56 protein-coding genes and 1 pseudogene (2 of these 57 cut by a window edge) are annotated in these 55,573 nt (G+C 71.2%); 40 read left to right on the top strand and 17 right to left on the bottom strand.

Annotated features, from left to right (window positions below; genetic code table 11):
- Positions 1-573, top strand: partial view of an ABC transporter permease gene (locus tag AB0I22_RS10630; RefSeq protein ID WP_363130325.1) — the 3' portion only. Its footprint begins 213 nt before the window's first position; the window shows 573 of its 786 coding nt (coding positions 214-786); its start codon lies beyond the left edge, outside the window; it ends in the stop codon at positions 571-573.
- 130 nt (positions 574-703) lie between these two features.
- Here the strand turns inward: AB0I22_RS10630 and AB0I22_RS10635 are convergent, their stop codons facing one another.
- From AB0I22_RS10635 to AB0I22_RS10650, 4 genes are all read right to left on the bottom strand, one after another.
- Positions 704-1,657 carry a protein kinase gene (locus AB0I22_RS10635; protein ID WP_363130326.1) on the bottom strand — a complete coding sequence of 318 codons (954 nt, stop codon included), beginning with the start codon at positions 1,655-1,657 and terminating at the stop codon, positions 704-706.
- Positions 1,658-1,902: 245 nt separating this feature from the next.
- Entirely contained in the window at positions 1,903-2,202 is a 300-nt protein-coding gene (locus tag AB0I22_RS10640) for a hypothetical protein (RefSeq protein ID WP_363130327.1), read from the bottom strand.
- Positions 2,203-2,491: 289 nt separating this feature from the next.
- Entirely contained in the window at positions 2,492-2,740 is a 249-nt protein-coding gene (locus tag AB0I22_RS10645) for a hypothetical protein (RefSeq protein ID WP_363130328.1), read from the bottom strand.
- Positions 2,737-2,937 (bottom strand): hypothetical protein, encoded by a 201-nt coding sequence (locus tag AB0I22_RS10650; protein WP_363130329.1) that lies wholly within the window; start codon positions 2,935-2,937, stop codon positions 2,737-2,739. The genes AB0I22_RS10645 and AB0I22_RS10650 overlap by 4 nt, the downstream gene beginning before the upstream one ends.
- 243 nt (positions 2,938-3,180) lie before the next feature.
- On the opposite strand from AB0I22_RS10650, the gene AB0I22_RS10655 reads away from it, so the two are divergent.
- Complete coding sequence (locus tag AB0I22_RS10655) at positions 3,181-4,026, top strand: helix-turn-helix transcriptional regulator (RefSeq protein WP_363130390.1); 846 nt, start codon at positions 3,181-3,183, stop codon at positions 4,024-4,026.
- A complete protein-coding gene (locus tag AB0I22_RS10660; RefSeq protein ID WP_363130330.1) occupies positions 4,013-4,222 on the top strand; it encodes a DUF397 domain-containing protein in 210 nt (69 codons plus the stop codon). The genes AB0I22_RS10655 and AB0I22_RS10660 overlap by 14 nt, the downstream gene beginning before the upstream one ends.
- 188 nt (positions 4,223-4,410) lie before the next feature.
- On the opposite strand, the gene AB0I22_RS10665 is transcribed toward AB0I22_RS10660, so the two are convergent.
- On the bottom strand, positions 4,411-4,587 hold the full coding sequence (locus tag AB0I22_RS10665; protein ID WP_363130331.1) for a hypothetical protein: 177 nt from the start codon (positions 4,585-4,587) through the stop codon (positions 4,411-4,413).
- Between the two features lie 34 nt (positions 4,588-4,621).
- Here AB0I22_RS10665 and AB0I22_RS10670 point away from each other — a divergent pair.
- From AB0I22_RS10670 to AB0I22_RS10680, 3 genes and pseudogenes are all read left to right on the top strand, one after another.
- Positions 4,622-4,974, top strand: a pseudogene (locus tag AB0I22_RS10670) (DUF5753 domain-containing protein).
- Entirely contained in the window at positions 4,964-5,167 is a 204-nt protein-coding gene (locus AB0I22_RS10675) for a DUF397 domain-containing protein (RefSeq protein WP_363130332.1), read from the top strand. The pseudogene AB0I22_RS10670 and the gene AB0I22_RS10675 overlap by 11 nt, the downstream one beginning before the upstream one ends.
- Positions 5,168-5,709: 542 nt before the next feature.
- Positions 5,710-5,871 (top strand): hypothetical protein, encoded by a 162-nt coding sequence (locus AB0I22_RS10680; RefSeq protein ID WP_363130333.1) that lies wholly within the window; start codon positions 5,710-5,712, stop codon positions 5,869-5,871.
- Between the two features lie 28 nt (positions 5,872-5,899).
- Here the strand turns inward: AB0I22_RS10680 and AB0I22_RS10685 are convergent, their stop codons facing one another.
- From AB0I22_RS10685 to AB0I22_RS10700, 4 genes are all read right to left on the bottom strand, one after another.
- Positions 5,900-7,321: a glutamate decarboxylase gene (locus AB0I22_RS10685; RefSeq protein WP_363130334.1), complete on the bottom strand. Its 1,422-nt coding sequence runs from the start codon at positions 7,319-7,321 to the stop codon at positions 5,900-5,902.
- Between the two features lie 16 nt (positions 7,322-7,337).
- Positions 7,338-7,976: an NAD(P)H:quinone oxidoreductase gene (gene wrbA, locus AB0I22_RS10690; protein ID WP_363130335.1), complete on the bottom strand. Its 639-nt coding sequence runs from the start codon at positions 7,974-7,976 to the stop codon at positions 7,338-7,340.
- Positions 7,977-8,215: 239 nt separating this feature from the next.
- Positions 8,216-9,271 carry an NAD(P)/FAD-dependent oxidoreductase gene (locus AB0I22_RS10695; RefSeq protein ID WP_363130337.1) on the bottom strand — a complete coding sequence of 352 codons (1,056 nt, stop codon included), beginning with the start codon at positions 9,269-9,271 and terminating at the stop codon, positions 8,216-8,218.
- A 225-nt stretch (positions 9,272-9,496) separates the two neighbouring features.
- Positions 9,497-9,865 carry a YbjQ family protein gene (locus AB0I22_RS10700; protein ID WP_363130338.1) on the bottom strand — a complete coding sequence of 123 codons (369 nt, stop codon included), beginning with the start codon at positions 9,863-9,865 and terminating at the stop codon, positions 9,497-9,499.
- A 290-nt stretch (positions 9,866-10,155) separates the two neighbouring features.
- Between AB0I22_RS10700 and AB0I22_RS10705 the strand changes: the two genes are divergently transcribed.
- Both AB0I22_RS10705 and AB0I22_RS10710 read left to right on the top strand, forming a co-directional pair.
- Complete coding sequence (locus AB0I22_RS10705) at positions 10,156-10,902, top strand: VTT domain-containing protein (RefSeq protein ID WP_363130339.1); 747 nt, start codon at positions 10,156-10,158, stop codon at positions 10,900-10,902.
- Positions 10,903-11,067: 165 nt separating this feature from the next.
- Complete coding sequence (locus AB0I22_RS10710) at positions 11,068-12,768, top strand: threonine/serine exporter family protein (RefSeq protein WP_363130340.1); 1,701 nt, start codon at positions 11,068-11,070, stop codon at positions 12,766-12,768.
- Between the two features lie 222 nt (positions 12,769-12,990).
- Here the strand turns inward: AB0I22_RS10710 and AB0I22_RS10715 are convergent, their stop codons facing one another.
- Positions 12,991-13,488, bottom strand: coding sequence for an inorganic diphosphatase (locus AB0I22_RS10715; RefSeq protein ID WP_363130391.1), 498 nt, complete (start codon positions 13,486-13,488; stop codon positions 12,991-12,993).
- 86 nt (positions 13,489-13,574) lie between these two features.
- On the opposite strand from AB0I22_RS10715, the gene dacB reads away from it, so the two are divergent.
- From dacB to folE, 6 genes are all read left to right on the top strand, one after another.
- A complete protein-coding gene (dacB, locus tag AB0I22_RS10720; protein ID WP_363130341.1) occupies positions 13,575-15,044 on the top strand; it encodes a D-alanyl-D-alanine carboxypeptidase/D-alanyl-D-alanine-endopeptidase in 1,470 nt (489 codons plus the stop codon).
- 316 nt (positions 15,045-15,360) lie between these two features.
- Positions 15,361-16,491 carry a zinc-dependent metalloprotease gene (locus tag AB0I22_RS10725; protein ID WP_363130342.1) on the top strand — a complete coding sequence of 377 codons (1,131 nt, stop codon included), beginning with the start codon at positions 15,361-15,363 and terminating at the stop codon, positions 16,489-16,491.
- 184 nt (positions 16,492-16,675) lie between these two features.
- Entirely contained in the window at positions 16,676-17,767 is a 1,092-nt protein-coding gene (gene tilS / locus AB0I22_RS10730) for a tRNA lysidine(34) synthetase TilS (RefSeq protein ID WP_363130343.1), read from the top strand.
- 79 nt (positions 17,768-17,846) lie between these two features.
- The gene (gene hpt, locus AB0I22_RS10735) at positions 17,847-18,386 is read left to right on the top strand and encodes a hypoxanthine phosphoribosyltransferase (protein ID WP_363130392.1); all 540 of its coding nucleotides are present in this window, start codon (positions 17,847-17,849) and stop codon (positions 18,384-18,386) included.
- A 256-nt stretch (positions 18,387-18,642) separates the two neighbouring features.
- Positions 18,643-20,640 (top strand): ATP-dependent zinc metalloprotease FtsH, encoded by a 1,998-nt coding sequence (gene ftsH, locus AB0I22_RS10740; RefSeq protein ID WP_363130344.1) that lies wholly within the window; start codon positions 18,643-18,645, stop codon positions 20,638-20,640.
- Positions 20,641-20,752: 112 nt separating this feature from the next.
- Complete coding sequence (gene folE, locus AB0I22_RS10745) at positions 20,753-21,358, top strand: GTP cyclohydrolase I FolE (protein WP_363130393.1); 606 nt, start codon at positions 20,753-20,755, stop codon at positions 21,356-21,358.
- An 81-nt stretch (positions 21,359-21,439) separates the two neighbouring features.
- Here folE and AB0I22_RS10750 read toward each other — a convergent pair whose 3' ends face one another.
- The gene (locus AB0I22_RS10750) at positions 21,440-22,555 is read right to left on the bottom strand and encodes an alpha/beta hydrolase-fold protein (protein WP_363130345.1); all 1,116 of its coding nucleotides are present in this window, start codon (positions 22,553-22,555) and stop codon (positions 21,440-21,442) included.
- 175 nt (positions 22,556-22,730) lie between these two features.
- On the opposite strand from AB0I22_RS10750, the gene AB0I22_RS10755 reads away from it, so the two are divergent.
- The 6 genes from AB0I22_RS10755 to AB0I22_RS10780 all read left to right on the top strand — a co-directional run bounded on the left by AB0I22_RS10755 (position 22,731) and on the right by AB0I22_RS10780 (position 27,900).
- Complete coding sequence (locus tag AB0I22_RS10755) at positions 22,731-24,605, top strand: phosphatidylglycerol lysyltransferase domain-containing protein (protein ID WP_363130346.1); 1,875 nt, start codon at positions 22,731-22,733, stop codon at positions 24,603-24,605.
- Positions 24,606-24,634: 29 nt separating this feature from the next.
- Complete coding sequence (folP, locus tag AB0I22_RS10760) at positions 24,635-25,522, top strand: dihydropteroate synthase (RefSeq protein WP_363130347.1); 888 nt, start codon at positions 24,635-24,637, stop codon at positions 25,520-25,522.
- Entirely contained in the window at positions 25,519-26,016 is a 498-nt protein-coding gene (locus AB0I22_RS10765; RefSeq protein WP_363130348.1) for a nuclear transport factor 2 family protein, read from the top strand. Before folP ends, AB0I22_RS10765 begins: the two co-directional genes overlap by 4 nt.
- Before the next feature lie 332 nt (positions 26,017-26,348).
- Positions 26,349-26,708 carry a dihydroneopterin aldolase gene (gene folB / locus AB0I22_RS10770; RefSeq protein WP_363130349.1) on the top strand — a complete coding sequence of 120 codons (360 nt, stop codon included), beginning with the start codon at positions 26,349-26,351 and terminating at the stop codon, positions 26,706-26,708.
- Complete coding sequence (gene folK, locus AB0I22_RS10775) at positions 26,705-27,298, top strand: 2-amino-4-hydroxy-6-hydroxymethyldihydropteridine diphosphokinase (protein ID WP_030880509.1); 594 nt, start codon at positions 26,705-26,707, stop codon at positions 27,296-27,298. Before folB ends, folK begins: the two co-directional genes overlap by 4 nt.
- A 110-nt stretch (positions 27,299-27,408) precedes the next feature.
- Complete coding sequence (locus AB0I22_RS10780) at positions 27,409-27,900, top strand: DUF3180 domain-containing protein (RefSeq protein ID WP_363130351.1); 492 nt, start codon at positions 27,409-27,411, stop codon at positions 27,898-27,900.
- Between the two features lie 255 nt (positions 27,901-28,155).
- Here the strand turns inward: AB0I22_RS10780 and AB0I22_RS10785 are convergent, their stop codons facing one another.
- On the bottom strand, positions 28,156-29,325 hold the full coding sequence (locus tag AB0I22_RS10785; RefSeq protein ID WP_363130352.1) for a betaine/proline/choline family ABC transporter ATP-binding protein: 1,170 nt from the start codon (positions 29,323-29,325) through the stop codon (positions 28,156-28,158).
- Between the two features lie 128 nt (positions 29,326-29,453).
- On the opposite strand from AB0I22_RS10785, the gene AB0I22_RS10790 reads away from it, so the two are divergent.
- From AB0I22_RS10790 to AB0I22_RS10805, 4 genes are all read left to right on the top strand, one after another.
- The gene (locus AB0I22_RS10790; protein WP_363130353.1) at positions 29,454-30,137 is read left to right on the top strand and encodes an ABC transporter permease; all 684 of its coding nucleotides are present in this window, start codon (positions 29,454-29,456) and stop codon (positions 30,135-30,137) included.
- The gene (locus AB0I22_RS10795) at positions 30,137-30,880 is read left to right on the top strand and encodes an ABC transporter permease (protein WP_363130354.1); all 744 of its coding nucleotides are present in this window, start codon (positions 30,137-30,139) and stop codon (positions 30,878-30,880) included. The genes AB0I22_RS10790 and AB0I22_RS10795 overlap by 1 nt, the downstream gene beginning before the upstream one ends.
- A gap of 154 nt (positions 30,881-31,034) precedes the next feature.
- On the top strand, positions 31,035-31,997 hold the full coding sequence (locus AB0I22_RS10800) for an ABC transporter substrate-binding protein (RefSeq protein WP_363130394.1): 963 nt from the start codon (positions 31,035-31,037) through the stop codon (positions 31,995-31,997).
- A gap of 74 nt (positions 31,998-32,071) precedes the next feature.
- The gene (locus tag AB0I22_RS10805; protein ID WP_363130355.1) at positions 32,072-33,202 is read left to right on the top strand and encodes a hypothetical protein; all 1,131 of its coding nucleotides are present in this window, start codon (positions 32,072-32,074) and stop codon (positions 33,200-33,202) included.
- A 55-nt stretch (positions 33,203-33,257) separates the two neighbouring features.
- Here the strand turns inward: AB0I22_RS10805 and AB0I22_RS10810 are convergent, their stop codons facing one another.
- Both AB0I22_RS10810 and AB0I22_RS10815 read right to left on the bottom strand, forming a co-directional pair.
- Positions 33,258-34,400, bottom strand: a complete 1,143-nt coding sequence (locus AB0I22_RS10810; protein ID WP_363130356.1) for an NADH-quinone oxidoreductase subunit D — start codon at positions 34,398-34,400, stop codon at positions 33,258-33,260.
- A 133-nt stretch (positions 34,401-34,533) separates the two neighbouring features.
- Positions 34,534-35,583 carry an SAM-dependent methyltransferase gene (locus AB0I22_RS10815; RefSeq protein ID WP_363130357.1) on the bottom strand — a complete coding sequence of 350 codons (1,050 nt, stop codon included), beginning with the start codon at positions 35,581-35,583 and terminating at the stop codon, positions 34,534-34,536.
- Between the two features lie 245 nt (positions 35,584-35,828).
- Here AB0I22_RS10815 and AB0I22_RS10820 point away from each other — a divergent pair, with 245 nt between their 5' ends.
- A complete protein-coding gene (locus tag AB0I22_RS10820; RefSeq protein ID WP_363130358.1) occupies positions 35,829-37,025 on the top strand; it encodes a sensor histidine kinase in 1,197 nt (398 codons plus the stop codon).
- 77 nt (positions 37,026-37,102) lie between these two features.
- Positions 37,103-37,777, top strand: coding sequence for a response regulator transcription factor (locus AB0I22_RS10825; RefSeq protein WP_363130359.1), 675 nt, complete (start codon positions 37,103-37,105; stop codon positions 37,775-37,777).
- A gap of 80 nt (positions 37,778-37,857) precedes the next feature.
- Here AB0I22_RS10825 and AB0I22_RS10830 read toward each other — a convergent pair whose 3' ends face one another.
- Positions 37,858-38,940 carry a DUF5937 family protein gene (locus AB0I22_RS10830; RefSeq protein ID WP_363130360.1) on the bottom strand — a complete coding sequence of 361 codons (1,083 nt, stop codon included), beginning with the start codon at positions 38,938-38,940 and terminating at the stop codon, positions 37,858-37,860.
- Positions 38,941-39,093: 153 nt separating this feature from the next.
- Here AB0I22_RS10830 and AB0I22_RS10835 point away from each other — a divergent pair, with 153 nt between their 5' ends.
- The 12 genes from AB0I22_RS10835 (at position 39,094) to AB0I22_RS10890 (ending at position 49,757) form a co-directional block, all read left to right on the top strand.
- Positions 39,094-39,429, top strand: a complete 336-nt coding sequence (locus AB0I22_RS10835; RefSeq protein ID WP_363130361.1) for a hypothetical protein — start codon at positions 39,094-39,096, stop codon at positions 39,427-39,429.
- A 288-nt stretch (positions 39,430-39,717) separates the two neighbouring features.
- A complete protein-coding gene (locus AB0I22_RS10840; protein ID WP_363130362.1) occupies positions 39,718-40,677 on the top strand; it encodes a DUF2520 domain-containing protein in 960 nt (319 codons plus the stop codon).
- A 167-nt stretch (positions 40,678-40,844) separates the two neighbouring features.
- The gene (gene panC, locus AB0I22_RS10845; RefSeq protein WP_363130363.1) at positions 40,845-42,083 is read left to right on the top strand and encodes a pantoate--beta-alanine ligase; all 1,239 of its coding nucleotides are present in this window, start codon (positions 40,845-40,847) and stop codon (positions 42,081-42,083) included.
- Complete coding sequence (locus AB0I22_RS10850; RefSeq protein WP_363130364.1) at positions 42,080-43,903, top strand: L-aspartate oxidase; 1,824 nt, start codon at positions 42,080-42,082, stop codon at positions 43,901-43,903. The genes panC and AB0I22_RS10850 overlap by 4 nt, the downstream gene beginning before the upstream one ends.
- Positions 43,900-44,985 (top strand): carboxylating nicotinate-nucleotide diphosphorylase, encoded by a 1,086-nt coding sequence (nadC, locus tag AB0I22_RS10855; protein ID WP_363130365.1) that lies wholly within the window; start codon positions 43,900-43,902, stop codon positions 44,983-44,985. The genes AB0I22_RS10850 and nadC overlap by 4 nt, the downstream gene beginning before the upstream one ends.
- Complete coding sequence (locus AB0I22_RS10860) at positions 44,985-45,782, top strand: type III pantothenate kinase (protein WP_363130366.1); 798 nt, start codon at positions 44,985-44,987, stop codon at positions 45,780-45,782. Before nadC ends, AB0I22_RS10860 begins: the two co-directional genes overlap by 1 nt.
- A 123-nt stretch (positions 45,783-45,905) precedes the next feature.
- A complete protein-coding gene (locus AB0I22_RS10865; RefSeq protein ID WP_363130367.1) occupies positions 45,906-46,604 on the top strand; it encodes a hypothetical protein in 699 nt (232 codons plus the stop codon).
- Between the two features lie 353 nt (positions 46,605-46,957).
- Positions 46,958-47,665, top strand: a complete 708-nt coding sequence (locus tag AB0I22_RS10870; protein WP_363130395.1) for a hypothetical protein — start codon at positions 46,958-46,960, stop codon at positions 47,663-47,665.
- Between the two features lie 154 nt (positions 47,666-47,819).
- Positions 47,820-47,999, top strand: a complete 180-nt coding sequence (locus AB0I22_RS10875) for a hypothetical protein (protein ID WP_363130368.1) — start codon at positions 47,820-47,822, stop codon at positions 47,997-47,999.
- Between the two features lie 193 nt (positions 48,000-48,192).
- A complete protein-coding gene (locus tag AB0I22_RS10880) occupies positions 48,193-48,585 on the top strand; it encodes a BlaI/MecI/CopY family transcriptional regulator (protein WP_363130369.1) in 393 nt (130 codons plus the stop codon).
- A 9-nt stretch (positions 48,586-48,594) separates the two neighbouring features.
- Positions 48,595-49,212: an amino-acid N-acetyltransferase gene (locus AB0I22_RS10885; protein ID WP_363130371.1), complete on the top strand. Its 618-nt coding sequence runs from the start codon at positions 48,595-48,597 to the stop codon at positions 49,210-49,212.
- A gap of 209 nt (positions 49,213-49,421) precedes the next feature.
- Entirely contained in the window at positions 49,422-49,757 is a 336-nt protein-coding gene (locus tag AB0I22_RS10890; protein WP_363130372.1) for an Lsr2 family protein, read from the top strand.
- Here AB0I22_RS10890 and AB0I22_RS10895 read toward each other — a convergent pair.
- Entirely contained in the window at positions 49,736-50,323 is a 588-nt protein-coding gene (locus AB0I22_RS10895; RefSeq protein WP_363130373.1) for an SCO3374 family protein, read from the bottom strand. The genes AB0I22_RS10890 and AB0I22_RS10895 overlap by 22 nt on opposite strands.
- A gap of 452 nt (positions 50,324-50,775) precedes the next feature.
- On the opposite strand from AB0I22_RS10895, the gene AB0I22_RS10900 reads away from it, so the two are divergent.
- Positions 50,776-53,301 (top strand): ATP-dependent Clp protease ATP-binding subunit, encoded by a 2,526-nt coding sequence (locus tag AB0I22_RS10900; protein ID WP_363130374.1) that lies wholly within the window; start codon positions 50,776-50,778, stop codon positions 53,299-53,301.
- Positions 53,302-53,528: 227 nt separating this feature from the next.
- A complete protein-coding gene (locus tag AB0I22_RS10905) occupies positions 53,529-54,194 on the top strand; it encodes a LysE family translocator (RefSeq protein ID WP_363130375.1) in 666 nt (221 codons plus the stop codon).
- 41 nt (positions 54,195-54,235) lie between these two features.
- Here AB0I22_RS10905 and abc-f read toward each other — a convergent pair whose 3' ends face one another.
- Positions 54,236-55,573 carry the 3' portion of a ribosomal protection-like ABC-F family protein gene (gene abc-f, locus AB0I22_RS10910; protein WP_363130376.1) on the bottom strand. The gene runs 381 nt beyond the window's last position, so only the last 1,338 of its 1,719 coding nucleotides appear in the window; its start codon lies beyond the right edge, outside the window — the gene reads right to left on this strand; it ends in the stop codon at positions 54,236-54,238.

Consider the following 55,573-nt stretch of genomic DNA (forward strand, 5'->3'; position numbering starts at 1 on the left):
TTCGGCCTCGAAGCCACCATGGTCGCCCTCACCCAGGACCTGAACCGGGGCGTCATCGACCGCTTCCGCGCCATGCCGATGGCCCCCTCGGCGGTGCTGGTCGGCCGCAGCGCGGACGACATGCTGGAGTCGGCGGCGAGCCTGCTCGCGATGGTCGGCGTCGGCCTGCTGATGGGCTGGCGCTGGCACAACGGCCTCGGCGAAGGGCTGTACGCCCTGGGGCTGCTGCTTCTCCTGAGGTTCGCGATGCTGTGGATCGGCATCTACCTCGGCATGGTGGCCGGCAACCCGGAGCTCGTACAGGCCGTCCAGATCCTGATCTGGCCCGTCGGCTTCCTCTCCAACGTCTTCACCTCGGCCGAGTCCATGCCGGGCTGGCTCGGCGCCATAGCCGAATGGAACCCGATGTCCGCCACCGCCACCGCCGTCCGCGAACTCTTCGGCAACCCCGGCTGGGGCGGCGACTCCTGGCCCGCCACCCACGCCCAACTCCTCGCCGTAGCCTGGCCGGTGGCACTCCTCGCCATCTTCGGCCCGCTGGCGGTGCGGAGGTACCGGGGGCTGTCGAACTGACAGCCGCCGGGCTCGTCACGGCTCGATGATGTCCCCGCCGTCGTGTGTACGGGACCGTGCCGCCCCCGCACGCGATCGGGGGCGATGCGGTCGTCAGTGGGGGAACCCGTCAAACGCGGAGCCGGGGTTGCTAGGGGCGGGGGTACGCCGCTTCGTTCAGGGAGTCCGCCAGGGAGTCCGTCAGGGAGCCCGCGACTTGGGCAGCCGTGGGCCGTGCAGCCGGGTCTCGGCGCATCATGGCTGTGATCAGACTCCCCAAAGGACCGGGGATGCCCACGGGCCGGTGCGGCTTGCCCACGATGGCGCGTCGCTGCACTTCGCGGGGCGCGTTGTCTGGATAGTCCACGTGCCGCCACCCGGTGGCACTGATGAAAAGAGAAGCGCCGAGCGCGTACACGTCCGACTCACGCGTCGGGGCCGCCGTGCCCGATTCCAGCACGCCGCACGAAATCTCCGGTGCCTCGTAGTGGACAAGGCACCCGCGGTACGGGAAATCGTAGGCGCCCGAGACGTGCCCGCCGCCGCTCGCCAGCCCAAGATCAATGAGCCACGTGCAGGCTGTATCCATCAGAAGATGGTTCGGCTGTACGTCGCCGTGCGCCCAGCCTTTCGCGTGCAGGGCGGACAGCGCGGCAGCACACGAGCGCGCTTCGGCGAGGCTGGGGACCGATCTACGGGCCCGATGGCGCTCCCATCGGCTGAACAGGTCCACCCCTTCCCGCCACGGCTGCGCACTCCATGTCCCCTCCGCCCATTCACCGCACTGAACATCCTCCGGAATGACCTGGCGAAGGATGACCGATTCACGCGCGGGTGCCAGTGCGGTCCAGTCGTGTGGGGGGCAGCGGTAGCCGAGCTTGACGGCAAGGCGGCCGGCGGGTGTTTCCACATCCCAGACAGTAGAACCCCGCCGGTTGGCGACGAGCCGTGTGGTCAGGGATTTTACCGCATCCGCAACGTGCTCGGGGATGTCGAAGGGTTCAGGCGCCACAGTGATCCTCTCGGCGACAGGGCCGCCCCCAAGGCTTTGAGGGACGGCCCCATGGGTGCCGGTAGCCAGAACGACGAGGTCGTGCACTTCCATGCGTCCTCGGGGCGGGGTTGTTCGGTGACCCGCCGTGTGCGTCACCAGAGGGCGGGTCGTGGTGGCGCTACGGGCGTGTCATAGGCAGTTCCCTTCGTCCGGGTGTCGGGTGGTTCCGCCTCGCCGTCGGGTCCTCGTGGGGTCACCGGCGGGGAGGGGTGTTCAGGGGTGGTTGGGCGTGGCGAGGGTGTAGAGGCGGGCGATGGCTGCGGAGCCGGCGAGTACGAGGAAGGTTGCGAGCCCTCTCATGTGGCGTCGTCTCCAGCGGGCAGTGCGCGGGGCTGGGCGACTTCGCCGGGGATGATCAGGCCGGTGTCGCCTGGGGGTGCCAGCGTTACGTAGTCGGCGCTGGTTCGGCGGTAGCGGGTGTGGCCGGTGTCCTGTGTGTGGCGGCGCATCCATTCCTCGGCCCAGTCGGGGCCGCAGGCGTGGATGGTCTCTCCGCAGTTGCTGTCTTCTCTTGTGACGCAGGTGGCGCTGTACTCCGGGTACGTGCTTGGGTCCTGTTCGATCGTCCAGGTCATGTACCGGAATGTGCGGTTCATCGGTGGCGTCTCCTCGTGATCTGTTCGGCTTCGGGGCCGAGGAGTCGCCGGAGGAGCCGGCTTTCGTCCGGTTTTCCCGAGGCGGTTTCGATGTCTTTGATCCGCAGTGCGATCCGCATCAACGCCGCGTCGTAGTAAGGGGGTTCGGTGCACCGCAGTGTTACGGCGTGGTGCACGCGTCGCCGACTGGGCCATACGGCGCGTACCGGGCGGGAGAACTGGCCGTACAGCGACCACCACCGCTCGACGTCGCGGCAGGCCCGGTGGAGACGAGCCAGTGGGGGCGGCCTCATTGCTCGTTCCCGTTCGGGAGGTCGTTGGCGTTGTCGGCGCGCAGCTGTACGGAGGTGTCCGGCGTGCCGTGCCCTGCGCGGCACTTGGCGCACTGGCACGGCGGGAAGGTGAAGGGGTCGGGCGGGGGGCCGTCCGGGCCGAGCCGAATGTTCGTGCCGTTCGTGCCGTTCGGCACCAGGAGCGCACCGTTGATGCCTTGCTCGGCCATCAGTCGGGACAGGGCTTCCCGCGCTCGGCTCCTCACGAGAACAGCCACTTCATGCGGCCCAACTCGGTCCGCACGCGCGCCAGGACGTGGCGGTCGCGTCGGCATTCGCTCTCGGTGGGGAAGCCAGCTGGGGCCATGCCCCACGCGCCACCCGCGCGGAGCACCGTTTCGACCACGTCGGTGTGGTCGCTCAGGGAAAGTGCGAACGTCCGATTAAACGGGCGCGAGTTCATGTGCGGCACTCCTCATGTCCCGTGCCATGTAGGTCACATGGCGGGCTAAGAGTGCTCACAATGCTCCCGAGTGGAGGCGTCGTGCAAGCTTTCACGCGATGGTTTTTCAGTGAGTTGACGTGCATTGCAGACGGCACCTGATGGTGCTTTCATTCAGGACGTGGAAGCCTTTCACTGTGGTTGGAGGGGGTACGTGTGGTCGAGCCGGACGGTCCATCTGGATCAACGGTCCCGAGGCGGCAACTGGGCAGAATCCTTGGTGACTTGCGCGAACGCGCAGGACTCAGGGTGAACGCGGCGGCCAAGCTGTTGGAACGCTCGCCTACGACGATGTGGCGCGTGGAACAGGGCAAGGTGTCTTCCCGCGCCGTCGAGGTCAAGGCAATGTGCGATCTGTATGGGGCGTCAGCGACACTGACAGAGGCCCTGGTTGGACTCGCGCACGAAACGAAAGCGAAAGGATGGTGGCACGCGTATGGGGATGTTCTCCCCGAAGGCTTTGACCTCTACATCGGACTAGAAGAGGCAGCCACACGCCTTGACTGGTACGAACCGGAGCTGATCCCGGGGTTGCTTCAAACCGACGAGTACGCACGCACAATCATCACGGAAGACAACCCCGACGAAGATGCTGGCGAGATCGAGCAGCGGGTTCAGCTTCGCATCAAGCGGCAGACACTCCTGACCCGAGTGACGCAACCACCAACGCTGAACGTAGTGCTCAACGAGGCTGTGGTGAGGCGCTCCATCGGCGGGAACAACGTCATGGCGGGGCAGCTTCGCCACCTGGCGAAGGTGGGGGATCTGCCTACCGTGACGATCAAGGTCGTACCCTTCGCGGCGGGATTGCACCGAGGGGTCATGGCGGGGCAGTTCCAGATTCTCCGCTTCCCGCTAACCGGCAACGGCAGCGAAACCGAGCCTCCGACCGTCTATTCGGATGGCTACACGGGGGACCTCTACTTGGACAAGCCCAAAGAAGTAGAGCGTTACGACCACGCGTTCCACGACATCTGGGCCAAGGCAATGTCCGAAGAGGCGTCACAGCGCCTGATTCTCGAAATGGCAGGACACTATGAAAAAGGCTGACCTAAAGTACGCAACGTGGCAGAAGTCCAGCTACAGCAATGGGCAATCAAGCTGCGTCGAGTGGTCACCTACTACGGCGGCTAACGCTGGAGCCGTCCCGATCCGTGACAGCAAGGACCCGAACAGCCCCGTCCTCGCTGTCTCCCCCACCGCGTGGTCCGCGTTCGTCGCGTTCGCGGCCCGTAGCGAAGTCTGATTCGTCGCCAACGCAAGAAGGCCCCGCACTGGCACGTAGCCGGTGCGGGGTGTGGTGGTTGGCGCCGTCGCGGTACGCGACATTGTCGCGATGGGATCACCCCCACGTGCGCGGGGACCATGCACTCGGGCGTGCCGCTGGCGGTGCGGAGGTTTCGGGGGCTGTCGCGGTGACGGACGTTGGGCTCGTCACGATTCGATGATGTCGCGCAGATCGATCTCGATGGGGAAGGGGACGCTCGTCTTGAGTACGCCATGGTGAATGTGGTGTTCGGGGCTGGGGACGTACGTGTCTGTCTCGTGGTGCAACTGGAACTCGTGCACCACGGGCAGGTCGTCCTCACCGCGTTCGACGCGGGTAATCAACCCACCGCAAGTTTCAGTGGTCCTCTATGAGGCCGTGCTCAAGTGTCCAGTCGGCGGAAACCACGTGATGGCGCGGCAACTGCGACACCTGGCAACCCTCAGCGAGCTGCCCACTGTCAAGGTCAAGGTCGTTCCCTTCGCCGCAGGACTGCACGAGGGCGTCATGTCCGGCCAGTTCACTGTCCTGCGGTTCCCGACAGCGGGAACGGTAAGCCGACCGAACCACCGACCGTTTTCGCGGACGGCTACACGGGCGACCTCTACCTGGACAGACCGACCGAGGTTGATCAATACGACACGGGGTTCCGAGAAATTTCGAGTAAGGCGCTATCCGAAGAGACGTCACGGCGTCTGATTATCGAAACGGCGGAAAACTATGAGGGCTGACCTGGCTGGCACAAAGTGGCGAAAGTCCAGCTACAGCAATTCGAACTCCAACTGCGTTGAATGGGCACCCGCCGTCGCCGCTACCGGCGTCGTGCCCGTCCGTGACTGCAAGGACCCGAACGGCCCGGTCCTTGCAGTCGCCCCCGCCGCGTGGTCCGTGTTCGTCGCGTTCGCGGCCCGTAGCGAAGCCTGATTCGGCGCCAACGTAAGTACGCCCCGCACCGGCATGTAGTCGGTGCGGGGCGTGGTTGTCAGTGGGCGGCGGCGGTCTGCCAGAGGGTGAGCAGCAGGCCGGCGACCAGGGCGCCGAGGCTAGGAAGTCACCGCGCGCGGGGACCATGGCGTCGGTGGGCTGGCCAGCGCGGTGGTGGCGGGACCACCCCCGCCTACGCGGGGACCACAGGCAGTGACCTGCGACGTTACGCAGGCCGACAGCGGTTTTCGTCCAACTTCGCAGAATCCGACATAGGGGGTGAATGCATAGATTGACGCGGCCTCCCCGTGAGCGAAAGCAGGGGCCAGTATGCACCGGGCCCACGTCTACCGCTGGAGAAGCGCGACCACGGCAATCGCCGCCCCGGCAACCCCTGTCAGGACTGCGACCGCAGACAGCGGCCACCGGCCGCGTTAGAGGTTGTCGAGGCGCTGCTCGTGGCCGGCGAGCCGCTCGTCGGTGCGGTCGGACCGCTGTCCGACCAGCTCGTACGACGTGCCGTCGAAATTCACCGTGTGGGCATGACCACCTCCGACCCGCAGGCGCACATGGCGGGGAGCGAAGTGCTCGTCGGCCTCGCGAAAGAGGTACGGGCCATGTGGGACGGCGGCGAACCCGCACGTGGGTACGAGCGGAGCGGGGTGCCGGTGCGCGCCCTGTGGCCCGTGGGCGCAATGCGCTGACCACGCGCGAAGGCCCCCGCGACGCCGCTCAGTGATGGAAAGCCGTAGCCACCCCCTCCGGCCGGTCCAACGGGCCGGGCTGGCGACGGAGTTCGGGGAGGAGTTGGGTGAGGTCTTGGATGAAGAGGTCGGCGAGGTCGTGGGTGAAGCCGTTGCGGCACACGATGCGTAGTACCGAGAGGTCCTCGCGGTTCGCCGGGAAGGTGTAGGCGGGGACCAGCCAGCCGCGTTCGCGCAGGCGGCGGGAGACGTCGAAGACGTCGTAGTTCTCCACGCCGTCGGCCGTCGTGAAGGCGAAGACCGGCAGTTCGTCGCCGCGTGTCAGGAGGCGGAAGTCGCCCAGTGCCTCGATCCGTTCGGCCAGTGTCGTGGCGACGTCGCGGGCCACCTGCTGGACCGCGCGGAAGCCGTCGCGGCCCAGCCGCAGGAAGGTGTAGTACTGGGCCGCCACCTGCGCGCCGGGGCGGGAGAAGTTCAGGGCGAAGGTCGGCATGTCGCCGCCGAGGTAGTTGACGCGGAAGACCAGTTCCTCCGGGAGCGCCTCTTTGTCCCGCCACAGCGCCCAGCCCACGCCGGGGTAGACCAGCCCGTACTTGTGGCCGGAGGCGTTGATGGAGGCGACGCGCGGCAGGCGGAAGTCCCAGGTCAGCTCCTCGTCGAGGAAGGGCGCGATCATCGCCCCGGACGCGCCGTCCACGTGGATGGGCACATCGAGGCCCGTACGCTCCTGCAACGCGTCCAGCGCGGCGCAGACGTCGGCCACCGGCTCGTACGAACCGTCGAAGGTCGAGCCGAGGACGGTGACGACGCCGATGGTGTTCTCGTCGCACAGTTCGGCCGCGGCGGCCGGGTCGAGGTGGTAGCGGTCGCCCTCCATTGGCACCTGGCGCGCCTCGACCTCCCAGAAGTTGCAGAACTTCTCCCAGCAGACCTGGACGTTCGCGCCCATCACGAGGTTCGGCCGGGCCGTCGACGGGTAACGGTCGGCGTTCCGCTGCGCCCAGCGGCGCTTGAACGCCATGCCGGCCAGCATGCACGCCTCACTGGAACCGGTGGTCGAACAGCCCACGGCCGACTGCGGATCGGGCGCGTGCCAGAGGTCGGCGAGTATCGTCACGCACCGCTGCTCCAGCTCGGCGGTGCGCGGGTACTCGTCTTTGTCGATCATGTTCTTGTCGCGGCACTCGGCCATCAGCACGCCCGCCTGCGGCTCCATCCACGTGGTGACGAAAGTCGCCAGGTTCAGCCGGGAGTTGCCGTCGAGCATCAGCTCGTCGCGGACGAACTGGTACGCCGTGGACGGCGCGACCGGGCCGTCCGGCAGCCGGTGCCTCGGCGGCGTCGCCGCCATGCCGCCCACCGGATCGGCCTCGCCGTAGAAGGGGTTGACCGAGTGACCGCGCTTCTCGGCAGAGCTGTTCGACGCGTCCGAACCCTTGTGAAGTGCCATTCGCTGCGGCTACCCGTCAATCCCGCGCGGCAAGCCCGGCGGCCCCGGCCAGCCCGTCCTTGATGGCACGGGTGAACTTCACCACCCGCTCCGCCTGGATACGGGCCGCGGTACGGGCCTCCTCGTCCACGGGCGTGTCCGGGCCGCCGACATGCGAGGTGCCGTACGGATTGCCGTCGGCGAACTTCGTCGGGTCCGTGTAGCCGGGGGCCACGAGGATGCCGCCGAAGTGGTGGACCGTGTTGTAGAGGGCGAGCAGCGTCGATTCCTGGCCGCCGTGCTTCGTGGCGCTGGCGGTGAAGCCGCTGTAGACCTTGTCGGCCAGCTTGCCCTCCTGCCAGAGCCCGCCGAGCGTGTCGATGAACTGCTTGAGCTGCGAGGCGATATTGCCGTAGCGGGTGGGCGAGCCGAAGATCACGGCATCCGCCCAGAGCATGTCGTCGGGGGCGACCTCGGGGATGCCGGCGGTGGCCGCGGCGTTCTCGGCCCACGCCGGATTCGAGTCGATGGCCGCCTGCGGGGCCAGCTCCGCCGCCCGGCGCAGCCGGACCTGGGCGCCCGCCCGCTCGGCGTCGTCCGCGATCTGCCGGGCGAGGGCGGCGACGGTGCCGGTGGCGGAGTAGTAGATGACGGCTACGTTCACGGGAGTGGCCATGCGGTTGCCTCCTGGGGGCCGGCGGCCCTGCGGTGCCTCGGTAGCGCGCGCGTACGCCCGTACCCGATCGGCGACGCGCGCGCTCGTACACGATCGCGACAATACGGGCATGGGCGGGGTTCGGCGCGTCCGCCGCGGGGCCCGAACGCGGCGTGCGCGGGCCCCTCAGCGGTGCCTCCGGCGGGGTGCCCCAGGGGTTCCTCCAGCGGTCCCTCCAGCAGCCCCTCCGGCGACAAGGACTAGCGAGCCGGCTCCGGCGCGAGCGCCGCCCGGTGGGCGGCCACGGCCAGCCGGGTGTCCTCGGCGACCAGCTCGGCGTTGATCTGCACGGCCGCGCCCGCGCCCGCCGCCGCGGCCATGCCGACCTGGGTGGACGGATCGATGACGTTGCCCGCGGCCCACACCCCGGGCACGTCCGTACGGCCGCCCGTTTCCGTCGGCAGATACGTGCCGATCCCGGCGGGGTGCTCCGCGGTCCGCAGCCCCAGCGAGGCGAGGAAACCGGCTCGCGCCGCCATCCGCGGCCCGACCACCAGCGCCTCGCGGGCGACGACCGTCCCGTCGGCCAGCCGCACCCCCGTGAGCCGGTCCTCCGCGACCTCCAGGGCGGCCACCTCGCCGTTCACGACCCTGATGCCGCGGGCGGCCAACTGCTCCGCCTCCTCGTCGGACGGCTCCGGCATGGTGTGGGTGAAGAACGTGATGTCGTCGCTCCACTGCCGGACGAGCAGCACTTGGTGCATCGCCATCGGCCCGCTCGCCAGCACGCCGATCGCCTGGTCGCGGACCTCCCAGCCGTGGCAGTACGGGCAGTGCAGCACGTCCCGGCCCCAGCGTTCGCGCAGCCCCGCCACGTCCGGCAGCTCGTCGACCAGGCCGGTGGCGACCAGCAGCCGGCGCGCTCGGACCGTACGCCCGTCGGCCGTCGTCACCTCGAACCCGTAGGCCGCGTCAGGCCCGCAGGGCCCGTCAGTCCCATCAGTCCCGCCCTCGACGCGCCGCGCGTCCGCGACCTCGCCGGTTATCACCTGCGCGCCGTAGCGGCGGGCGTCTGCCCGGCCGCGCTCCAGCAGCTCGGCCGGCGGGATGCCGTCCAGGGCCAGCAGTCCGTGCACGCCGGCAGCCGGCGCGTTGCGCGGCGCGCCCCCGTCTATCACCAGCACCGAACGCCGGGCCCGGGCCAGCGTCAGCGCCCCGCTCAGGCCGGCGGCGCCGCCGCCGATCACCACTACGTCATAGCCGTCCATCAATTGATCGGTCACCGTGACCACCTCCTTCTCCTTTACGGGGACCATGCGCCCGCGGCCGTTGCGACGGCAAACCCTGTTGCCGTTACCGCAAAGCGGAGGGTGCGCCTCCCTGACCGAGGACGCCTCCCCGGGGAGCGATTTACGGCCGCGTACGGCGCGATCGAGCCTTGTTGGCCGGCGTTTTCGTGCGCGCGGGCATCCGCAAAGCGGTGGGGGCGGGTCCGCGGACCCGCCCCCTTCAGCAACGGCGTGCTCAGCCCCCGGCCCCGCTCACCCCTTGGGCGTGATCACCACAGCCGTGCCGTACGCGCACACCTCCGTGCCCACATCAGCCGCTTCCGTCACATCGAAACGGAACATCAGCACCGCGTTCGCGCCCCGTGCCTTCGCCTGCTCCACCAGCCGGTCCATGGCCTGGTTGCGGGTCTCGACCAGCGTCTTCGTCAGGCCCCGCAGCTCGCCGCCGACCAGCGACTTGAGCCCGGCGCCGATCTGGCTGCCCAGGTGGCGCGAGCGCACCGTCAGCCCGAAGACCTCTCCGATGACCCGCTCCACGTGGTAGCCGGGGACGTCATTCGTGGTCACCACCAGTACGTCGGACTTCTGCTGCTGACCGCCGCCGAATTCCTCGATGCCCATCGCATCCACCTCCTGCCGGACATGCTCGCCGCACGCCGCCGTTCCCGCATCCCCTCCAACGGCCCTTCGCACCGGCCGGATGTCGGCCGGATGCCGGGCGGAGACCGTACGGACCCCAGCCGGAAGCCGTACGGACCCCAGCCGGGTTCCAGCCGGAACCCGGCTGGAACCAAGGCGGCCCGGTGGGCGTTGATAGCTTTGGGCCGCACACTGCACACACCAGTCATGCCCCTTCGCCTGCGGCCGGGCCTCGCACGAGCCTGAGCCCTCGACCCAGGAGCCCTTCACCCGTGATGACTCTCGCGCTCGGCCCTCAGTGGCTGGACCCGGACTTTCTGATCGACAAGGTCGGTCTGATCGGCCTCCTGGTCATCGTCTTCGCCGAGTCCGGCCTGCTCATCGGCTTCTTCCTGCCGGGGGACTCGCTGCTGTTCACCGCCGGGCTGCTGGTGACCACGGGCAAGCTGTCCACCCCGCTGTGGGTGGTCTGCCTGCTCGTCGCCCTCGCGGCGGTCCTCGGCGACCAGGCCGGGTATCTCTTCGGCCGGAAGGTCGGACCGGCGCTGTTCAAGCGACCCGACTCCAAGCTCTTCAAACAGGAGAACGTGGAGAAGGCCCACGAATTCTTCGAGAAGTACGGGCCCAAGTCGCTGGTGCTCGCCCGTTTCGTGCCGATCGTCCGTACCTTCACGCCGATCATCGCGGGCGTGAGCCGGATGAACTACCGCTCGTTCATCACCTTCAACATCATCGGCGGCACGCTGTGGGGCGTGGGCGTGACCCTGCTCGGCGCGGGTCTCGGCGGCATCGAGCTGGTCCACAAGAACATCGAGGCGATGCTCGTCCTCATCGTGCTGATCTCCGTGGTGCCGATCGCGATCGAGTTCCTGCGGGCCCGTTCCAAGTCCAAGAAGGCCGCCGCCGCGGGCGTCGCCAACGCGTCGGCCTCATCGGCGGGGGCGTCGGCCGGCTTCCCGGACGCCCAGCCGCCGGCCGCTCCGCCGTCCACCGGGCGCGGGCGACACGCCAAGCGCTGACGCCCGGCCGGAAGCCGCCGCCCCGCTCCGCCCCCGCTTCACCAGCCGACATCCCCCGCCCCGTACGCCCCTGTCTTACCGTTCCATTGCCCCCCGAGTGAGGAAAACAGGCCGGGGATCAGGCATCGTGTCCCTGACAGCAGTCAGGAGGCGGGCAAGGAGCGAGTGGTGGCGGAACGGCAGCGTGGCGACAGCGGCTCGGAGGCCGAGGCACCCGAGGACCGCAAGCCGCAGTCGGACGAGGCGGGCAGCGCGTTCACGTCGCCGCTCGGCATCCCGATACCGCCGCCGCCCGAGGACGAGCACCCCACCTCCGAGTTCGCCCTCCCCAAGGGCCTCGCCGTCGAGCCGGAACCCGAGCCCGAGGGCTCCGCCTTCACCGCCCCGGCCGGCACCACGCCCAGCGCCAGTACGACCCAGGGCACGCTCTTCCCCGCCTTCACCCCGCCGCACGGCATCCCCATGGTCCAGCTGACCAAGGAGGTCCCCTGGCAGGACCGGATGCGCACCATGCTGCGGATGCCGGTCAGCGAGCGGCCCGTGCCCGAGCGCGTCGACAAGCAGGACGAGTCCGGGCCCGCGATCCCGCGCGTCCTCGACCTCACGCTGCGCATCGGCGAGATCCTGCTCGCGGGCGGCGAGGGCGCCGAGGACGTGGAAGCGGCCATGTTCGGCGTCGCGCACGCCTACGGGCTCGAACGCATCGAGCCCACCGTCACCTTCACGCTGCTGTCGATCTCGTACCAGCCCTCGCTGGTCGACGACCCGCTGACCGCCAGCCGGACCGTGCGCCGGCGCGGCGTGGACTACACCCGGCTCTCCGCCGTCTACCGCCTCGTCGCCGCCATCACCTCGCGCGGGCTCACCCTGGAGGAGGCGTACCGGGGCCTCGCCGAGATACGGCGCAACCGACACCCGTACCCCGGCTGGGCGCTCACCGTCGCCTCCGGGACGCTGGCGGGCGCGGCGAGCATGCTCGTCGGCGGCGACGCCCTCGTCTTCGTCGCGGCGGCCGTCGGCGCGATGCTCGGCGACCGGCTGGCGTGGCTGGCGTCGGGGCGCGGGCTGCCCGAGTTCTACCAGTTCGTGGTCGCGGCCATGCCGCCCGCCGCGATGGGCATGACGCTCAGCATCGCCCACGCCGACGTGCAGGTGTCCGCCGTCATCACCGGTGGGCTCTTCGCGCTGATCCCCGGAAGAGCGCTGGTCGCGGGCGTACAGGACGGGCTGACGGGCTATTACATCACCGCCTCCGCCCGCCTCCTGGAGGTCATGTACCTGATCGTCGGCATCGTCATAGGAGTGCTCACCGTGCTCTACTGCGGGCTTCAGTTCAGCCCGCGGCTCAACCCCGAACAGGCGCTGCGCCAGTACGACGTGCCTGTCGTGCAGATCATCGCGTCGATGCTGCTGGCCCTGTCCTTCTGCGTCCTGCTCCAGCAGGAACGTCACACCGTGCTGTTCGCGACCTTCAACGGCGGCATCGCCTGGATCGTCTTCGGTTCGCTCGCCAACGTCGCCGACCCGAAGCTCAACCCGGTGGCCGCCACCACCATCGCGGCCGGCGTCGTCGGCCTCTTCGGCCAGCTGCTCTCCCGCTACCGCTACGCGTCCGCGCTGCCGTACGTCACCGCGGCCATCGGCCCCCTGCTGCCCGGCAGCGCGACCTACTACGGGCTGCTCAACTTCGCCCGCGGCGACCTGGGCCCCGGCGTCGCCTCACTGATCAAGGCCGCCTCGCTGGCCCTGGCCATCGCCGTCGGCGTGAACCTCGGCGGCGAGGTGGCCCGGCTGTTCCTGCGCGCCCCCGGCGTGGAGGCGGTCGGCGCGGGCCGCCGCGCCGCCAAGCGCACCCGCGGCTTCTGAGCCACTCGCGTTTCAAACCCCGTTCGGGCGCGTACGGGCGTACGGGCTCCCGTATCCGTGCGCTCCGGCGCGTACGGGCCCGGGTGCTCCCGTTCCCGTGCCCCTGCGCGTACGGGCGTACGTACTCCCCGGCGTTTACGGGCGTACGTACCGCCATACGCGCGCGGGGCGCGGCGCTCGTGAAAGCGCCGCGCCCCGCGCGCGTACCGTTGAAAAACCCGCTCAGTGGTGCGAGCCGCCCGCGGCCTCAAGGCGCTTGTAGGACGCCTCGATCTCCGCCTCGGCCTCCGTGCGGCCCACCCAGTCGGCGCCCTCGACGGACTTGCCGGGCTCCAGGTCCTTGTAGACCTCGAAGAAGTGCTGGATCTCCAGGCGGTCGAACTCCGAGACGTGGTGGATGTCACGCAGGTGCTCCACGCGCGGGTCCGACGCCGGGACGCACAGCAGCTTGTCGTCGCCGCCGGCCTCGTCCGTCATCCGGAACATGCCGATGGCGCGGCACTTGATGAGGCAGCCGGGGAACGTCGGCTCGTCGAGGATGACCAGCGCGTCCAGCGGGTCGCCGTCCTCACCGAGCGTGTTCTCCACGAAGCCGTAGTCGGCCGGGTAGCTGGTCGAGGTGAAGAGTCGACGGTCGAGGCGGATGCGACCGGTCTCATGGTCCACCTCGTACTTGTTCCGCGAACCCTTCGGGATCTCGATGGTGACGTCGAACTCCACGGGTGGCTCCTCCATGATCAACACATACGTCTGGTGATTAAGTGTCCCCCACGCAGGTGTGTGGTGGCGAAAGGGGCTGGTCCGAGGTGACCGAGGCCAGATCGTGGCAGATCAGGTGGTGGCAGGACGCCACCAAGGCCCAACGGGCGACATGGCGGTACACGGCCGCGGCCGCTGTGATCGGCCTGTTCGCCGCGGGCGGAGCGGTCGCGCTCGCCGGCCCCTGGGACTCCGGGCAGCGCACGGCCGAACGCGCGCACGCCGCCGCCGGGCCGGCCGCGGGTGGCGAGAATCACTCCAAGCACCCCGCCGGCGCGCCCCCCGTGCTCGCCGGGCTGGGGACGGCCGACGGCACGGAGGCCGTGCCGCCGCCCACCGGCACCGGCCTCGCCGACACCCTCGAACCGCTGCTGAAGGACGACGCGCTGGGCTCGAAGCCGTCGGCCTCCGTCGTGGACGTCGCGACGGGTAAGCAGCTGTTCGGTTCCGGCCAGGGCGACGTGTCCACCCCCGCCTCCACCATCAAGCCCGCCGTCGCCGTCGCCGCCCTCTCCGCGCTCGGCCCCGATCACCGCATCCCGACCACCGTCGTACGCGGCAAGGACGGCATCGTCCTGGTCGGCGGCGGCGACCCGACCCTGACCGCGCACGCCGTGAAGGCCGGACTGGGCAGCCAGACCCCCGCCAGCCTGCGGACGCTGGCCGACGACACGGCCCGTACGCTCAAGGCCCGCGGCACCCGCAAGATCCGGCTCGGCTACGACACCTCGCGCTACTCCGGCCCCGCCCGGCACCCCATAGGACTCAACGAGAACGTCGCCCTCGTCACCTCCCTCATGGCCGACGAAGGCCGGCGGAACGACTCCGACCACGGCCCCGCCGACCGCTTCGCCGACCCCGCCCGCGCCGCCGCCGACACCTTCGCCTCGATGCTCCGCGACCGCGGCATCGCGGTGGACGGCGACCCGTCCGCCGCCAAGGCCGACGCGAAGGCCGAACGGGTCGCCGCCGTCGAGTCCATGCCGCTGTCCGCCCTCGTCGAGCGGGCCCTCACCAACAGCGACAACGACATCGCCGAGGCGCTCGCCCGGCAGACCGCCCTCGCCAAGGGCCGCCCCGCGAGTTTCGCGGGCGCCTCCGAGGCCGTCACCGCGCAGCTGCGCACCCTCGGACTGCCGCTGGACGGCATCCACATCGCCGACGGCAGCGGCCTCGACCGCGACGACCGGGCCTCCCCGGCGCTCCTCGCCCAGGTGCTCGTACGGGCCGCCGACCCGCGCCGCCCGGAGCTGCGCTCCGTCCTGTCCGGCCTGCCCATCGCCGGATTCAGCGGCACCCTGCGCGACCGCTACGACCAGGACTCGCCCGGCCGGGGCGTCGTACGGGCCAAGACCGGCACCCTGACCGGCGTGAACACGCTGGCGGGCATGGCCGTGGACGCCGACGGACGGCTCATGGCCTTCGCCTTCATGACCCGCGGCGCGTCCTCCGGGAACGCCGCCCAGCACTCCCTGGACCGGCTCGCGTCGGCGGTGGCCAACTGCGGCTGCCGGTGACCTCGGCGGGTGGCCGGGCGGGCGCGTACTGACGGTCCGGCGCGGGCCGTACCGACGACCCGTACCGAAGCGACCGCCCGGCGCGGACCAGCCGCTACGAGGCCCGATGCGGCCCGCCCCGATGGGTCCGTGCCACCCCGTGCCACCCTCCTGATGAGGCCCACGCCGCCCTCCCCGCGAGGCCCATGCGACCCGTCCCGACGAGGCCCACGCAGCCCGTCCCGGTGGGGTCCGTGCGGCCCGCCCCGATGTGGCCCGGTGGGGCGAACGCACCCATTCGCTGTCCCACCGCCGGACGGCCACGTACGGTGAAGTCATGACGAGCATCGGTGGTGCGGAGATGGTCGACTGGAATCTCGCGGTGGCGACCGCGACCCGGCTGGTGAGGCCGGGGCCCGAGGTGAGCCGCGACGAGGCGCGGGCCATCGTCGCCGAGCTGCGCAGGCACGCCAAGTCCTCCGAGGAGCACGTCCGGGCGTTCACCCGGATGGTTCCGGCGGGCGACGACGGGGCCGACACCCCGGTCCTCGTCGTGGACCGGGCGGGCTGGATCAGGGCCAACGTCGCCGGGTTCCGCGCGGTGCTGAAGCCGCTGCTGGAGAAGATGCAGGAGCGCCGCGGCAACGTGCCCGGCGGGGCCGTGCTCGGCGCCGTCGGCGGCAAGGTGACCGGCGTGGAGCTGGGCATGCTGCTGTCCTTCCTCGCCTCCCGGGTGCTCGGCCAGTACGAGACCTTCGCGCCGGCCACCCGCGACCTGCCCGGGTCGGTCACGGGCGGCGGGCGGCTGCTGCTCGTCGCGCCGAACATCGTCCACGTCGAGCGGGAGCTGGAGGTGGACCCGCACGACTTCCGGCTCTGGGTCTGCCTGCACGAGGAGACGCACCGCACGCAGTTCACGGCCGTGCCCTGGCTGCGCGACCACATCGAGGGCGAGATCCAGTCGTTCCTCGGCGAGACCGAGGTCGATCCGGCGACGCTCCTGGAGCGCTTCCGCGAGGCCGCCCAGTCGCTGACCGGCAACCGGCCCGACGACGGCGAGGAGAGCGGCGGACGCTCCATCGTGGAGCTGGTCCAGACCCCGGCCCAGCGCGAGATCCTGGCCCGGCTCACCGCGGTGATGTCCCTGCTGGAGGGGCACGCGGACTACGTGATGGACGGCGTCGGGCCGGATGTGGTGCCCTCGGTCGCCGAGATCCGCGAGAAGTTCCAGCGGCGGCGCGCCAGCGGGGCCGGCCGGCTCGACGCGGCGCTGCGCAAACTGCTGGGCCTCGACGCCAAGCTCCGGCAGTACCGGGACGGGGAGCGGTTCGTACGGGCCGTCGTGGACGAGGTCGGAATGGATGGATTCAACCGGGTCTGGACGTCCCCGAACACACTCCCGACCAAGGCGGAGATCGCCAAACCGGCGGACTGGGTCGCGAGGGTGCACCGTAAAGCAGAGTCGTGAATCGGGGACGCCTCCGGCAGGAGAACGCCCCCTGTAATCACCCGTCCGAGGGACCGTGAGCGGTGGGCGGGCGTGCGATGCTCGGGGAGCAGCTCGCTTCTGTCACCATCTACACACTCAGCGTGACTGAGGCTCGAAGCTCATCCGCTCCGAGGCATCTCCAATTGAACGATTGGAAACGGACATGGGTCCCCATCCAGCGGTCGCCGCGATACGCCTGGCGGTCCGCCGCGTACTCCACGACGTCCTCAACGACCTCACCGGTCACCCCGCCCCGCAAGCGTCCCGGACGCCCCGAGCGCCCCTGACGCCACAGGCCCCCGGCTCCGCACCGGCCGGCCCGGCACCGGCCGCCCCCGGCCGCCGACCCCTCGTCCTCGTCGCCTGCTCCGGCGGCGCCGACTCCATGGCACTCGCCTCCGCCCTGGCCTTCGAGGCCCCCAAACTCGGCATCCGGGCCGGCGGCGTCACCGTCGACCACGGCCTCCAGTACGGCTCCGACATCCGCGCCGCCGAGGTCGTCTCCCGCCTCACCGCCATCGGACTGGACCCCGTCGAGTCCGTCACCGTCACCGTCGGCCGGGACGGCGGCCCCGAGGCCGCAGCCCGCGACGCCCGCTACGCCGCGCTGAACGCCGTCGCGGAGCGCCATGGCGCCGCGGCGGTCCTGCTCGGCCACACCCGCGACGACCAGGCCGAGACGGTCCTCCTCGGCCTCGCCCGCGGCTCCGGGACCCGCTCGCTGTCCGGCATGGCCGTGGCCTCCGGCGACGGCCGCCGCTACCGCCGCCCCTTCCTGAGCCTGGACCGCCAGACGGCCCGCCGCGCCTGCCTGGTCCAGGCGCTGCCCGTATGGGACGACCCGCAGAACGCGGACCCGGCCTTCACCCGCTCCCGGGTCCGGCACGAAGCGCTGCCGGTCCTGGAGAAAGCGCTCGGCAAGGGCGTCGTCGAGGCGCTGGCCCGCACCGCCCAGCTCTCCCGCGACGACGCGGACGCGCTGGACGGCTGGGCCGCCGACGCCGAGGAGTCCGTACGGACCGAGGGCGGCGACCTCGACACCTCCCGGCTCTACTGCCTGCCGGCCGCCGTGCGCCGCCGGGTGCTGCGCCGCGCGGCCATCTCGGCGGGCTCCCCGGCGGGCTCGCTCTTCGCCCGGCACATCGAGGAAGTCGACCGGCTGATCACCGGATGGCGGGGTCAGGGGGCCATCAACCTCCCCGGCCGCGTCGTGGTCCGCAGGCAGGGTGGCAGACTGGTTATCCGGCAGGGCTGATTCGCGGGTGCGCGAACGGGCCTCGGCAAGCCGGACGAGCCTGAATCGAACGAGAGTGGCGCGGGTGGACGACAAGGACATGGGCACCGACCTCAAGTCGGTGCTCATCACCAAAGAAGAGATCGACGCGAAGCTGGCTGAGCTGGCCGCGAAGATCGACGCGGAGTACGCGGGCAGGGACGTGCTGATCGTCGGCGTGCTCAAGGGCGCCGTCATGGTCATGGCGGACCTCGCGCGTACGCTGTCCACCCCCATCACGATGGACTGGATGGCGGTGTCCTCGTACGGCGCGGGCACCCAGTCCTCGGGTGTCGTGCGAATCCTCAAGGACCTCGACACCGACATCAAGGGCAAGCACGTTCTGATCGTCGAGGACATCATCGACTCCGGCCTGACGCTGTCCTGGCTGCTGTCGAACCTCGGCTCGCGCGAGCCGGCGTCGCTGAACGTCGTCACTCTGCTGCGCAAGCCGGAGGCGGCCAAGGTCGCCATCGACGTGAAGTGGGTGGGCTTCGACATCCCCAACGAGTTCGTGGTCGGATACGGCCTCGACTTCGACGAGAAGTACCGCAACCTGCCGTTCGTCGGCACGCTCGCGCCGCACGTCTACGGCGGCTGAGCACCCCCTGCCGGACCGCTCCGGCGCGCGCGGGAACGCATCGCGGCATCCCGCCGTTGGAGCATGGGAAGGCGGGTTTGTTGACTGGCTGAGGCGGCGTCGGGTGACAATGCTGGGGTACCGTCCGAAGGTCAGTCATTTCCAAAGGTCGAGCTTTTTCTAAGGTCGAGCTATCACCGCACGCACTGGCGCCCCCGCGTAGGGGCTGCCGTGCCTCACTGTGGCAGGAGGGACGGGGCGCTCGCGCCCCGTATGGATGGACGTGAAGCGCTACTTCCGTGGGCCGGTCATGTGGATCGTGCTGGCCGTCCTCGCCGTGGTCGTGTTGATGCAGGTCGTCGGTTCGTCCGGCGGCTACAAGTCGGTGGACACCAGTCAGGTCGTGCAGGCGATCGACAAGGACCTGGTGAAATCGGCCGAGCTGACGACCGGTGACGAGAACAAGATCAAGGTCCAGCTCAAGGACGGCCAGAAGGTCAAGGGCAGCGACAAGATCCAGGCGAACTACATCGGCGACCAGGGCGTCGACCTCGCCAAAACGCTGCAGTCCAAGTCCGAGGCGAACAGCATCTCGGACGGCTACAACATCTCGACATCGAAGCAGAACCCGTTCATCGGCGTGCTGCTCTCGCTGCTTCCCTTCGTCCTCATCGTCGTCGTGTTCCTGTTCCTGATGAATCAGATGCAGGGCGGCGGCTCCCGGGTCATGAACTTCGGGAAGTCGAAGGCGAAGCTCATCACCAAGGACACCCCCAAGACGACCTTCTCGGATGTCGCGGGGTCGGACGAGGCGGTCGAGGAGCTCCACGAGATCAAGGAGTTCCTCCAGGAGCCGGCGAAGTTCCAGGCCGTCGGCGCCAAGATCCCCAAGGGTGTTCTGCTGTACGGCCCGCCCGGTACGGGCAAGACCCTGCTCGCGCGCGCCGTCGCGGGCGAGGCGGGCGTCCCGTTCTACTCGATCTCGGGCTCCGACTTCGTCGAGATGTTCGTCGGCGTCGGCGCCTCGCGCGTCCGCGACCTGTTCGAGCAGGCCAAGGCGAACGCCCCGGCGATCGTCTTCGTCGACGAGATCGACGCCGTCGGCCGGCACCGCGGCGCGGGCCTCGGCGGCGGTCACGACGAGCGCGAGCAGACGCTGAACCAGCTGCTCGTGGAGATGGACGGCTTCGACGTGAAGGGCGGCGTCATCCTGATCGCCGCCACGAACCGGCCCGACATCCTCGACCCGGCGCTGCTGCGCCCCGGCCGCTTCGACCGGCAGATCGCGGTCGACCGCCCGGACATGCAGGGCCGTCTGGAGATCCTCAAGGTCCACCAGAAGGGCAAGCCGGTCGCCCCGGACGTCGACCTGTCGGCCGTCGCCCGGCGCACGCCCGGCTTCACCGGCGCCGACCTCTCCAACGTGCTGAACGAGGCCGCGCTGCTGACGGCCCGCAGCGACAAGAAGCTGGTCGACAACAACGCGCTGGACGAGGCGATCGACCGCGTCGTGGCCGGACCGCAGAAGCGGACCCGGATCATGTCGGACAAGGAAAAGAAGATCACCGCGTATCACGAGGGCGGTCACGCCCTGGTCGCGGCGGCTTCGCCCAACTCCGACCCGGTGCACAAGATCACGATCTTGTCGCGTGGGCGGGCGCTCGGCTACACCATGGTGCTGCCGGAAGAGGACAAGTACTCCACCACGCGCAACGAGATGCTCGACCAGCTCGCGTACATGCTGGGCGGGCGCGCCGCCGAGGAGCTCGTCTTCCACGACCCGACCACGGGCGCCGCGAACGACATCGAGAAGGCCACGGCCACCGCGCGAGCGATGGTCACGCAGTACGGCATGACCGAGCGGCTCGGCGCGATCAAGTTCGGCTCCGACAACTCCGAGCCCTTCCTGGGCCGCGAGATGGGGCACCAGCGCGACTACTCCGAAGAGGTCGCCGCGCTGGTCGACGAGGAAGTCAAGAAGCTCATCGAGACCGCGCACAACGAGGCGTGGGAGATCCTGGTCGAGAACCGCGACGTGCTCGACAACCTGGTTCTGACGCTCCTGGAGAAGGAGACGCTGAACAAGGAGGAGCTCGCCGAGGTCTTCAAGCACATCGTGAAGCGCCCGAACCGCCCCGCGTGGACCGGTTCGTCGCGCCGCACGCCCTCGACCCGCCCGCCGGTCCTCTCCCCGAAGGAGCTGGCCCCGTCCAACGGCGCCCAGCCGGTGGAGAGCGTCGACCTCCCGACCGAGGACAGCCGGCCGGACAGCTGACCCGGAGGCCCCACGGGGCCCGGAATGGATGCCGCGTCACCAGGGTTTTAGCCTGGGGGCGCGGCATCCCGCTTGTGTGCCCACGCTGACGGACAAGGAACGAGGCAGCACCATGACCGACCCGGTGACGTTGGACGGCGAACGCTCTGTCGGCGAGTTCGACGAGAAGCGTGCGGAGAACGCCGTCCGTGAGCTGCTCATCGCGGTCGGCGAGGACCCGGACCGGGAGGGGCTGCGGGAGACGCCGGCGCGGGTGGCGCGTTCGTACAAGGAGATATTCGCGGGGCTGCGGCAGGAGCCGCAGGACGTGCTGACGACGACGTTCGATCTCGGGCACGACGAAATGGTGCTGGTGCGGGACATCGAGGTGTTCTCGACCTGTGAGCACCACCTGGTCCCATTTCACGGGGTGGCGCACGTCGGCTACATCCCGGCGACCAGCGGGAAGATCACGGGGCTGTCGAAGCTGGCCCGTCTCGTCGACGTCTTCGCCCGCCGCCCGCAGGTCCAGGAACGGCTGACCACGCAGATCGCGGACTCGCTGATGGAGATCCTGGAGCCGCGCGGCGCGATCGTGGTGGTCGAGTGCGAGCACATGTGCATGTCGATGCGGGGGATCCGCAAGCCCGGGGCCAAGACGCTGACCTCGGCGGTGCGGGGTCAGATGCGCGACCCCGCGACCCGCGCCGAGGCGATGAGCCTCATCATCGGCCGGTGAGGTGAGCCTCGTCATCGGCCGGTGAGGGCCGTCGGGCTCAGGCTGGTGAGGAGCGCCGTCGCCGACGCCTGATACAGCCGCTCAGGCGGTGAGGCGGCTGCCCAGCCACTGGAGGACGCCGGGGATCTCGCGGCGCCAGGTGTTGAAGTTGTGGCCGCCGCTGTCGAGGGTCATCGAGGAGACGCGGGCGGGCTGCTTGACGCCGTCGATGAACTTGAGGGTGTCCTTGTAGTTGTGCTCGCCCCGCTTGCTGCTGGTGACCAGCAGGTTGGCCTTGGGCATGCCCTTGTGCTTGAGGCGCCAGAGCAGGTTGTTCTCGTTCGCGAGCTTCTTGCTGCCGCCGAAGAGGCTGCCGGTGGTGGCGTCGATGGGGGCCTTGTAGTAGCCGGAGAGGGCCGCGCCGGTGCCGTACGCCTCGGGGTGGCGCATGGCGAACTTGAGGGCGCAGTAGCCGCCGGTCGAGTCGCCGATGATGCCCCAGTTCGCGCCCTTGGTGCCGATGCGGTACTGGTCGGAGAGGGCCTTGCGGAGATCCTTGGTGAAGAAGGTCTCGGTCTGCGGGCCGTGCGGTATGTCCATGCACTCGGTGTCGCGCGGCGGGGCGACCGTCGGGCGCATCATGACCAGGATCGTGGGCTGCATCTTGCCCTCTTTGGAGAGCTTGTGCGCGGTCTGCGGGTAGTGCAGGCCCTTGATCAGCGCCTCGGCGGTGCCGGGGTAGCCGGTGAGGACGACGGAGGCGGGAAACTGGCGCTTGGCGTACTGGGTTTGAAAGTACTCCGGCGGCAGATAGACGAACGCGGGGCTCGCGATCTTCGACTGCGGGCCCTGGACGTTGACCTTGTCGATGCGGCCGGCGACGCGCGGCACGGAGCCGCGCGGCACGCTCACCTGCTGGGTGCCGACGACCTGCACCGTCTTGCCGCTCGCCTTGTTGTCGTGGTCGACGACCACGCCCGGCTCCTGCTCCTGGCCGAAGAGGTCGGCCCAGGAGGCGTAGAAGCCGAAGGAGTAGTTGGCGAAGAGCCCGAGCGCGGCGATCATCGTGATCTGGGTGGCCAGCAGCATGCCTACGCGCGCGAAAACGGAGGGGATGCTCCGCTTCGAGAGGCGCGGCCACAGCCATATCGTCAGGGCGAAGAGCACTACTGCCGCTATCACGGCCAGCAGCAGAACTTTCTTGCTGGTGAGACCCATCGAGGTGCTTTCTGCCGAGCGCACCGGTCGCCCGGATGCGGAATGGTTACTTCTCCCCCAGGGCCCGGCTCACGGCTGGAACCTCGACCCCGAAACCGACGTCCTACAGAGCGCAAAATGTCCGGGCGCTGCGGCCGTACAGGCGCAGAACCTCTCGACAGGGCGACGGGAAGAGATGTCTGTCAGGGTAGATGGCAAAAAGTCCAGTGAGGTTCCGTCGGAGCCCGAGAGGCTGTCGGGACTGAAGAGGCTGGTGAGAGGTCCGAGCCCCGAGCGCGTACCGACGGTCGTCGGGACCATAGCCGCCCTCATCGGATTGCTGGACGTCGCCGCGGGGGTGTTCCCGCGCTTCCGGCACAGCCGGATGCACGCGCTCGCCGAGGTGCTGCCGGGCGCGGTGAACCAGCTGGCCGCCGCCGCGTCGATCGTCGTCGGCGTGGTGCTGCTGATGTTGGCGCACGGCCTCAAGCGCTCCAAGCGGCGGGTCTGGATCGCCGCCGTGGTGCTGCTCCCCATCGGCGCCGCCGCGCAGATGATCTACCGCCACTCGGTGAGCGGCGCCGTCCTGTCGCTGCTGCTCTTCGTCTACCTGGTACGCCACCGGGGCTCCTTCGAAGCGCTGCCGGACCCGCGCAGCCGCTGGAAGGCGCTCGCCAACTTCGTCATCGTCGGCGGCGTCAGCCTCGTCCTCGGCTTCGTGATCGTCGGCTCGCACCCGCACCAGGTCGTCGGCGACCCCTCGCTGACCGCGCAGCTGGAGCACGTGCTCTGGGGGCTGTGCGGGTTCGAGGGGCCGATCCAGTACCACGGCGGCGTCGACTACACCGTGGGCTACTCGCTGGGCGCGCTCGGCCTGCTCACCGCCGCCACCACCGCCTACCTGGCCTTCCGGCCGGAGCGCCCCACCGCCCACCTCACCGAGGAGGACGAGGACCGGCTGCGCGAGCTGCTCGCCAAGCACGGCGCCCGCGACTCGCTCGGCCACTTCGCGCTGCGCCGCGACAAGAGCGTGGTCTTCTCGCCCACCGGCAAGGCCGCCGTCTCCTACCGCGTGGTCTCCGGCGTGATGCTCGCCAGCGGCGACCCGATCGGCGACGTCGAGGCGTGGCCCGGCGCCATCGAGCAGTTCATGGAGCTGGCCAGGCGCCACTCCTGGACGCCCGCGGTCGCAGGGTGCAGCGAGACCGGCGGCGAGGTCTGGACCCGGGAGACCGGTCTGGACGCCCTGGAGATGGGCGACGAGGCGATCGTCGATGTGGCGGACTTCACGCTGACCGGCCGCTCCATGCGCAACGTGCGCCAGATGGTCAAGCGCATCGAGCGCAACGGCTACGTCACCAAGGTGCGCCGGGTCGGCGACCTGGACGCCGACGAGCTGGCGACCGTGCAGCGCGCGGCCGACGCCTGGCGCGACACCGAGACCGAGCGCGGCTTCTCCATGGCGCTGGGCCGGATCGGCGACCCGAAGGACCTCGACGCGATCATCGCCACCGCCCACAAGGCCCCGGAGGACGGCGAGGAAGCCGGTCCGCACGGGGACCTCAAGGCCATGCAGCACTTCGTGCCGTGGGGCCCGGACGGCATGTCGCTGGAGCTGATGCGCCGCGACCGCAGCGCGGACCCGGGCATGAACGAGCTGCTCATCGTCGCTTTCCTACAGGCCGCGCCGGAGCTGAAGATCAAGCGGGTGTCGCTGAACTTCGCGTTCTTCCGCGCCGCCCTGGAGCGCGGCGGGAAGCTGGGCGCGGGGCCGGTGGCGCGGGTGCAGCGCGGGGTGCTGGTGTTCCTCTCGCGCTGGTTCCAGATCGAGTCGCTGTACAAGTTCAACGAGAAGTTCCGGCCGCGCTGGGAGCCGCGCTTCGTGGTCTTCCCGAACAACCGGGATCTGCCGCGCATCGGCTTCGCGATGATGCAGGCGGAGGGGTTCGTGACGCTGGCGCTGCCGCGGCCGTGGCGCCGCCGCGGCGGCGGGGTGGCGGCGCGGCAGAAGCCGTGCGAGCACGGGCTGGAGGCCGTCGCGGGCCCCGCGGACGCCCGCCGCGCGGCGTGAGGTCCCGCCGTCCGGCCTAGGCTGGAGGCATGAGTACGTTGCGAGGGCGTGTCGGTCCGGTCGGTCTGCCGCGGTGGGACCGGTGTGCGGTGATGGGCGTGGTGAACGTGACGCCCGACTCGTTCTCGGACGGCGGCCGGTGGTTCGACACCGACGCGGCGGTCAAGCGCGGCCTGGACCTGGCCGCGGAGGGCGCGGACCTGGTCGACGTGGGCGGCGAGTCCACCCGGCCGGGCGCCTCCCGGGTGCCGGAGGACGAGGAGCTGCGCCGGGTCGTCCCGGTGGTGCGCGGGCTGGCGGCGGAGGGCGTGGTGGTGTCCGTGGACACCATGCGCGCCTCGGTCGCCGAGGCCGCGGTCGCCGCCGGGGCGGTGCTCGTCAACGATGTGAGCGGCGGTCTCGCGGACCCGGCGATGGTGCCGGTGGTCGCGGCGGCGGGGGTGCCGTTCGTGGTGATGCACTGGCGCGGCTTCAGCGAGGATATGAACAGCCGGGCCGTGTACGGGGACGTGGTCGGCGAGGTGCTCGCGGAGCTGGCCGGGCGGATGGACGCGGTGGTCGCGGGCGGCGTCGAGCCGGACCGGATAGTGGTCGACCCGGGGCTGGGCTTCGCCAAGGCCGCCGACCACGACCTCCAGCTGGTGGCGGGCCTGTCGCGGCTCTGCGCGGAGCTGGGCCGCCCGATGCTGGTGGCCGCCTCCCGCAAGCGGTTCCTGGGGCGCGTACTGGCCGGGCGGGAGGGCAGCCCGCCGCCGGCCCGGGAGCGGGACGCGGCGACGGCCGCGGTCACGGCGCTCGCGGCGCGCGAGGGCGCCTGGGCGGTGCGGGTGCACGAGGTACGGGCGAGCGCGGACGCGGTGCGGGTGGCGCGTGCGGTGGAGAGCGCCGGGGCCCGCGGCGCCGAGGGGGCCGTGTGACGTCCGCGCGTACGGACAGCGAGCGGGTCGAGCTGGCGAACACCGCGCTGTACGAGGCGATGGAGCGCGGCGACCAGGCGGCCATGGACCGGCTGTGGCTGGACGACGAGTACTTCGACGTGGTGTGCGTGCATCCGGGGTGGCCGGTGCTGCGGGGGCGGGGCGAGGTGCTCCGCTCGTACGCGCTGATCATGGCGAGCACCGAGTACATCCAGTTCTTCCTCACGGACGTCGATGTGCAGGTGGCCGGCGACATGGCGCTGGTGACGTGCACGGAGAACATCCTCAGCGGCGGCCCGGCGGAGGAGGACGGCGCGCTGGGGCCGCTGGTGGGCCAGTTGGTCGTGGCGACGAACGTCTTCAGGCGCACCTCGGACGGCTGGAAGGTCTGGTCGCACCACGGCTCGCCGGTTCTGGCCGGGGTGGGGGACGACGAGGAGGAGGACGGCGCCGACGGCGCCGGTCCCGACGGCCCGGGCCGGCCGTCTCCTTGACCTGATCCTGCCTCTTCGGGCTGGTGGGGGCCGGATCTTGCCCCTTTATCCACGGCGGGGACCGGTGTGACAGGTCAGCTCGGTGAGTCAGTGTGAGAGTGCTGTGGCCACTCGTTCGAGGTGCTCGGCGGCGGGGTAGGGGTGGGACTCGGAGCACTGGGGTAAGCGCGGCGGGAGCCTTGTAGATCAGGCTCTAGCAGCGTGGGGGCCTTCTGTCCATAGCACCCGCGGGCGGGTGCTGTCAGTGCTCGCAGGTAGATTCGAACGGTGGGAGCGGGTCGGCGACAGCCGGTCCGCCGCCCGCATACCGACGACCAGCAGGAGTGATTCGTGTGGATCGTGTCGCGCTGCGCGGCCTGAAGGCCCGCGGGCACCATGGGGTGTTCCCCAGGGAGCGCGAGGAGGGTCAGACCTTCATCGTGGACCTGGTGCTGAGTCTGGACACCCGGCCCGCCGCGGCCGACGACGACCTGACGAAGACCGTGCATTACGGCGTGGTGGCGGAGGAGGTCGCGGCGGTCGTCGAGGGCGACCCGGTCGACCTCATCGAGACGCTCGCCGAGCGCATCGCCCAGCAATGCCTCAAGCACGACGTGGTGCGGGAGGTGGAGGTAGTCGTCCACAAGCCGGACGCCCCGATCACCGTGCCGTTCGACGACGTGACGATCACGATCTCCCGGAGCCGAGTATGAGCAAGAGCGATCCGACGGTGCAGCCCGTGCCCACCTCCGTGGTGGAGCGGGTGGACGCCGCCGATGTGACGTTGAGCAATCCCAAATGGGCCGTGGTCTCGCTGGGCAGCAACCTGGGCAACCGCCTGGAGACGCTGCAAGGCGCGGTCGACGCCCTGGGGGACACGCCGGGCCTGCGGGTCAAGGCCGTCTCCCCGGTGTACGAGACCGAGCCGTGGGGCGTGGAGCCGGGGACCCAGTCCTCGTATTACAACGCGGTCGTGCTGATCAAGACGACGCTGCCGCCCTCCTCGCTGCTGGAGCGCGGGCACGCCATTGAAGAGGCTTTCGAGCGGGTGCGCGACGAGCGGTGGGGGCCGCGGACGATCGATGTGGACATCGTGTCGTACCAGGAGGTCGTCTCGGACGACCCGCTGCTGACGCTGCCGCACCCGCGCGCGCACGAGCGCGCCTTCGTGCTCGTGCCGTGGTACGACGTGGACCCGGAGGCTGTTGTTCCGGGCCGCGGCGCGGTGGCGGAGCTGCTGGCCGAGGTCGGCCGCGCCGGCGTCGAGCCCCGGGCGGACCTGGAACTCAGGCTGCCGGAGTAGGCGTTGGCCGGTTGTGCGGCGCACGGATCCCAGGGCGGCGGTCACCGGCGCTCCGGGAGAGCCGCGCGCTGACGTACGTACGCAAGAGGACATGAGGGGTCGACCGCGCGGTGAAGCAACTACGAGTGAGTGTGCTGGTCGGGCTGTTCGCCGCGGCCGGAGTGCTGTCGTGGGCCGGCGCCCGGTTGTGGGACTCGGTCGGGACGCTGCCGAAGGTGCCGGTGGCGGCGCCGATCGTGCTCGCGGTGATCGCGGTGGTGCTGGCGGCGACGGCCCTGTCGCTCCGCGCGCGGCTGCGCGCCCAGCGCGAACGGCGCCCCGGCGCCAAGGGAGTCGACCCGCTGGTGGCCGCCCGCGCGGTCGTCTTCGGCCAGGCGAGCGCGCTGGTGGCGGCCCTGGTCGCGGGGATGTACGGCGGCACGGGCGTCTTCCTGTGGATGGACGGGCTGGACGTGACGGCGCGGCGCGACCAGGCGATCTACGCCGGGGCTTCGGTGGTGGCGGGGATCTGCGTGGTGGCGGCGGCGTTCTTCATGGAGCGGGTGTGCCGGCTGCCGGACGACGATGACGACGACGAGGGCGGCGGCGCGGCGCGGGCCTGAGGCCGCTCAGCGGCCCGAGGGCGCCGCGTAGGGCGCGGGTGCCGTCCGGCCTGCCCGGTCGCGCTCGTCGGGGCCGTACGGGCGGCTGGAGGCCCGTACAGGCGGCTGAGCCGCCGGGGAGGCTCTGCGCGCCGCTGTACGGGCATATGGGCGTGCGTATGGTTGGCCGGCGGTGCCGTTGTGCGGGCGTACCAGGCCGCCGGTGGCGCCGTTGTAGGGGCGCACGGGCGGCCGGTGGCGCCGCCGTATCGCCTCCTACGCCTCCGAGACCGTCTCCAGCTCCACCTCCTCGCGCGCACGCCCCTTGGCGTCCGCGTCGATGGAGCGGCGCAGCGCCTCGTGGAGGCGGGCCGGGGTGAGGACGCCCAGGAAGTGGTCGGCGCCCTCGCCGTCGAGGACGGCGATCCAGCCCGCGTCGTGCTGGAGCATCGTGCTGAACGCCTGCTTCAGGGACGCGCCCACCGGCAGCCACGCGGCCATGCGGCGGGAGTGGTCGCGGACCGAGCCGCTGCCGGTGAGGGCGTCGGCGGAGACCCAGCCGTGCAGGTGGTCCGCGTCGTCCAGGACGACCGCCCAGCGCGCCTCCGGGTCGGCGGCCGCGAGCCGGGCCGCGGCGTCCGGCAGCGGGTCGTTCAGGTGGACGACCGGCGGCTGGACGAGGTCGCCGGGCTCGATCGGCGTGACGGACAGCCGCTTGAGGCCGCGGTCCGCGCCGACGAAGTCGGCCACGTACGGCGTGGCGGGCGCCCCCAGCACCGTCGTCGGCGGGTCGAACTGCTCGATGCGCCCCTCTCCGTACACGGCGATGCGGTCGCCGAGCCGCACCGCTTCCTCGATGTCGTGGGTGACGAACAACACGGTCTTGCGCACCTGGGACTGGAGGCGCAGGAACTCGTTCTGCAGGTGCTCGCGGACGACCGGGTCGACCGCGCCGAAGGGCTCGTCCATCAGCAGTACGGGCGGGTCGGCGGCGAGCGCGCGGGCCACGCCGACGCGCTGCCGCTGGCCGCCGGAGAGCTGGTCCGGGTAGCGGTCGCCGAATACGGACGGGTCGAGGCCGACGAGGTCCAGGAGTTCGGCGGCGCGGGCGCGCGCCTTCTTCCGCTGCCAGCCCAGCAGGTGCGGCACGGTCGCGGTGTTGTCGAGGACCGACTTGTGGGGGAATAGGCCGACCTGCTGGATGACGTATCCGATGCGGCGGCGCAGCTCGACGGGGTCGACCGTCGAGATGTCGCTGCCGTCCAGACAGATCCGGCCACTGGTCGGTTCGATGAGGCGGTTGACCATTTTCATGGTGGTGGTCTTGCCGCAGCCGGACGGCCCGACGAGCGTGACCAGCTCGCCCTCCGCGACCTCGAAGGACAGATCGTCCACGGCGGTCGTGCCGTCGGCGTAGCGCTTGGTGACGTGCTCGAATCGGATCATGGCTCCCCATTGTGTCCGTACTCCTGGCGGACATTGTTGCCGTTGTGTGGCGGCCGGAGGCGATTGTCAGTGCCCGGGGTTAGGGTCGCCAGGAATCGATGGCCGAGGGTCAGAGGGGGTGAGAGCGCATGGCCGACCAGAACTGCCTTATCGCCAACGAGTGGATCTGCGGTGAATACGTACGGACGCGTGGGGCGGAGCTGACGGACGCGACGCTCCAGCACATCGGCATCACGCTCGGATCGGTGGCCATCGGGCTGCTGCTGGCATTTCCGCTGGCGCTGCTGGCGCGCAGGTGGCGCGCGGTGGCGGGGCCGGTGCTCGGGCTGACGACGATTCTGTACACCGTGCCGTCATTGGCGATGTTCTCGCTGCTGCTGCCCGTTTTCGGGGTATCCGTGGCGGTCGTGGTGACGGGCCTCGTGCTGTATTCCCTCACGATTCTCGTGCGCAACATATTGGCCGGGCTGGCTTCGGTGCCGGAAGAGGCGCGGGAAGCCGCGCGCGGCATGGGATACGGGCCGCTGCGGTTGCTCTTCGAGGTGGAACTGCCGCTCGCGCTGCCCGCGGTGATGGCGGGTCTGCGGATCACCACGGTATCCACCGTCTCGCTGACCACGGTCGGCGCCATCATCGGATACGGCGGCCTCGGAAATCTGGTTTATGAAGGCATGCGCAGCTTCTTCAAGGCGCAGGTGCTCACCGCGTCCGTGCTGTGCGTGGCGCTCGCGGTCGCCGCCGATCTCGCGCTGCTCGGAGTGCAGCGGCTGCTGACCCCCTGGACGCGCAAGCGGCGGAAGGTGAAGGCCTGATGGGAGTCATCGGGGACGCGTGGACCTGGCTCGCCACCGGGGCGCACTGGAGCGGCGCGGACGGCGTGTGGAACCGGCTCGGCCAGCACCTCTTCCTGACCGCGGCCTGCCTGGTGATCTCGTGCGCCATCGCGCTCCCCATCGCCCTGGTGCTGGGGCACCTGGGCCGCGGCGGGGCCGTCGCGGTGAACATCTCCAACGCGGGGCGCGCGGTGCCCACCTTCGCGGTGCTGGTCCTCCTGCTGCTCAGCCCGCTGGGCACGCACGGCTCCTGGCCGACGATCATCGCGCTGGTGCTGTTCGCCATCCCGCCGCTGCTGACCAACGCGTACGTGGGCATGCGCGAGGTGGACCGCGATGTGGTCGAGGCGGCGCGCGGCATGGGCATGTCGGGCCGTCAGCTCGTCGGACGGGTGGAGCTGCCGCTCGCCTTCCCGCTGATCATGACGGGCGTGCGGACCGCCGCCGTGCAGGTCGTGGCCACGGCGACGCTCGCCGCGCTGCCCGGCGGCGGCGGACTGGGCCGGATCATCACGGCCGGCTTCCGGCTGACCGACACCCCGCAGGTGGTGGCGGGCGCGGTGCTCGTGGCGGGGCTGGCGCTGCTGGTGGAGGGCGTGTTCGTACTGCTGACCCGGGTCCTGGACCCGATGCGGCGGCGCGCCGGGCGCGCCGCCGGCCCCGCCGAACGGCCGCCGGCCGACCAGGCGCCTGCGGCTCCGAAGAGCCTCGAACTGACCTGACCGCGGACCGTGCGCCGCCGCCGGGCGGGCACGGACTCTCGACCTCTCACGGACTCACGGACTCTCGACCTCTTACGGACTCTCGACCCTTACGGACTTTCTCCGGCGGACGGCCGGTGAAGAACAACCACGCATGACGATGGATGGGGACACCATGAACAGGATCTACCGGGCGGCCGGCGCGACGGCCGCCGCCGTCGCGCTGGCGGCGAGCCTGGCCGCCTGCGGGGGCGACAGCCTGGAGAAGTCCAAGGACAGCGACAGCTCCGCCAAGCCGGGTGCGGGCTCGCTGGTCGTCGGGTCCGCTTCCTTCACCGAGTCCAAGGTGATAGCCGAGATGTACGCGCGGCTGCTGTCGGACGCCGGCTATTCCACGTCGATCAAGACGGTCGATGCCCGCGAGCTTTACGAACCCGCTCTTGAACAGGGCCAGATGGACGTCGTTCCGGAGTACGCGGCGACGCTCGCCGAATTCCTGAACAAGAAGGCGAACGGGAAGAACGCGGCCTCGGTGGCCTCGCCGGACGCCGATGCCACGGTCAAGGCGCTGCGCAAGCTCGCCGAGCCGCGCGGCCTGAAGGTCCTCGACCCCGGCAAGGCCGTGGACCAGAACGCCTTCGCGGTGACCAAGGAGTTCGCCGAGAAGCACCACCTCAAGACGCTTTCCGATCTTGGAAAGTCGAAGCAGAAGATCAAGCTCGCGGCGGGCGACGAATGCCCTGACCGGCCCTTCTGCCAGCCCGGTCTGGAGAAGACCTACGGCATCGACATCACGGGCATCGACCCGCTCGACGTCGGCAGCGTCCAGGCGAAGCAGGCGGTCAAGGACGGCAAGGACCAGATGGTCCTCACCACGACCACGGACGCGACGCTCGATCAGTTCGGCCTGGTGCTGCTGCAAGACGACAAGAAGCTCCAGAACTCCGACAACGTGCTGCCGGTGGTGAATGCGAAGAAGGCCGGCTCGAAGAAGATCACGGACGCGCTCGACAAGCTCACCAGGGTGCTGACCACCGCTGATCTGACCGAACTCAACAAAAAGGTGGACGCCGAGCGGCTGAAGCCGGCGGACGTCGCGGAGCAGTATCTGAAGGACAAGAGCCTGCTGACTAAGTAGGAGAAGTAACCGCGCTGGAACAGTTTGGGCGGTGGGGTCCCACTCGGCATACGACGCACGGTAAGTTTCAGGCCATGCCACGTGGACGCCACCGTCATTCGCAACCCCTGCACAAGCTGCTCGCTCCGACGACGGTCGCCGCGACATCAGTCGTCTGCGCCGCCGGGTCATGGGTCGTGGGCGAAACACTGGTGATCCGCTCGCTGGCCGTCGCGGCCGGGGCCGCCGCTGTCGTCGGCGCGTTCCTCATGCGCCACTGGGACCGTGGCGCCGGCAAGCGGGTCACCGAGCTCACCACCGCCCTCACCCGTGAGGAGTGGAAGACCGACGACCGCATAGCCGAGCTGGAGAACGACGCCGAGGAAGCGCGCGAGATGCGCGCCGCCCTCGACACCAAGCTGCGCGCCAAGCGCGCCGAGCTGGCCCGGCTGCGCACCGAACACGCCGACCTGCTGCGCCGCTACGCCACCGCCGAGACCGAGCGGGCCAGCGCCCTGGAGGGCCGCCGCAAGCTCGCCCAGGAGGCCACGGACCCGGCCGCCAAGACGCTTGCGGGCGCGTCCCCGGGCCCGAAGGGCCGTACGGGCGCGCCGCCGCTCAAGCCCGCCGACTACCGCAAGGCGGACGCGGCCCTGCGCGACCTCGTGCGCAACGCCGCGCGCCAGGACATCAAGCGCACCATCGAGGTAGCCCGCCGCAGGGAGGCCGCCGAGCGTCTCGTGCAGGACGGCCCGGACGGCGGGGGCGAGCGGGGGAAGCACGCGGCGACCGGCGCCCGTACGGCCGCCAAGGGCGCGGACGTGGTCCGCGAGCACCACACCGTGCCCGCCGCCGCTGCCGTCGTGCCGCAGCACCCGGCCGCCCGCCGGGCCGCTTCGCGCGCGCAGGGAGGCTTCGACTTCTTCGGTACGGGCGCGGGCCCGGCTTCCGGCACGGGCGTGGCTTCCGGTACGGGCGCGGGTGCGCCGAAGGCCATAGCCGCCGCACCGACGGCCGGGAAGCCGGACGACGGCGAGCGGGGCGGTGACCGAGGCGGCGACCTGGGCGGTGAGCTGGCCGGGGCGGATCTCGCGGACGTCGTAGGCGACGAGGCGGTCGCCGAGCAGGAGCTCCGCAAGGGTGACTCGGGCGAGGTCATCGACCTGACCGTGCACGACGAGACCGAGCAGATCGACGTCGCCGAGCTGCGTACGGCGATCTCCTAGAGAGGGGCGGTCCCCGCGTGGGGCCGCTCGTCCGCCCGTCAGTCAGCCCGTCGGTCTACTTGTCGATGTCGCCGACGACGAAGAACAGCGAGCCGAGGATCGCCACCATGTCCGCGACGAGCGTCCCGGGCAGCAGCTCCGCCAGCGCCTGGATGTTGTTGAACGACGCGGAGCGGAGCTTGAGGCGGTACGGGGTCTTCTCGCCCTTGGAGACCAGGTAGTAGCCGTTGACGCCCAGCGGGTTCTCGGTCCAGGCGTACGTGGCGCCCTCGGGGGCCTTGAGCACCTTCGGGAGCCGCTGGTTGATCGGCCCCGGCGCGAGGTCCGCGATCCGGTCGAGGCACGCGTCGGCCAGGTCCAGCGCGTTGTGGGTCTGCTCCAGCAGGCACTCGAAGCGGGCCAGGCAGTCGCCCTCGGTGCGGGTGACGACCTTGAGGGTGTCCTGGAGCTCGCCGTAGGCGAGGTACGGCTCGTCGCGGCGCAGGTCGAAGTCCACGCCGGAGGCGCGGGCGATCGGCCCCGAGACGCCGTAGCCGTGCACGCCCGCGCGGGAGAGCACCCCGACGCCGCGCGTGCGGCCCCGGAAGATCTCGTTGCCGAGCACGAGCCGGTCGTACACGTCCATGCGCGACCGCACGTCGGCGACCGCCTCCCGGGCCCGGCCGAGCCAGCCCGCCGGCAGATCCTCCTTGAGGCCGCCGACCCGGTTGAACATGTAGTGCATCCGGCCGCCGGAGACCTCCTCCATCACGGCCTGAAGCTCCTCGCGCTCCCGGAAGGCGTGGAAGACGGGCGTGATGCCGCCCAGCTCCAGGGGGTACGAGCCGAGGAACATCAGGTGGTTCAGCACCCGGTTGAGCTCGGCGAGGAGCGTGCGCGTCCACACGGCCCGCTCGGGGACCTCCATCCCGAGCATCCGCTCGACGGCCAGCACGACGCCGAGTTCGTTGGAGAAGGCGGACAGCCAGTCGTGGCGGTTGGCGAGCATGATGATCTGGCGGTAGTCGCGCGCCTCGAACAGCTTCTCCGCGCCCCGGTGCATATAGCCGATGACGGGCTCGGCGTGCTGGACGCGCTCACCGTCGAGGACCAGGCGCAGGCGCAGCACGCCGTGGGTGGACGGGTGCTGCGGGCCGATGTTGAGCACCATGTCGGTGCTCTCCGCCGCGCCGCCGATGCCGACTGTCGTCTCCGTCATGGTGGGTAGTCTCTCAGCTCGCGCGGGCGGGGGTACGGGCGTGGGGACGTCCATGGGCCAGGGTGCGGCGGCACGGGCGCGGGGCGGCAACGGGTGACGGCGCGGGTACGGGCGTGAGACTGCTCGGGGCCGGTCAACCGGTGAGAGCCGCCACCAGCTCTGCGCAGGCCGGGCCGACAGGCTGTATGAGCCAGCCGAAGCCGCCGAGGCCCGCCGGGTCGGTCAGTTCGGCGGCCTCCCCGGCCGCGCCGAGGGCCCGTACGTACCCGGCCGGGTCGCTCGACGCGAGGGACGCCGGCGGCCGTCGCCCGTCGACGCCGAGCGCCCGTAGAACGTCCCGCTGGGCGCGCGGGGCCGGGGCCGGGCCGTCGCCTGATCCGGCCGCGGCGCACGCGTCCAGGGCCACATGCGCCGTGATGTCGCATGAACCGTCCGGCACCGGCCGCACTTCCCTCCCGTCCCTGAAGCCCGTCAAGGTGCCCAGCGGCGGTCGTGCGCCGTGCTCGTGGGCGTAGTCGACGGCGACGGCGAGACCCGCGCCGAGGCCGCGGACGGCGCGGGCCCACGCCAGGTCGCGCGGGAGCCCGATCTCGGCCCGAGTGCCCGGCGGCGCGCCGGCCAGGGGCCACCAGCGGGCCAGCCAGGCGGCGTCCTCGCCGTCGACGGGACCGCCCGGCTCCTCCTCGCCGTCGGCCCGTACGAGGACTCTGCGGGCGGTGCCCTCGTCGTCGGTCTCGGCGATGTCGACGGGCACGTTGTCGAGCCATTCATTGGCGAAGAGCAGGCCCGTCAGCCCGGCCGGGGCCTCGTCGAGCGCGGCGAGCCACTCGATGCGCGGGTCGAGGCCGGCGGGCCGGGGGGCGCGCTCGACGGCGTACGGGCGCAGCCGCGCGGTCAGGTCCGCCGAGACGCTGCCGAGCGAGTCGAGGACGCCCGCCACCAGCTCGCCGCGCCCCGCGCCGACGTCGACGAAGGCCAGGTGCGGCGGGTGCGCGAGGGCCTCGTCGACGCGGCGCAGCAGCTCGGCGACGGCCGTCGCGTACTGGGCGGAGGCGTGTACGGACGTACGGAAGTGCCCGGCCGGTCCGGGGCCTCCGGACCGGCGGTAGAAGCCGTGCGGCCCGTACAGCGCGGCCTCGGTCGCCGCCTGCCAGGTCCGCGCTCCGTTCGCTGTGCGCGTCATGCGAGAACGGTATGCGAGGAGCGGGGCGAGCGGTTCGGCCTGTGGATAACGTGGCGCGGGCGGGCCGGAGGCGTGGGCGGACCGGGGGAACGGAGGGGCTGGAGGGCCGGGCGGAGAGTTCGGTTCAGGGTGCCCGCCTTGCCTTCGTGCCGAGCCCGTATCCACCTTGGGGAGTAGACCGGAGGTGCATGGATCGATCGTCCGGCTGACCCCGGCACGTGCTTGTGGTGCCTACGCTGGGTGACGTGCAGCGCCTCTACGACTTCTTCCGCAGACACCCGACCGGTGTGGACAGCTTCTGGGCTCTCCTGCTGTTCGGGCTGGGCGGGATCTGGCTCCTGCAGGCTCCGAACAGTACGGCCCAGTTCGTCGTGGCCGCGGTGACCGTCGTCGGGCTGTGCACGGTGGTCGCGCTGCGCCGCCGGTGGCCGGAGTACATGCTGCTCGTGGCGGTGGGGTGCGGGGTGCTCCAGGTCGCCGGCAACGTGGACATCCATCCCGCGGACTTCGCGATGCTGGTGATCATCTACACCGCGGCCGCGGACGGGAAGCGCTGGGCGTCCCGGCTGGCGCTGGCCTGCGGGCTGCTCGCGCCGACCATCAACAAATTGCGCTGGCCGGGCAACGCGGACGGCGGCTGGCAGAGCGTGGTGGCGGTCGTCTTCGTCACGGTGCCCTTCGTGCTCGCCTGGGTGCTGGGCGACTCCGTGCGCACCCGCCGCGCGTACTGGGCGCAGCTCCAGGAGCGCGCCGACCGGCTGGAGAAGGAGCGCGAGGCGCAGTCGCGGATGGCCGTGGCCGCCGAGCGGGCGCGCATTGCCCGCGAACTGCACGACGTGGTCGCGCACAACGTGTCGGTGATGGTGGTGCAGGCCGACGGCGCCGCGTACGTCCTGGACGCCTCCCCGGAGCAGGCCAAGCAGGCGCTGGAGACGATCTCCGGCACCGGGCGGCAGGCGCTCGCGGAGATGCGGCGGCTGCTGGGCGTGCTGCGCACGGAGGAGAGCTCCGAGGGCGGCGAGTACGTGCCGCAGCCGGACGTGGAGCAGATCAACGACCTGGTGGAGCAGGTGCGCACCGCGGGGATGCCCGTCGACTTCCGGGTCGAGGGGTCGCCTCGGCCGCTGCCGAGCGGCGTCGAGCTGACGGCCTACCGCATCGTGCAGGAGGCGCTCACCAACACCCGCAAGCACGGCGGCCCGGACGTCGGCGCCAGTGTCCGGCTCACCTTCTTCGACGACGGGCTGGGCCTGCTGGTGGAGGACGACGGGCGGGGCGCGCAGCACGAGTTGTACGAGGAGGGCGGCGCGGACGGCATGGGGCACGGCCTGATCGGTATGCGCGAGCGCGTCGGCATGGTCGGGGGAACGCTGGACGCGGGTCCGCGGCCGGGCGGCGGGTTCCGGATCAGCGCGCTGCTGCCGCTGAAGGCCGGTCGCTGAGAATCCCGCCCCAAGGTTCGCCGGTGGGCGCATCCGGCGCGTACGCTCACGAAACCGCTGAGGAAAGGTATCCCCGCATGTCGATCCGGGTCATGCTCGTCGACGATCAGGTCCTGCTCCGTACCGGCTTCCGCATGGTGCTGGCGGCCCAGCCCGACATGGAGGTGGTCGCCGAGGCCGGAGACGGCCTGGAGGCGCTGGAGGTGCTGCGCGCCACCGCCGTGGACGTGGTGCTGATGGACGTGCGCATGCCGCGACTGGACGGCGTGGAGGCCACGCGCCGCATCTGCGCGCAGCAGAACCCGCCGAAGGTGCTGATACTGACCACCTTCGACCTCGACGAGTACGCCTTCTCCGCGCTGAAGGTCGGGGCCAGCGGCTTCATGCTCAAGGACGTACCGCCCGGCGAACTCCTCGGCGCGATCCGAGCCGTCCACAGCGGCGACGCCGTGGTGGCCCCCAGCACCACCCGCCGCCTCCTCGACCGCTTCACCCCGATGCTCCCGAGCACCTCCAAGGACCCCTCCAACTCCGAACTGGACCGCCTCACGGGCCGCGAGCGCGAGGTCATGCTCCTGGTCGCCCAGGGCATGTCCAACGGCGAGATCGCCGCCCGCCTGGTCCTCTCCGAAGCCACCGTGAAGACCCACGTGGGCCGCATCCTCACCAAACTGGGCCTCCGGGACCGGGTGCAGGTCGTCGTCATGGCCTACGAGTCGGGGCTCGTACGGGCGGGCGGCGGGGGGCAGTAGGGGCGGAGCGGTGCTGCTCGCAGGAGTCGCGCGTTCGCTGCGCGGATGACTCGGGCGGCCCTCGTGCGGCCGTCCCGTTGTCAGCGCAGCACGCTCTGCAGGAAGTCGCTGCCGATGCGGGCCACGAGCGTCAGGTCGAGCTGGTGGAGCACGTAGCGGCCGCGGCGGCGGGTGGAGAGGAGGTCGGCCTTTTTGAGGATCGCTATGTGGCGGGAGACCTCCGGCGGCGTCAGGCCGTAGGCCGCCGCCAGTTCGCCCGTGGTGTGCGGGCCGCGGGCGAGGGTGCGGCACAGGCGCATGCGGATCGGGTGGGCGAGGGCTTCCAGGCGGCGCTGGACCACTTGGAGGGCCATCACTTCGGGGAGTTCCGGGGACGCGATCGGGTACTGGATCACCGGGGACCAGCCGGGGCGGTGCAGCACGAAGAGATGCGGCCAGCCGAAGGCGGTCGGGACGAAGGTGAGGGAGTTTCCGTACGCGCTGGTGCGGGAGCTGGCGAGCTTGTCCACCATGATCCGCGAGCCGTCCTCGGAAAGCGTCACCGCCGGTGAGACCGCGGCCAGCGCCTCGGCCAGGCCCTTGCGCCGGAGCAGATCCGCCTTATGGCGCGCGTCGGCCGCCAACTGGCCCCGTACGCGCTCCCAGGTGTCCCCGAAGAACGCCTGCTCGCAGTCCTCCAGCAACCGCCGCAGCCACGCCCGCAGCGCGCGTGGCTCCTCCAGCATCCGGTCCGTGAAATCGGCCTGCTTGGGGCCGCGCGCGGCCGACAGCTCGCGGACCAGGGCCCGCTGTCCGGCGTCGACCAGCGGGGACGGCACCGCGCGGTCGTACGTGGTCGAGCAGGTGATCTCGAAGGCCGCGGACACGAACGTCTCGTCGTCGATCCGGTCGAGCGCGTCCAGCTCCTCGGCGAGCGTCGCCCCCGGTACGGACGGCAGCAGGATGTCCGAGCGCGCCGACCGCCACAGGAAGTCCGCCTCGGTCAGCCGGTCGGCGAGGTCCGGCTTGAGGGAGGCGGCGGTCGCGGTGGCCCAGCCGTGCAGGCCCGGGTGGTGGGCCGGCTCGGACAGGGCGTGCAGCATCGCGCCCAGCTCGGCCAGCGGCGACGGGCTGAAGCCGATGCGCTCCAGGGGCAGCCCCGTGATGTCGATGTCCACGCTCATGGGTTCATCGTGCCGGTCGCCGGCGCGGGCCCGCGCGTCGATTGACGGTCCTCGTCAATCGACGCGCCGCGGGCGGGCGGTGCGTCGCACGGTGAGGCTCAGGCCGGTCCCGTACCGGCGGAGCACCCTTCTTGAGGTACCGAGGAGAGAACCGTGGACGCCATCCAGCAGCACATGTTCGACGCCTACCGCGCCGCCCGGCGCGGCGAGCCGGCTCCGCCCGCGCCCGGCTCCGGGGACCTGCGCGCGGTGCGGGAGGCGCGCCGGTGGCGGGAGTTCGTGGCCGTCGTCGACGAACGGGCCGCGGCCCGGCGCGCCCGCGCGCGTGCCCGCCGCGCCGCACTGGTCCGGCTCCTGCGGCTCGGCGGCGGGCGCGTTCCCGTCGGCCGTACGCCGGGGCAGGAGGCTCGTACGCCGGGTCAGGAGGTCCGTTCGGCTGCCGGCCCCCGGCTTCCCTCCGGACGGCCGGGGGCGGGGCGCCGGGCGTGAGGCCGGGTGCCGGGTGCGAGCCGGGGCGGGGCCCGGGCGTGAGGGGCCGCGGGCGCTGTTCGGGTACGGGCGCGGGCGGCGTGCGGGCGAGGGGTGCGGGCGGGGCGTCGGCCGGGTACGTACGGTCGTGAGCGGCGCTCCGCCCGGTTCCGTACGGCCGTGAGCGGGGTGTCCGTGAAGTTATCCACAGGCGGTGGACGGTGCCGCCGTCGCCCGGAAACACTCGCGTAGCATGACGGGGAAATCGTCCGGTACCCCCCGCGGACTGGAACGGAAGGCCGTCGCCGCGTGAACGCACCTCACCCCCCGAACCCCACGGGCCCCTCCGAGCAGACCAATCCGAAGGACCGCCCCGCCCGCCTCACCGTCGGCGTCGTCGGCGCGGGCCGCGTCGGCCCCGCGCTCGCCGCCGCGCTGAGCCTGGCCGGCCACCGCCCCGTAGCCGTCTCCGGCGTCTCCGACGCCTCCGTCAGGCGCGCTGCGGCCCTGCTCCCGGACGTACCGCTGGTGCCGCCCGGCGAAGTGCTGGCCCGCGCCGACCTCGTCCTCCTCACCGTCCCCGACGACGCCCTGCCCGGCCTGGTCGCGGGGATCGTCGAGACCGGGGCCGTGCGTTCCGGGCAGCTCCTGGTCCACACCTCCGGGCGGTTCGGGACGGCCGTGCTCGACCCCGCCCGCCGGGCCGGGGCCCTGCCGCTGGCCCTGCACCCCGCGATGACGTTCACCGGCACGCCGGTCGACGTGCAGCGCCTCGCGGGCTGCTCCTTCGGCGTCACCGCCCCCGACGAACTCCGGCTCGCCGCCGAGGCCCTGGTCATCGAGATGGGCGGCGAGCCCGAATGGGTCGAGGAGACCGCCCGCCCGCTCTACCACGCGGCCCTCGCCATCGGCGCGAACCACCTCGTCACCCTGGTCGCCCAGTCCATGGAGCTGCTGCGCGCCGCCGGGGTCGAGGCCCCCGACCGGATGCTCGGTCCCCTCCTCGGCGCGGCCCTCGACAACGCGCTGCGCAGCGGCGACGACGCGCTGACCGGCCCGGTGGCCCGCGGCGACGCCGGCACCGTCGCCGCCCACGTCGCGGAGTTGCGCGCGCACGCGCCCCAGTCCCTCGCCGGTTACCTGGCGATGGCCCGTACGACGGCGGACCGCGCCCTCGCCCACGGGCTGCTGAAACCGGAGCTGGCGGAGGACCTGCTCGGCGTCCTCGCGGACGGCGGAGCCCGCCGGGACGGGGAGGCGGACCAGTGAACGGGCGGCCCGGCGCCGAGGCCCCCCTTCGGAGGGCGGCCGACGCGCCTGAGCCCTCCGCTCGTACGGCGGTCGACGAGCCTGAGCCCTCTGCTCGTACGGCGGTTGACGAGCCTGAGCCCTCTGCTCGTACGGCGGTTGACGAGCCTGAGCCTTTCGCTCGTACGGTGGCTGACGCTCCCGGAGCCCCGCCGCTCCGTACAGCGACCGACGCCCCCGCGGACCCGCTCCGTACGGCGACCGAAGGCCCCGCGGACCCGCTCCGTACGGCGACCGAAGGCCCCGCGGACCCGCTCCGTACGGCGACCGAAGGCCCCGCGGACCCGCTCCGTACGGCGGCCGAGCTGCGCGCTCTGTCCCGGGCGCCGGACGAGCGGCGCGCCGTCGTGATGACCATGGGCGCGCTCCACGAAGGGCACGCGACGCTGATCCGCGCCGCCCGCGACCGCGTCGGCCCGCGCGGGCAGGTCGTCGTCACCGTCTTCGTGAACCCGCTCCAGTTCGGTGCGGGCGAGGACCTCGACCGCTACCCGCGCACCCTCGAAGCGGACCTGCGGACCGCCCAGGAGGCGGGCGCGGACGCCGTGTTCGCCCCCGCCGCGGACGAGGTCTACCCCGGCGGCGAACCCCAGGTCCGCATCTCCGCCGGCCCCATGGGCGAGCGCCTCGAAGGCGCCCACCGGCCCGGCCACTTCGACGGCATGCTCACCGTCGTCGCCAAACTCCTCCACCTCACCGCGCCGGACCTCGCCCTCTACGGACAGAAGGACGCCCAGCAGCTGGCGCTGATCCGCCGCATGGTCCGGGACCTGAACTTCCCCGTCGAGATCGTCGGCGTGGAGACCGTACGGGAGGCCGACGGCCTCGCCCTCTCCAGCCGCAACCGCTATCTCTCCGCCGCCGATCGCGCTGCCGCGCTCGGACTCTCCCGGGCCCTGTTCGCCGCCCGCGAGGCGGCGCCGCTCGGCCCGGCCGCCGTTCGAAAGGCCGCCCGCGGCGTCCTGGACAGTCGGCAAAGCGGTCTGGACGGTCATCGCAGCGGTCTGGACGGCCATCACGGCGTCCTGGACGGTAGCCACAGCGGTCCGGTCGGTCGTGGTGCTCGCGGCGGCGCTGCCGACGATTGCGGCGCGCACGACGGCGCTGCCGACAATCGCGGCGCTCGCGACGGAATTCCCGGCAATCGCGGCGCTCACGACGGAACTCTTGAGGAGCGCGGCACGCCCGACGGACCGGCGTCCGCGGCACCGCCGCTCGTCCTCGACTACCTCGCTCTCGTCGATCCCGCCGACTTCACCGAGGTCCCCGACGACCACACCGGCGACGCCGTGCTCGCCGTCGCCGCGAAGGCCGGCACCACGCGCCTGATCGACAACATCCCCCTGGAGTTCGGAGCGGAACGATGACCGGCATACGCCTCCACGCCCCCGAGCCCGGCTGGGCGCTCGAAGCCGATGTCATCGTCATCGGCTCCGGCGTCGCGGGACTCACCGCCGCACTGCGCTGCGCTGCCGCCGGGGCCAAGGTCACCGTCGTCACCAAGGCGCGCCTCGACGACGGCTCCACCCGCTGGGCGCAGGGCGGCATAGCCGCGGCCCTCGGCGACGGGGACACCCCCGACCAGCACCTCGACGACACCCTCGTCGCGGGCGCGGGCCTCTGCGACGAGGCGGCCGTACGCTCCCTGGTCACCGAGGGCCCCGCCGCGGTGCGGCGGCTCATCGCGACCGGCGCGCACTTCGACACGGCGGCCGAGACCGGCGAGATCCTGCTGACCCGCGAGGGCGGCCATCACCGCCGCCGCATCGCCCACGCGGGCGGCGACGCGACCGGCGCCGAGATCTCGCGCGCGCTGGTCGAAGCGGTACGGGCGGCGGGCATCGAGACCGTGGAGAACGCGCTCGTCCTCGATCTGCTCAAGGACGCCGACGGGCGCGCCGCGGGCGTCACCCTGCACGTCATGGGGGAGGGCCGACGCGACGGCGTCGGCGCCGTGCGCGCTCCGGCCGTCGTCCTGGCGACCGGCGGCATGGGCCAGGTCTTCTCCGCCACCACCAACCCGGCGGTCTCCACGGGCGACGGCGTCGCGCTGGCGCTGCGCGCCGGGGCGGAGGTCTCCGACCTCGAATTCGTCCAGTTCCACCCCACGGTGCTGTGGCTGGGGCCCGACGCCGAGGGGCAGCAGCCGCTGGTGTCCGAGGCGGTGCGGGGCGAGGGCGCCCACCTCGTCGACGCCGACGGCGTCCGCTTCATGCTCGGTCAGCACGAACTCGCCGAACTGGCGCCGCGCGACATCGTCGCCAAGGCCATCATGCGGCGGATGCGCGAGCGGGACGCCGAGCACATGTACCTCGACGCCCGCCATTTCGGCGCCCGGATGTGGGAGACGCGCTTCCCCACCATCCTCGCCGCCTGCCGCGCCCACGGCATCGACCCGGTCACCGAGCCGATCCCGGTGGCCCCCGCCGCCCACTACGCCTCGGGCGGCGTACGGACCGACCTGCGCGGCCGCACCACGGTCCCCGGCCTGTACGCGTGCGGCGAGGTCGCCTGCACCGGAGTCCACGGAGCCAACCGACTGGCGTCCAACTCGCTCCTGGAGGGCCTGGTCTTCGCGGAGCGCATCGCGGCGGAAGTGACGGCCGACGCGACGACAGACGTAACGGCCGACGTAACGGCCCCGGGGGACGCCGGGGCATCCGAGGCGGCTCCGGGGGCGCTCGGGGCGCGTACGGAGGCCGACTTCGAGGAGCAGGCGGGGGCTCCAGCAGCCCCCGCAGCCCCCACCTCGGCCGCCCGCGCCGCCGAGACGGCGCTCGTAGCTCCCGAGGCGCGCTTCGCGATTCAGCGCGTGATGGCCACCGGGGCCGGAGTGCTGCGTTCCGCCGCCAGCCTCGCGGAGGCCGCGACGCGGCTGACGCGGCTGCACGACGGCGCCGTCGACGCGCTGGCCCGCGAGGGCAAGACCGCCGAGCCCTCCGTCGAGACCTGGGAGACGACCAACCTCCTGCTCGTCGCCCGCGTCCTCGTCGCCGCCGCCCAGCGCCGCGAGGAGACCCGCGGCTGCCACTGGCGCGAGGACCACCCGGAGCGCGACGACGCGGCCTGGCACCGCCACCTCCTCGTGACGCTGCGCCCGGACCGCACCCTCGCCGTCCGCACGACGGACACCCCCGCCTTCCCCGCGACCATCGCCCACCTCCCCGAGACGGAGTCGTATCAGTGAGCACCCCCGACCTCCCCCTGCTCCAGATCGGCCGCGCCGGCCAGGGACCCGCCGACGCGGGTTCCGGCGGCGGCTGCGGTGACGCCTGCGGCTGCGGTGGCGGCGGCGAGCCGTACGACGCCGACCCGCTCGAATGCGGCCTCGACCCGGGCCTCGCGCAGTTGCTCGCGGACGCGGGGCTCGACCCGGTCCAGGTCGAGGACATCGCGCACCTGGCCATCGAGGAGGACCTCGACCAGGGCGTGGACGTCACGACCGTCGCGACCGTCCCGGAGGGCGCCGTCGCCATAGGCGACTTCACGGCGCGGGAGAGCGGCACCGTCGCCGGGCTGCGCGTCGCCGAGGCGGTCCTGTCCGTCGTCTGCATGGACGAGTTCGAGGTCGATCGGCATGTGGAGGAGGGCGACCGCGTGACGGTCGGTCAGAAACTGCTGTCCGTACGGGCCCGTGCCCGCGACCTGCTCACCGGCGAGCGCAGCGCGCTCAACCTCATGTGCCGCCTCTCCGGCATCGCGACGGCGACCCGCGCCTGGGCCGACGTCCTGGACGGCTCGACGGCCGAGGTCCGCGACACCCGCAAGACCACGCCCGGACTGCGCGCCCTGGAGAAGTACGCGGTCCGCTGCGGCGGCGGCGTCAACCACCGCATGTCGCTGTGCGACGCCGCGCTCATCAAGGACAACCACGTCATCGCGGCGGGCGGGGTGGCCGAGGCCTTCAAGGCGGTACGGGCGGAGTTCCCGGACGTGCCCATCGAGGTCGAGGTGGACACCCTCGATCAGATCCCGCCGATCCTCGCGGAGGGCGCGGACCTCATCCTGCTCGACAACTTCACCCCCGAGCAGACCCGCGAGGCTGTCGAACTCGTCGCGGGCCGCGCCGTACTCGAATCCTCCGGCCGCCTCACCCTCGACAACGCCCGCGCCTACGCGGACGCCGGCGTCGACTACCTCGCCGTGGGCGCCCTCACGCACTCCTCCCCGATCCTGGACATCGGCCTGGACCTGCGGGAGAGCGACCAGGACAACCTGAGCGACCAGAGGGATCACGACACCGCCGACACCACGGAGGAGCGGGTCTGATGCTGCTCACCATCGACGTCGGAAACACCCACACCGTCCTCGGCCTCTTCGACGGCGAGGACATCGTCGAGCACTGGCGGATCTCCACCGACGCCCGCCGCACCGCCGACGAACTGGCCGTACTCCTCCAGGGCCTGATGGGCATGCACCCGCTGCTCGGCGAGGAGCTGAGCGACGGCATCGAGGGCATCGCCATCTGCTCCACCGTCCCCTCCGTCCTCCAGGAACTGCGCGAGGTGACCCGCCGCTATTACGGGGACGTGCCCGCGATCCTCGTGGAGCCCGGCGTCAAGACGGGCGTGCCGATCCTGATGGACAACCCGAAGGAGGTCGGCGCCGACCGCATCATCAACGCGGTCGCGGCCGTCGAGCTGTACGGCGGGCCCTGCGTCGTCGTGGACTTCGGCACGGCCACCACCTTCGACGCGGTCAGCGCGCGCGGCGAGTACGCGGGCGGCGTCATCGCGCCCGGCATCGAGATCTCCGTCGAGGCGCTCGGCGTCAAGGGCGCCCAGCTCCGCAAGATCGAACTGGCCCGGCCGCGCAGTGTCATCGGCAAGAACACCGTCGAAGCCATGCAGTCCGGCATCCTCTACGGCTTCGCCGGGCAGGTCGACGGCGTCGTGACCCGCATGGCCGCCGAACTCGCCGACGACCCCGAGGACGTCACCGTCATCGCGACGGGCGGCCTCTCGCCGCTGGTGCTCGGCGAGTCGTCGGTCATCGACGAGCACGAGCCGTGGCTCACGCTCATCGGGCTGCGGCTCGTCTACGAACGCAACGTCTCGCGCGCTTAACATCGTCCCCGACGATCTTGGTCGGGCCCCGGCGGCCCGGCCGGGGCAACCAACCCGACGCACGAACGGTCCTGCAGGCGGGGGGAGTTGCGGGAGCGGGCGAGGGGCGTGGGATGTATGGGCGTGAAGCGGAAGTTATGCCGCGCGGCGGTGGCCGTGGCCGCACTGGCGGCCGGAGCGGTCCTGGCGACGGGCCAGGCCGACGCCGACCCCATGCCGCCGGCGCGCGGCCCCGGCACGTACGCGACCGTCGCCTACCAAGCCGTCGACTACCAGGCCGTCGGGCACGTGGTCGCGGGCAGGGTCGGGCAGACCGTCCCCATCGAACTGGGCGTCAGAAACGGCGGTCCGGGAGTGGCGGCCCCCGACGGCCGGACGGGGCGCGGCGCGGGCGCGTACGAGATCACGCCGCCGGAGGGCATCACGATCACCTCGGGCGCCGGTTCCTGCGGGGTGAAGGGCTCGCGGACGTACGTCTGCGCGATCGGCGCGCCGTTGCGACCCGGCGCCACGGACACGCTCCGCCTCGACGTCCGTATCGACAGGAAGGTCGTGGGCGCGGAAGGGGAGATCCGCGTCCTGGACGGCGGGGACGCGCACCGCGATCCGTACCCGGAGAACGACGCGGCCCCGATCCTGACGGACATCGAGGACACGGAGTCCGCGAACGCCCTGACGGTCACCGCCAAACCAGCGCCTCCGGCGGCGGCCCTGGCCGAAACGGGCCCTGGAGACGCCCCGCTCCTCCTGGCGATAGCGACGGGCGCCCTGGCCCTAGGCATAACAGCCACAACAACGCCCCCACGCCGCCACCACCAATAACCCCACCCCCACTCGCCGCACCAGCCCCCAAGCCCAGCCATTCCTGCCCGTCCGGCGTTTGAGGACACTTGGCCCGGTAGGGCCGCCTCCGCCCAGCGCCTGTACGGCCACCCACCCAGCCCGTCCGGCGTTTGAGGACATCCCGGCCAACCGGCCGGCACCCATCGCCCCACCCAGCCCGTCCGGCGCTTGAGGACACACAACAGAGGACACACAACAAGGGCACCCCCACAACCACAACCCAAGCCCGCTGCAAGCGCCCGGCCACGCCCGACTAGTACCTCCTAAACCATTTTTGTCCGGTAAGCACTTAAAGTCGCCCCATGCCCACGCCCTATGGACCCCGCGGCGGAATGGCGTTCAGCGCGGACGAACTGCGTGTGCTCCGCCGCGCCCTCGCCATCGCCCTTCAGCCCCATCCCGTCCCCGCCCCGATCGGCCCCGCGCGGGCCGAGGAGGTCCAGGACTGTCTCCGGCTCGCCGAGGCCGTGGACGAGGCGGTCCGCGAGGGAGGCCGGCTGCGGGCCTTCCTCCTCGCCGACCTCGCCCGCTACCGGGCCGCTCTCCCCGGCTCCGCCCCCGGCTACCTGGAGCAGCTCCAAGGCGCCCTGGCGGCCGGCTACCTGCCGCGCCCGGACGACCTCGTCGCCCTCCGCTCGCTCTGCGCCGCCCCGACCGGCGACGCTGAGGCCGACCACCGCCGCGGCCTGCTGCACCGCTGCGAACGGATCGCCGAGCGGTCCGTACGGGCCCGCCTGGCGGAACACGCCGCCGAGCCGCCGCCCGTCCTGCCGAACTCGCGGCGCGCACAGCTCCTCGCCCTGCCCGGTGGGCGCGGCGCGCAGGCCGCCGAGAAGGCCGACGACGGCGAGGCGCGCCCCGCACCCCGGCCCGCCGCCCCCGCGAAGCCCGGCACGCCGCAGCCCAAGCGGCCCGCGCCCACCCCGGCCGAGGTCTTTCCGCCGCGCCGCCGCCCCGACCCGGCGGCGGCCCCGAAAACAGCTCCGAATACGGGCCCGAATACGGCTCCGGGCCCGGGCGGGGAGGCCCGTACGGCTTGAAAGCGCGCTGCCGGAACGCGCCGGGGTATACCGGAGTGTGCGGTGGCGGCGCATACTGTTCCGCCACCCGGGCCGAGGCCCCCGGCCGAGGGTCGCTAACCTGGATGTCTCGCGCAGCAATCGCGGCGGCAGCCGCAGAAGGAGGCCGACGGCCATGGACTACGTCTCCGCGCTGGTCCCGCCCGTGGTGATGGCGGTGGCCTTCATCGCGCTGATCGTGACGATCGTCAAAAGCCAGGGCGGCGCGAACAAGAGCAAGGAAGACGCGGCGGTCGACGCCGTGCTCAATCGCGTCGAATCCGCTCAGCAGGCGCCCAAGGGTTCCGGGGCCTGATTTCGTCCGGACCGTGCCCAGGGTTCTGCCCAGGGATTCGACCGGGAACCCGTCGGCGGCCGTCGCCCACCGCGCGCCGCCACCGCACGTAACGAAGGAGCGCGCGGGCCGCGATCACAAATCGCGGCCCGCGCGCCTCTTTATGTCGCTCAAATAAACCGGCATTGGAGACATCTCCCACTATTATTCGCGTGTGCCTCGACGACTGGGTGATCTGGAAGACGCCGTCATGACGCGCGTGTGGGAGTGGAACCGTCCCGTCACTGTTCGAGAAGTCCTGGAAGACCTTCAGCGGGAACGCTCCATCGCCTACACCACGGTCATAACCGTGATGGACAACCTGTATCAGAAGGGCTGGGTACGGCGGGAAGTGGAAGGCCGCGCCTATAGATATGCCGCGGTCTCCACCAGGGCCGCCTACTCGGCCGCACTGATGAACGACGCGTGGTCCGTCAGCGACAACCGGGCGGCCGCTCTGGTGGCGTTCTTCGGGATGATGTCCGCCGAAGAGCGGGAGGCCCTGCGGGATGCGATGCGGGTGGTGCAACTCGGGCCCGGCGACAGCTCCGGCGAGGCGGGGCGATAGCGTCCGGCCATGGCCGCACTATCGAATGTCGTCACCGTCCGCCGGGCCAGGACCAGCGATGTACCGGCGCTCCGCCGACTCGTCGACTCGTACGTACCCGACGGCATCCTCCTCGACAAAGCCATGGTGACGCTTTACGAGGACATCCAGGAGTTCTGGGTCGCCGAGCGGGCCGCGGAAGCCGTCGAAGCCGCAGAAGACGCCCAAGCAGCCGAAGCAGCCGAAGCCGCAGAAGGCGCCGATGCAGCCGAAGCCGCGGAAGCCGCCGAAGAGATGGCCGCCGAGGTCATCGGCTGCGGCGCGCTGCATGTGATGTGGGAAGACCTGGCGGAGGTACGTACTCTCGCGGTCGACAAGACCGTCAAGGGGCTCGGAGTCGGTCATCTGGTTCTGGACAAGCTGTTGGAGACCGCTCGATGGCTGGGGGTGCGCAGAATTTTCTGCCTCACCTTCGAAGTCGACTTCTTCGCCAAGCACGGCTTCGTGGAGATCGGCGAGACACCCGTCGATGGTGATGTCTACAGTGAGCTGCTGCGTTCCTATGACGAGGGCGTTGCCGAGTTCCTGGGTCTCGAACGGGTGAAGCCGAACACCCTTGGCAACAGCCGGATGCTTCTGCATCTGTGATCGCGGGCCCTATGTCCGAATCGCGCCCCTATCACATGGCTCTGGAACGCGTGGTTCCCACGCGGAAGCCGAGGCGAACCTTCCCCGGGGGTTTGTGTTTTTCCGGGAAAGGCGGTTTGCTATTCCCTCGTAGTGTAATTACTGGGGCAGCGACATGCGCTGCTATCGCCGTGGACCCCAGACCCCCTTTTCTGTGAAAGGAATCCCCCGTGGCACAGAAGGTTCAGGTCCTTCTTGTCGATGACCTCGACGGTGGCGAGGCCGACGAGACCGTCACGTTCGCACTGGACGGCAAGACCTACGAGATCGACCTCACCACCGCCAACGCCGACAAGCTGCGCGGCCTGCTTGAGCCGTACACGAAGAGTGGCCGCCGCACCGGTGGCCGCGCCGCCGCCAGTCGCGGCAAGGCCCGCGCCGGCGCGGGCAGCAGCCAGGACACCGCGAAGATCCGCGCGTGGGCGAAGGCGAACGGCTATGAGGTCAACGACCGCGGCCGCGTGCCCGCGACGGTGCGTGAGGCTTACGAGAAGGCCAACGGCTGAAAACCCGAGGGCCGACCGCTGCGAGCCCCCGAGGCGCGTAGCAACCGGGCCCGGTGGCATTCGGTGGCCGCCGCGCCCACGAGCCGTACGAGATCGGGGGCGCCCCCACCGTCCCCGAGGCCGGTGACCGGCAGCGTCGGTTCGACCTCGCACCCCGGTTCGGGAGGCCGTACCCACACGGTCTCCCGCGAGCCGGCGACCGCGTCCGGCGTCGGTGCGGCGATCCGGCCGCCCGGTCCGAGCACCGTGAGATCGAGGGCGATGCCGCCCCACTCCAGCCAGTCGAGCAGCCCCGGCAGCTCGTCGGCGCTGCCCGCGGCGACCAGCAGCCGCACGGCGCCCGCGCGTGGGTCGTAGGCGACCGGACCGGTCCGCGCCACTCGCCGCAGCACCGCGAACCCGGCGTCGGAGGGCACCTCCAGCACGTCGAACCGGACCCCGGTGAGCAGGTGTACGGGCTCCCCGGCCGAGCCCCCCGTGGCCGGCCAGCCCAGCTCGCGCTCGTACCACCGCCGGACGGCGTCGAGCGGCGCCCGGGGGCGGGGCACGGGAACGACGGGAGTCATGCCTGCTGCAACTGGCCCGAACCCATAGAGGTTACGCTCGGTACGGGCCTCGAAGCGAACCGTGATCGGCAAGAGGTGTTCGGGGGCTTCGAGGGGGCGCGCGGGTGTTCGCCCGTAGCGGATGGAATCCGCCCGCGCGGCATGGACTGTCAGTGCTGACGGGTAAGACATCCCTAGTGGAGAGGGGCGGTCCGCGTGTCAGGAGGCTCAGCGTTCGCCATCGGCGTACTGGTGACGGGCGTATATGCCTGGCCTGCGGGAACATCGTCTCGCACCATCGGGTTGGAGCAGATGTCGGCTGTTCGGCATATTGGTTTCCCCGCTGCGGTGGGGGTGATCCGGACGGATGTCGGCAGTTGGAATGAGCTGTCCCGTCCTACGGGACTAGCATGCGGAAGGACAGGGAGGGGACCGTCCCCGATCTGCCTGACCGCTCTGAGGAGCGATTAACGATGTTCGAGAGGTTCACCGACCGCGCGCGGCGGGTTGTCGTCCTGGCTCAGGAAGAAGCCCGGATGCTCAACCACAACTACATCGGCACCGAGCACATCCTCCTGGGCCTGATCCACGAGGGTGAGGGTGTCGCCGCTAAGGCCCTGGAGAGCCTCGGGATTTCGCTCGAGGCGGTCCGCCAGCAGGTGGAGGAGATCATCGGGCAGGGCCAGCAGGCCCCGTCCGGGCACATCCCCTTCACCCCCCGTGCCAAGAAGGTCCTGGAGCTGTCGCTCCGCGAGGCCCTCCAGCTCGGCCACAACTACATCGGTACGGAGCACATCCTGCTCGGCCTGATCCGCGAGGGCGAGGGCGTCGCCGCCCAGGTCCTCGTGAAGCTGGGCGCCGATCTGAACCGGGTGCGGCAGCAGGTCATCCAGCTGCTCTCCGGCTACCAGGGCAAGGAGGCCGCCACGGCAGGCGGCCCGGCCGAGGGCACGCCCTCGACCTCCCTCGTCCTGGACCAGTTCGGCCGCAACCTGACTCAGGCCGCCCGCGAATCCAAGCTCGACCCGGTCATCGGGCGCGAGAAGGAGATCGAGCGGGTCATGCAGGTGCTGTCCCGCCGTACCAAGAACAACCCGGTCCTCATCGGCGAGCCCGGCGTCGGCAAGACGGCGGTCGTCGAGGGACTGGCGCAGGCCATCGTCAAGGGCGAGGTGCCCGAGACCCTCAAGGACAAGCACCTCTACACCCTGGACCTCGGCGCGCTGGTCGCCGGCTCCCGCTACCGCGGTGACTTCGAGGAGCGCCTGAAGAAGGTCCTCAAGGAGATCCGCACCCGCGGCGACATCATCCTGTTCATCGACGAGCTCCACACCCTCGTGGGTGCGGGCGCCGCCGAGGGCGCGATCGACGCGGCTTCGATCCTGAAGCCGATGCTGGCCCGCGGCGAGCTCCAGACGATCGGCGCCACGACGCTCGACGAGTACCGCAAGCACCTGGAGAAGGACGCCGCGCTGGAGCGCCGCTTCCAGCCCATCCAGGTCGCGGAGCCGTCGCTGCCGCACACCATCGAGATCCTCAAGGGGCTGCGCGACCGTTACGAGGCCCACCACCGGGTCTCCATCACGGACGAGGCGCTGGTCCAGGCCGCCACCCTGGCCGACCGCTACATCTCCGACCGCTTCCTGCCGGACAAGGCGATCGACCTGATCGACGAGGCCGGCTCCCGGATGCGCATCCGCCGGATGACCGCTCCGCCGGACCTCCGCGAGTTCGACGAGAAGATCGCCGACGTGCGCCGGGACAAGGAGTCCGCGATCGACTCGCAGGACTTCGAGAAGGCGGCCTCGCTGCGCGACAAGGAGAAGCAGCTCCTCGCCGGCAAGGCGAAGCGGGAGAAGGAGTGGAAGGCCGGCGACATGGACGTCGTCGCCGAGGTCGACGGCGAGCTGATCGCCGAGGTCCTGGCCACGGCCACCGGCATCCCGGTCTTCAAGCTGACCGAGGAGGAGTCCTCCCGGCTGCTGCGCATGGAGGACGAGCTGCACAAGCGCGTCATCGGCCAGAAGGACGCCATCAAGGCGCTCTCCCAGGCCATCCGGCGCACGCGTGCGGGCCTCAAGGACCCGAAGCGCCCCGGCGGCTCGTTCATCTTCGCGGGCCCGTCCGGCGTCGGTAAGACCGAGCTGTCCAAGACGCTCGCCGAGTTCCTCTTCGGCGACGAGGACGCGCTGATCTCCCTCGACATGTCGGAGTTCAGCGAGAAGCACACGGTCTCCCGGCTCTTCGGCTCCCCTCCCGGCTACGTCGGGTACGAGGAGGGCGGCCAGCTCACCGAGAAGGTGCGCCGCAAGCCGTTCTCCGTCGTCCTCTTCGACGAGGTCGAGAAGGCCCACCCGGACATCTTCAACTCGCTGCTCCAGATCCTGGAGGACGGTCGGCTGACCGACTCCCAGGGCCGGGTCGTCGACTTCAAGAACACGGTCATCATCATGACGACCAACCTGGGCACCCGGGACATCTCGAAGGGCTTCAACCTCGGCTTCGCGGGCACGGCCGATGTGAAGACGAACTACGAGCGCATGAAGAACAAGGTCAACGAAGAGCTCAAGCAGCACTTCCGCCCCGAGTTCCTCAACCGCGTCGATGACACGGTCGTCTTCCACCAGCTGACCGAGGAAGACATCATCCAGATCGTCGACCTCATGCTCGCCAAGGTGGACGAGCGGCTCAAGGACCGCGACATGGGCATCGAGCTCAGCGCGGACGCCAAGTCGCTGCTCGCCAAGCGGGGCTACGACCCGGTCCTGGGCGCCCGGCCGCTGCGCCGGACGATCCAGCGGGAGATCGAGGACATCCTCTCCGAGAAGATCCTCTTCGGTGAGCTGCGCCCCGGTCACATCGTGGTCGTCGGCGTCGAGGGCGAGGGCGACCAGCGGAAGTTCACCTTCCGCGGCGAGGAGAAGGCGGCTCTGCCGGACACTCCGCCGATCGAGCAGGCGGCCGGCGGCGCCGGGCCGAATCTGAGCAAGGAAGCATGACGCGCAACGCCTGACGGCGATGTGCGAGGGGCCGGCCCCGGACCGTATGCAACGGTCCGGGGCCGGTTTTTTTCGTTTACGGGCCGGGGTCGGCCCTTCCCGTACGGGGCCGGGCGGTGGGGCTGAGGCCCGGTCGATCCCCTGTGCGCGGGGCCGGGACCGGAATTTCGTCTGGGTGCATTTGGGCTGATCGTGCCGTCGCGATCACGGGCGCATAGGCTCGCCGCATGGCCATCACCACCGCGCTCTGGTCCTTCGCCCTGGTCGTCGGGCTGCTTACCCTGACGCTCGGGCTCGACACCGCCCTCGTCCTGCGGACGGCCGCCCTGGGCGAGCGCCGCCGGGCGTGGGGCGTCGTGCTGGGCATCCAGAGCGGCACGCTGCTGTGGGGCGCCCTGACCTCCGTGGGCGTCACGGCACTGCTGGCGGCCTCCCATGTCGCGTACCAGACGCTGCGCTGGGCGGGGGCCGCGTACCTGCTGTGGATGGGCGCGCGGATGCTCTGGCTCACCTGGCGCGGCACCAGCGCCGACGGCGGGAGCGGCGGGGGTGGCACGGTCCGGCAGGAGGCGGCGGCGATCAGCGACCCGTCCGACAGCCTGCTCGACGGCTGGCGGCGCGGGTTGCTGACGAACGCGCTGAACCCCAAGGTCGGCGTGTTCTACGTCGCCGTCCTGCCCCAGTTCATCCCGGCGACCGCGCCGCACCTCGCCACGGGGCTGCTGCTCACGAGCGTCCACGTGGTGCTGGGCCTGCTCTGGTCCACGGTGCTCGTCGCCTTCGCGCGGGCGCTGCGCGGCTGGCTGCGGAAGCCGTCGGCGCGGCGGGTGCTGGACCGGGTGACGGGCACGGTGATCGTGGGGTTCGGAGTGAAGCTGGCGATGGGCGACTGAGGCCGCGGTGCGGGCCTGGGGCCTGGGAAGGCTTACGCGCCCTACGAGGCCGGAACGCGGGACTCCGTCCGGGACTCCGCCCGTACGCGCCCTCCTTCCAGTTCGACGCGTCGGCCCTCGAAGCGCCGGGTGAGCATGCGGTCGTGGGAGACGGTGACCAGCGCGCCCCGGTAGTGGGACAGGGCCTCCTCCAGGTCCTCGACCAGGGCGGGGGAGAGGTGGTTGGTCGGCTCGTCGAGCAGCAGGAGGTCGACCGGGCGTCGCAGCAGACGGGCCAGGGACAGCCGCCGCAGCTGGCCGACGGACAGGGCGCCCACCGGTGTCAGCAGGTCGTCCGGGCGGAACAGCCCGAGCCCGAGCAGCGCCTCGCGGTGCTCGTCGGGCGCACCGGGCAGGGACTCGGCGTAGGCGGCCAGCAGGGTGGCGCGCGGGTCGGTGATCTCGCCGGCGCTCTCCTGCGGGAGCCAGCCGGTTCTGCGGGCGCGGGCGACCGAGCCGTGGTCGGGTTCCTGGGCACCTGCCAGGACGCGGAGCAGGGTGCTCTTCCCGGCCCCGTTCGGGCCGGTGACGAGTACCCGCTCACCGGCCCTGACCTCGAAGGATTCGACGTCGAGCCGGTCGCCCACGCGTATCCGCGAGAGGCCGGCCAGGGGGTTCTGGCCGCCGGTGGCCCCCGTCCTTCCCGCCGGCCGTGCGGTGAAGCGCATCGGCTCCGGGGGACACGGAACAGGAGATTCCGTCAGCCGCCGCAGCCGCTCCTTGGCGTTGCGCACCCGGGCGGATATCTGCTTCTCCACGTTCCGCTGGTGCCGCTGCGCGGACCGCTCGGCGTCCCGGCGCGGCCCGGACGCCAGGACGCCGGCGGCGGTGTGGGCCAGGGCGCGCTGCCGGTCCACTTCGGCGAGCCAGTCCTGATGCTCCTGCTCCCAGCGGAGCCGGGCGGCCGCCTTATCGCGCAGATATCCGGCATAGCCGCTGCCGTGCCGGGTAACGGCGCGCCGTTCGGCGTCGACCTCCCACAGGGCGGTGGCGACGCGCTCCAGGAACACCCGGTCGTGCGAGACGACCAACACGCTGCCGCGATGCCGGCGCAGCCGTTCCTCCAGCCACTCCAGCCCCGCCGCGTCGAGATGGTTGGTGGGCTCGTCCAGCAGCAGCAACTGCGGGGACGCGGCGAGCAGACAGGCAAGCCCCAGCCGGGACAGCTCGCCGCCGGAAAGGCTGCCGAGCACCCGCTCCCGGCCGATGCCGCCCAGCCCGAGCCCGTGCAGGGCCGCCTCCACCCGGGCGTCGGCGGCGTACCCGTCCCGAGCCTCGAACGCCTCGACGAGCGCGCCGTACTCCTGGAGCCTGGCATCGAGATCGCCGGTGCCGCGCCC

The organism is Streptomyces sp. NPDC050610 (assembly GCF_040654875.1).
Lineage (GTDB): Bacteria > Actinomycetota > Actinomycetes > Streptomycetales > Streptomycetaceae > Streptomyces.

What these genes read in the sequence shown, in the direction of transcription:
- AB0I22_RS10680 (WP_363130333.1), top strand. Translation starts at nt 5,710, where the DNA reads ATGACCACCTCCGACCCGCAGGCGCACATGGCGGGGAGCGAAGTGCTC.
- AB0I22_RS10755 (WP_363130346.1), top strand. Translation starts at nt 22,731, where the DNA reads ATGTCTGTCAGGGTAGATGGCAAAAAGTCCAGTGAGGTTCCGTCGGAG.
- AB0I22_RS10695 (WP_363130337.1), bottom strand. Translation starts at nt 9,271, where the DNA reads ATGGTCCCCGTAAAGGAGAAGGAGGTGGTCACGGTGACCGATCAATTG.
- AB0I22_RS10830 (WP_363130360.1), bottom strand. Translation starts at nt 38,940, where the DNA reads ATGAGCGTGGACATCGACATCACGGGGCTGCCCCTGGAGCGCATCGGC.
- wrbA (WP_363130335.1), bottom strand. Translation starts at nt 7,976, where the DNA reads ATGGCCACTCCCGTGAACGTAGCCGTCATCTACTACTCCGCCACCGGC.
- folK (WP_030880509.1), top strand. Translation starts at nt 26,705, where the DNA reads ATGAGCAAGAGCGATCCGACGGTGCAGCCCGTGCCCACCTCCGTGGTG.
- folE (WP_363130393.1), top strand. Translation starts at nt 20,753, where the DNA reads ATGACCGACCCGGTGACGTTGGACGGCGAACGCTCTGTCGGCGAGTTC.
- AB0I22_RS10850 (WP_363130364.1), top strand. Translation starts at nt 42,080, where the DNA reads ATGACCGGCATACGCCTCCACGCCCCCGAGCCCGGCTGGGCGCTCGAA.
- AB0I22_RS10860 (WP_363130366.1), top strand. Translation starts at nt 44,985, where the DNA reads ATGCTGCTCACCATCGACGTCGGAAACACCCACACCGTCCTCGGCCTC.
- AB0I22_RS10900 (WP_363130374.1), top strand. Translation starts at nt 50,776, where the DNA reads ATGTTCGAGAGGTTCACCGACCGCGCGCGGCGGGTTGTCGTCCTGGCT.
- AB0I22_RS10870 (WP_363130395.1), top strand. Translation starts at nt 46,958, where the DNA reads ATGGCGTTCAGCGCGGACGAACTGCGTGTGCTCCGCCGCGCCCTCGCC.
- AB0I22_RS10815 (WP_363130357.1), bottom strand. Translation starts at nt 35,583, where the DNA reads ATGACGCGCACAGCGAACGGAGCGCGGACCTGGCAGGCGGCGACCGAG.
- AB0I22_RS10725 (WP_363130342.1), top strand. Translation starts at nt 15,361, where the DNA reads ATGACGAGCATCGGTGGTGCGGAGATGGTCGACTGGAATCTCGCGGTG.
- AB0I22_RS10885 (WP_363130371.1), top strand. Translation starts at nt 48,595, where the DNA reads ATGGCCGCACTATCGAATGTCGTCACCGTCCGCCGGGCCAGGACCAGC.
- AB0I22_RS10790 (WP_363130353.1), top strand. Translation starts at nt 29,454, where the DNA reads ATGGCCGACCAGAACTGCCTTATCGCCAACGAGTGGATCTGCGGTGAA.
- AB0I22_RS10640 (WP_363130327.1), bottom strand. Translation starts at nt 2,202, where the DNA reads ATGAACCGCACATTCCGGTACATGACCTGGACGATCGAACAGGACCCA.
- AB0I22_RS10825 (WP_363130359.1), top strand. Translation starts at nt 37,103, where the DNA reads ATGTCGATCCGGGTCATGCTCGTCGACGATCAGGTCCTGCTCCGTACC.
- AB0I22_RS10750 (WP_363130345.1), bottom strand. Translation starts at nt 22,555, where the DNA reads ATGGGTCTCACCAGCAAGAAAGTTCTGCTGCTGGCCGTGATAGCGGCA.
- AB0I22_RS10635 (WP_363130326.1), bottom strand. Translation starts at nt 1,657, where the DNA reads ATGGAAGTGCACGACCTCGTCGTTCTGGCTACCGGCACCCATGGGGCC.
- AB0I22_RS10675 (WP_363130332.1), top strand. Translation starts at nt 4,964, where the DNA reads ATGAGGGCTGACCTGGCTGGCACAAAGTGGCGAAAGTCCAGCTACAGC.
- AB0I22_RS10875 (WP_363130368.1), top strand. Translation starts at nt 47,820, where the DNA reads ATGGACTACGTCTCCGCGCTGGTCCCGCCCGTGGTGATGGCGGTGGCC.
- AB0I22_RS10700 (WP_363130338.1), bottom strand. Translation starts at nt 9,865, where the DNA reads ATGGGCATCGAGGAATTCGGCGGCGGTCAGCAGCAGAAGTCCGACGTA.
- tilS (WP_363130343.1), top strand. Translation starts at nt 16,676, where the DNA reads ATGGGTCCCCATCCAGCGGTCGCCGCGATACGCCTGGCGGTCCGCCGC.
- AB0I22_RS10795 (WP_363130354.1), top strand. Translation starts at nt 30,137, where the DNA reads ATGGGAGTCATCGGGGACGCGTGGACCTGGCTCGCCACCGGGGCGCAC.
- AB0I22_RS10800 (WP_363130394.1), top strand. Translation starts at nt 31,035, where the DNA reads ATGAACAGGATCTACCGGGCGGCCGGCGCGACGGCCGCCGCCGTCGCG.
- AB0I22_RS10905 (WP_363130375.1), top strand. Translation starts at nt 53,529, where the DNA reads ATGGCCATCACCACCGCGCTCTGGTCCTTCGCCCTGGTCGTCGGGCTG.
- ftsH (WP_363130344.1), top strand. Translation starts at nt 18,643, where the DNA reads ATGGACGTGAAGCGCTACTTCCGTGGGCCGGTCATGTGGATCGTGCTG.
- AB0I22_RS10650 (WP_363130329.1), bottom strand. Translation starts at nt 2,937, where the DNA reads ATGAACTCGCGCCCGTTTAATCGGACGTTCGCACTTTCCCTGAGCGAC.
- folP (WP_363130347.1), top strand. Translation starts at nt 24,635, where the DNA reads ATGAGTACGTTGCGAGGGCGTGTCGGTCCGGTCGGTCTGCCGCGGTGG.
- AB0I22_RS10660 (WP_363130330.1), top strand. Translation starts at nt 4,013, where the DNA reads ATGAAAAAGGCTGACCTAAAGTACGCAACGTGGCAGAAGTCCAGCTAC.
- AB0I22_RS10895 (WP_363130373.1), bottom strand. Translation starts at nt 50,323, where the DNA reads ATGACTCCCGTCGTTCCCGTGCCCCGCCCCCGGGCGCCGCTCGACGCC.
- AB0I22_RS10810 (WP_363130356.1), bottom strand. Translation starts at nt 34,400, where the DNA reads ATGACGGAGACGACAGTCGGCATCGGCGGCGCGGCGGAGAGCACCGAC.
- hpt (WP_363130392.1), top strand. Translation starts at nt 17,847, where the DNA reads ATGGGCACCGACCTCAAGTCGGTGCTCATCACCAAAGAAGAGATCGAC.
- AB0I22_RS10785 (WP_363130352.1), bottom strand. Translation starts at nt 29,325, where the DNA reads ATGATCCGATTCGAGCACGTCACCAAGCGCTACGCCGACGGCACGACC.
- AB0I22_RS10685 (WP_363130334.1), bottom strand. Translation starts at nt 7,321, where the DNA reads ATGGCACTTCACAAGGGTTCGGACGCGTCGAACAGCTCTGCCGAGAAG.
- AB0I22_RS10805 (WP_363130355.1), top strand. Translation starts at nt 32,072, where the DNA reads ATGCCACGTGGACGCCACCGTCATTCGCAACCCCTGCACAAGCTGCTC.